Source organism: Bacillus cereus group sp. BfR-BA-01381 (genome assembly GCF_022663555.1).
GTDB classification, from domain to species: Bacteria; Bacillota; Bacilli; order Bacillales; family Bacillaceae_G; genus Bacillus_A; species Bacillus_A pacificus.
On record NZ_JAKUFR010000005.1, the window covers coordinates 1 to 57,671 of the forward strand.

Consider the following 57,671-nt stretch of genomic DNA (forward strand, 5'->3'; position numbering starts at 1 on the left):
ATGAGTTTCAATTTAATGAAAAATTATATGTGCACAATACATTTTTAGAAATTTTGTCTGAATCGGGTACAATTGGTTTTCTTTTATATAGCGCTTTTTTATGCATATTAATGTTTAAATTAACGCAGTATACTCTATTTCGTGAAAAACCGTATCTTTTATTGACTATGATTGGATTTTTATTTCAGATGATGTCATTGTCACTCATTATTAACGAAGCGTTCTTTTTATTTTTAGCAATGGTTGTGAAGTACATTTCAATATATGAAGGAAGGGGAAAGGTAGATGGTAAAATGTCTATCAGCACATAATAAGGCGCCTCATGTTTCTGTAATAACACCTTCTTATAATAGTATACGATTTATAGGTGAGACGATTTTATCAGTACAAAATCAATCATATGAAAATTGGGAAATGATTATCGTTGATGACGCTTCAACTGACCAATCTGCTGCAAAAATTAAAGAGATAATAGAAGGGGACTCGCGTATTAGGCTAATATCATTAAAAGAAAATGTTGGTGCTGCGAAATCTCGGAATTTAGCGATTGAAGAGGCGAGAGGAAGATATATTGCTTTTTTAGATAGCGATGATATATGGTTGCCAAATAAATTGAAGACACAATTGTTATTTATGGAAGAAATGAATGCGGCCTTTTCGTATGCATCGTATAGTTTAATCGATGAAAAAGGTAATGAACTAAATCGAGAAGTGAATGTACCAAAATCTGTTGACTATCATCATTTGGCAGGAAATACAATTATCGGTTGTTTAACAGTAATGATTGATCGGGAAAAAATTCCCAGTATTGAAATGCCTAATGTGCAGCCGGAAGATACAGCGCTATGGCTAAATTTATTACATGAAGGGCATGAAGCGAAAGGAATACAGCAAGTGTTAGCGAAGTATAGAATTGTAGAAAATTCTGTTTCGAGAAATAAAATGAGAGCGGCTTTTCGGTATTGGAAATTATTAAAGGAACAAAAACGATTAAATGCGGTGCAAATTTTTTACTATTTTAGTAAGTATGCTTTTCATGCCTATAGAAAAAATAAAATCAATGTAGTTGGGAAGACGCAATTATGAATATATTGTTGATGACAGACAAATTGATAACTGGAGGAGCTGAAAGTTATTTCTGTAAATTGGAAAGCAATTTGCGTGATGAGAACTTTACAGTTTATACAGCTGCAGGTGATGGAGAACTATATGAATCTCTTACTAGAAAAGAAAATTTCATGTTGCTTAGTCGATGGAATCATTTGAGAAATATTTATTACTTGCGAAGAGAAATATGTGATCGAAAGATAGAAATTATTCATGCAAATAGTTTACGAATGGTTTTATATTCATTTCTACTTCAAAAGTTTATGAAAAAAAAGATAAAGGTTTTGTATACGAAACATAATGTAACGATATTAGAAAAGAAAATGCCAATTCTTTTTCGTTATTTCATGAATAAATATGTGAACAATATTATTACAGTAAGTGAGTTTGAAAAAAATAATTTAATTTCAATGCATGTAGCTGCAGAAAAAATAAAGACGATTTATAACGGTGTGGATATTGAAAAGTTTTTATTTCGGCAGAAAAAGGCAGAATCTACTTATCATGTAGGGATATTAGCTAGATTATCCAAAGAAAAAAACCATCAACTATTTGTGAAAATTGCAAATGTGTTGAAAAAGAGAGATGATTTTAAATTTTATATTGCTGGTGATGGACCAGAGAAAGAGTCTATTATGAAAGAAATAGAAAAGTATGGATTGCAGCAAAATGTAAAGATGTTAGGGAATATTTCGGAACCACATAGATTTATAGGAAATATGGATGCCCTACTTTTATTATCTTTTCGTGAAGTGTTTCCGATGGTGGTAATTGAAGCGATGGCCACAGGAACACCAATTATTTCAATAGATGTCGGCGGAATAAATGAAGCGGTAATAGATGGAGAATCAGGTGTTTTGTTATCTGAATATTGCGAATTTAAGTTCGTAAGTGCGCTCGAGGAATTAAAAGAGAATGAAGAAAAGGTGAATGGTATTAGACTGAAAGCACGAGAGAAAGCAGAGAGATATTTCTCGTTAACGAAAATGATAGAAGAAACGAAAGATTTATATGAATTAAACAAATGACTGTAGAAGTCGTTTGTTTTTTTATTATAGAAACTTTTAAGATAAAACTCACATATTATATGAAAAAGGTAATATGAGGAGTGAATTTATTTTGTCAGAATATATTTCTTCCCAAGAAGACTGTGCACCAGAAAATAGCGTTCATATTGATTGTTTTGGAGCAGTTCCAAACTCGGGAAATGATAGTTCATTAGCAATTCAGCAAGCTATAGATTATTGTGTAGCGAATCGAATTTCGACGGTTAGAATTACAGGGGTAAATACGTACAAAATTGTAAAGCCGATTGTTATTAAATCAAACGTAAGATTAGAGCTGGATCCTACTGTTACGTTGCAAATTGATGGAGATTTTAATGCGTTTGAACTGCAACAAAATGCGTCTATAACAGGTGGTACATTTCAAGTTATAAATCCACTGTTTCAATCTGCAGTTATGTATGTTTCTGGTTCACAACAAATAGAAGTTCCTAATCACTCTCTTATATCAAATATAAATATATTAAATGCAACGTCGTCATATAAAGGAAAGGCTATACACTTTTATTGTCAAAAAGCATGGGACTATATTAGTTTTTTTCAAGTTAACTTTATTCAAATTAAAAACTTTCAAACTGCAATACATTTAAAGACAGAATTTATAGATGATATAAATACACCTTGCTGGATTAACGCAAATGTATTTCAATCTATATTTATTGATGGATGTCAGTATGGGATTGAAGTAGATGGAAATAGTGATTTGCCAAATGAAAGTTCAGGCAATACATTTCATGATATTCAAGTACAATGTAGACAGCAAACGAAAAAAGTAATTCGTTGTACGGGTGCCTATAATACATTTGATTGTATGATTTGGGATACGTACCGGATGAGTAGCGAACCGATTGTCATTGAATTTTCTTCTAATTCGCATCGTAACTATCTTTTTTCGAATTTACTTTCCACAACGATTGTCGATAAAGGACAATACAATGTTTGTAAGTCTACCTATGAAGAATCTCTTCGGGTTCAGTTGCCAATTACGTTAAATAAACCACATTTAATAGGGAACCAAGATGATATATTAGTAAATGCTCAGCAGAAGTATACTGTTAAGCAAGCAAGTGGGAAATTACCTTACGGTGGGAATCTTGCAAATTGTTTTAATTTAATAGATGAACAAAGTGTAAACTATATCGATGTTCCAGATAGTAATCCAGTTGTGATTGAACTAGATTTTACGAAAAATCCAATCCAAATGCTGAATTGTTTTGGCATGTATTTTGGGTGGGGAGAGAGCCCGAAGAAAATTAAAATTGAGTATGCATTAAGTGCAGCTGGAAATTGGGTTGTTGCATCGGATGTTCCATTAAATGTAGGCGATACAATTATATCGAATATGAAGGCGAGTCAACTATATAAAGTAAGAATTACACTCAGTGGTTACGTTCAAGACCATAAACGTTTTCGGATTAATCGTATGTTTGCGAGGTCTTCTATGGAGAATGGAAATGCTTGGTTAGCGACAACAGGCGGAAGAATGTTTGGAGATATTGAAATAGAAGCAAGTAAAGGTATCGTCATGAAGACTGCTAGTGGAGCGAAATGGAAAGTAACGATTAATGAGGCTGGCCAACTTATTACGACTAAATTAACTTGAGATGATGCTCGGTTATAAATGCTTGGATGAGTTATTAAGCAGTACGATAAAGAGAATGAAAAAGAGATTGTAATTTGGTTTCAACCAAACTACAATCTCTTTTTGTTTCATTTAATCCCGCCAAATCCAAGTCCAAAGGTAATTTCGTACATTTCGAGGAGTAATCCGTATGAAGCGTTCACCATCAAAGAAACAATTAAAATTTGGAAGTGTTTCATCTGGATTTTCTGGAACAAAGGTGACGATGTTTTCGTTACTTATAACAGATACTGTGATTGGTGGGTCGGTAGGCGAGACTTGAAGTTGTAACGAAATAGTAGCCGTATTTTTAAATTCATTAGTAACAGGTGGGCTTATCACTTGTACTGTGAATAACACGATAATTGTTTCGTTTGGTTCTAAATTAGTAGCGACTAGGAAACCGATATTCGGATTCGCTAGTGGAGAGTGTTCACCGTTAATGGAGACAGTGCCGTTTATAAATTGTAAACCTGCTGGAATAGTATCCTGTAAAGAAATATTTAAGAGTGAAATCTCCGAAGTATTCGTAATACGCACCGTGTAATCAAAATATTGATTTAAATAAGCAGAGCTGACGGAAGCGTTTTTCGTGACTGTCGCAGTTACAAATTGAACTGGTATACGAACAATATTCGAATTAACAACGAAAGTAATAATCGGATCCTGTGGTGTCAATTGGAAAGTGGCTGTAACTGTTGCAGAATTTATAATTGTATTTTTTGAAGGAATAGAAGTTACGAGCACTTGAAATGTTATCGTTGCTACTGAGCCAGCAGGTAAAGCGCCGATATTCATACCAGTGTCTGGACGGACAGTTGGTACCAGAGTACCGTTAATTGTTACGCTATTTTCTATAAATGTTGTACCAGCCGGAATTGTGTCTATAACAGAAGTATTGATTGTCGGAATTGGGGAGTGATTAAATACTGCTAATGTGAATGTAATTATATCTCCAATAACGACAATAGATTTGTCAGCTGTTTTTTCAATACGAACCATCGGATCAATGACTGTCGTTGTAACGATATTTGTTTGTTTTGTAATTGTAATAGGTGGTTTTGTTGGATCAATGATGACGGTATAGGAAACAGAAGCATCATTATTAATTGTAGGTTGAAGAGTAGAAGAAGATATTGTTATTTGGAACGTAATAATAACAGATTCACTAGGAGCAAGAGTTCCTAACGTAATACCATTTTCAGGATTTTCATTAGGTTGATTGATTCCGTTAATCGTAACACTACCAATAACGAATGTCGTATCTACTGGTGCTGTGTCTACTAGAAGAAGATCTTCAATAGTGATATTACCATTATTCGTAATGGTAATGGTGTACGTTAAAGTTTGACCAGGTAAGGCGCTCGTGAAATCAACAGCTTTTATCGCAATGACATCATCATTTTGGACAGTTGTTGTGACAGTATTTGTTGTAGTTGTATTTGTAACAGGTACGTTATTTGGATTGACTATATAGTTAAAAGTAGTGATTGCTTGGTTGGTGAGTTCATTTGGTGTCGGAATAGAAGTTACAGTTACTTGGAATGAAGTGATAGCATTTCCGCCAACAGTTATAGGACCAATTGGTATACCACTTACTGGATTAACTCCCGGAAGAGTTTCTCCGTTTACAATGACGCTATTTTCTATAAATGTAGTACCTTGAGGAATCATATCTTGAATGACTACATCATTTGCTGCAACATTACCAGTTTGATTGAGCGTAATCGTATACGTTAACGTATCACCGACTGTTGCAAATGCTAGGTCAACAGTTTTATTACTATTCAAAGTCGCATGTTTAATTGTTGTTACGGCAGCTGATGAAATAATAGTTTCGGTAATAGGTGGTCGATTCGGTAACGTGTATTGGTATTCAATTGTACTCGTGTTAGAGATTGGATTTGTTTGCGGAATTGAAGTAACCCGTACTTGGAATAGAATAGTTGCTGTTGTATTGGGCGGAATGCTGTCAATTTGTATCCCGCTAAGTGGATTGTCATTTGGACGAGCGTTACCATTTACAATAACACTATTCTCTATAAAGCTCGTATCTGCTGGGATGATATCTGTAACAATAATGTTTTCTATTTGTATATTCCCATTGTTTGTAATGGAAATTGTGTAAGGGATAATCGTTTGTAGGTCAGCATATTGGATAGGCGTTGTTTTTATAGCGAGTACATTAGCAGAAATAACTTCAGTGAAGGTAATATTACTAGTTGATATTTGTTCCTCGCCATTAATTGTATAACGAGAAGTTGATTGGTTTTGGATACGACTGCTAGCTGGAAGAGATACCACAGTAACGGAGAATGTGACTGGGATAGAAACGTTAGGAGCAATCGTTCCTACAAGTATACCGGAACTTGGATTCGCGTTAAGCTGAGGGATATTATTTACTAACACACTACCGTCTATAAAGGTTGTTCCATCAGGGATATTGTCTGTAAACATAACAGCAGTAGCATCCGTATTTCCTGTATTCGTTAAAGTTGTTGTATAAGTTAAAATTTCACCAATTGCTACAGAGGTCAAATCAACAGTTTTCAGTGAAACGATATCAGCGTCATTAATTTGAACGAAAGTAGTGTTGGAAGTAGTAGATTTTTGAATTGGTGCAAAGTCAGGGTTGAAAATAAAGTCGTAGACGATGTTTGCAGTATTAGGTGTTGGGTTTACAGCAGGTAAATTCGTAACGGAAACTTGGAACGTTATTGTAGTTACTTGACCTGGCGTAATATTAGGAATGGAAAAGCCGATATTTGGATCTGCTGCAGGAAGTACAGTGTTGTTAACTGTTACACTCCCTGGAATAAATACTGTTCCATCTTCTATAATATCAGTAAAAAAGATGGAGTTAGTTGTAGTGGATCCGTTATTTTGAATGAGTACTGTATATTTAATGGTTTCATCAATATTAGCTAATACTGTATTAGCGGATTTTGTAGCGATAAGAATCACATCAATAAATTGTATATTTGTAGTATTGGAAGATGTCGTTTCTGAAATTGGTGGTAAGCTTGGGTCTGGCTGATACTCATAGTGGATGACGGCGATATTATTAATGTTATTTTGAGAAGGTGTAGAGACTACATTTACTTGGAATGTAACGATAATTGTATTGTTTGGAAGGATAATATCAAGGGTGATTCCGGTAATTGGATTTTCATTAGGCCTTGGTATGCCATCTACAAGTATGCTATTTGGAACGAATGTGGTGCCAGCGGCAATTGCGTCAATGAGGAGAGTATTTGTAATAGGTACTGTACCAGCGTTTGTAACTGCGATTGTATATGTGATGATTTGACCGATGCGTGTAATAGATCTGTTAGTGGATTTAATTGCACTAACATTTGCCGTCCGCACTTCAGTATTTACTGCATTTGATAACGATCTACGCTGAATAATAGGGGAACTAGGCTCAATTTGGTATTCATACGAAGTGTCTGAAATGTTAGTGACTGTATTGCCCTCTGGTATGCTTGTGAGTTGTACTTGGAATGAAATAGTGATTGTTTCATTTGGTTGTATCGTGCCGAGAGTTACACCATTTTCAGGGCTCGCACCAGGCTGCCTCACATTATTTATTGATAAGCTATCTTCAATGAATATAGTACCTTCTGGAATGTTGTCAATGAACACCGTATTGTTAGCTGGAACAGTTCCTATATTTTGTAGTGTATTTGTGTACGTAATATTTTGCCCGATGGCTACGAAAGTAACGTCTGCTTGTTTAACAGAAATAATATTTGCATTTTGAAGTGATGTTGTTATGATATTAGAATTTGCAGTGCGATTCACTGGTGAAGCTGTAGGAATACTTACATATTGGTAATTTACAGATGATTGATTTACAATTTCGGTTTCAGTTGGTGGGTTATTCGTTTGTACTTGAAATAGTATTGTGTTGGAACTGTTTGGTGAAATCGTTCCAATTGGTATTCCGTTTTCTGGATTTACACCAGGCTGAAGAACACCGTTAATTGTGACACTGTCTGGAACGAATGTAGTCCCAGCTGGAATAGAATCTGTAAAAATAATATTTATTGCGTCAACATTGCCGATATTTTTCACTTCAGAAATATAAAGTATAGTTCCGCCAATATCTACAGTTATTGGATTGGACGTTTTTGTAACTGTCAATTGTGCTAGAACGAAATTTGTAATGACGATATTACTTGTAGATGTTTCAGTAATAGGCGGTTGTCCTGGGTCTGGTTGAATTGTATATGTTGTATTAGATTGATTTGTAATCGATTGTTGCGAGGATGAATCGTTAATTAGAATTTGGAATGAAATCAGGTGAGTAGCATTTGCTACTAGGTTAGGCAAAGTAACACCTGCATTTGGATTTGCACCAAGTATAGCTGTTCCGTTAAGTGTAAAACTATTGTCTACGAATGTAGTCCCTTCTGGAATCGTATCTGAAAATAATAGATTAGTAGCTGGAATATTTCCGGTATTTTCTAGTGTTATCGTATAGGTCAAAATATCCCCTGTTGTCGCTTGTTGTGCATTGACTGCTTTTAAAGAAAGAACATTCGCATCCGAAATTTGTGTGAAAGCTGGATTAGACGTAATGGTTCGAGAGATGATAGGAGCAGTTGGATCGGCGATAAAAGTATAGTCAATACGAGCTATATTAGAAATTGGATTGACGCTTGGAATGGATTGAACGATAACTTGGAATGTGACGGTGACGATTTCTGAAGGTGCAATGGCGTTTAAGGGGATTCCTACGTTTGGATCGGCACCTGGGGCTGAAACGCCATTAATGGTTACGCTATTAGGAATGAATGCAGTTCCTTCTGGTACTAAATCTGTTAAAGTAACTGTATTTGCCGTAGTATTTCCGTTATTTTGAACGACTACAGTGTAAGTGATTGTACCGTTAGTAGATTGCACGAGAGAATCTGTATTTTTAATTGCGGATAACGATGCATCAACGACAGCTGTATTTACCGTATTAGATGAAGATGTTGCTGTAACTGGAGGTTGACTTGGGTCGACAATATACGTGTAACTTGTAAGTGCTTGATTTATAATTGCTCCTTGCGGTGGAATAGAGTTTGCAAGAAATTGGAACGTAATCGTAGCAGAATCACCTGGTGCGATAATACCAACTGGAATACCGAGAGTTGGACTTGCATCTGGAAGTGAAATCCCGTTAAGCGTGACACTATTTGGAACAAATAATGCCCTTTCAGGAACACCGTTAATGAGTAATACAGAGTTTGCAGGGAAGTTCCCAGTATTCGTTAATGTTGCTGTATACGTAATGACATCGCCGATAGATACGATTGTTCGATTTGCCTCTAAAATAGTTGTAACAGTCGCGTTATTAATTTGTGTTGAAGCGCTATTAGAAGTTATTGTGCCGGTAACAGGAGGAGCCGCCGGATCAACGATGAATGCATATTGAATAGATGCAACGTTTGTAATTGGATTTGAAGGTGGAGTAGATGTAACTATGACTTGGAAAGTAACAGTTAAGGAACTACCCGCGCTAACGGTTCCGATAGTAACTCCACTATTTGGATTTGCACCTGGAATGGTATTTCCATTTACAGTAAAACTATTTTCAACAAAGGTCGTTCCTGCTGGAATGAGGTCTGAGAAATTTACATTCGTAGCATTTGTATTGCCGCTATTTTGAATTAAAACGGTATAAGTGATCGTGTCGCCAATATTTGCAAAGGCTGTACTAGCAGTTTTTACAGCTGAAAGTATTGCTGAATTAATAGAAGTAACGAAGACGTTCGTTTCCACGTTGCCAGGCTGAGCCTGTAATGCATTGCCTACGTTATATTGGAAGTTCACAAATCCTAAGTTCTGGAGTTCAGGAGTGAATGTTGTCGGATTGCTTACAATTTGAACTTGGAATATGATTGTTACAGTTTGATCTGGATTGACTGTATTTATGCCAACACCATCAATGATAGAAGCGGATGGTAATGAAGTACCGTCAACAACAACTGATCCTGCAACAAATTGTGTCCATGAAGGTAAAGGGTCTGAGAAAATAACGTTGTTAGCTGGAATATTTCCTGTATTCGTAATCGTAGTTGTATACGTAATCGTATCACCAATCGTTGCAAAAGCTTTATCTCCGATTTTAATTGTTTTTAAAATTGCACTTTCGATTTTGGTTGAAACAGTAGTAGAAGTAATATTTTTTGAAACTGATGGATTAGCAGGGTTAACGATATGCTGGAAGCTAAGGCTAGCTTGATTCGTAATTGGATTTATAGGCGGGATTTCATCTGCGATAATATTAAATACCACAATGACAGATTGGTTTGGCGCGATATCACCAATTGGGACGCCTGTAATGATATTTGCATTTGGGATGCTAGTTCCGTTAAGTGTAAAACTATTCGGTTCAAATGAAGTTCCGTCTGGAATAAGGTCGGTAAAAATAACATTTGTTGCACTAACATTTCCGCTATTTGTAATGGTAACGGAGTAGATAATATCTTGCCCAATATTTACTGTTGACACATTTGAATTTTTCTGTGCAGTAAGGATAGCGCTATTAATTTGTGTAGTCGTTGTATTAGATTGATTAGAAGTTGTAATAGGTGATTGGCTAGGATCAACGACATAATGATATGTGATAGAAGCAGAATTAGAAATAGGATTCAGTGTTGGAAGTGTAGTAACAGTTGCTTGGAATGTGACGATTGCCGCATCACCACCATTAATGGAACCGATATTTACACCAGTAGATAAATCAGCGTTTGGAATGGTTTGCCCATTAACTGTGAAACTATTTGGAACGAAACTTAAATTGCTATCAAGTATATCGATAACGGTAACATCGGTTGCAGTCACATTCCCGGTATTAGGGAGATTAAGTGTAAATGTTATTGTATTACCAACATCCGCAAAGGTAAGATCTGCTGTTTTTGTACTTATAATATTTGCGTTGTTTATTTGAAGAAGCGTCGTGTTGGAAGTAGCTGAACTCGATACTGGAGGGTTAACAGGATCAACAATAAACTCATATGTCGTTGATGCTGTATTCGGTGCTGGATTAATAGGGGGAATGCTGTTCACTGTAACTTGAAAGACGATACTATATATTTCATTTGGTGGAAGTGCTGCAAGTAATACACCATTATTTGGATTCGCGTCAGGTTGCAAAACACCATCGACAGTTAATGTGTTAGGAACAAAAGTGATTCCACTTGGTAATACATCTGTGAATACTATATTAGTTGCCCCCGTATTTCCTATATTGGAAATAGAAGTAGTATAAAAAGCAGTTTGCCCGATATCTGCAAAGGATATATTTTCGTTTTTAGTCATAGATAATATAGCTTCTTTAATTTGTGTGGAAACAGGATTGCTAATTGAAGTTTCTGGATCAGGTGGTGAGACTAATTGATATGATGTTGATGAGAAATTTACAATTGGGTTTTCGGTTGGTAATGATGTTACAGTAACTTGGAATGAAACTGTTATTGTATTCCCAGCTGTTATAGTCCCGACATTTACACCATTGGATGGATCCGCACCAATTTGGGGAATTCCATTAATAGAAAATGTGCTTGTAATAAATGTAGTTCCGCTCGGTATTGTATCTGAGAAAATAACATTTTGTGCGGATGAGTTTCCATTGTTTGTTAAAGTGACAGTGTAAGTGAGTGTGTCTCCGATATGGCTAAATGCTTTATCAATTTGTTTAGATGAAAGAATGGTAGCTGTATTAATTGTAGTAAATGTTGTGTTTGAAGTAACATTTCTTGAAACAATCGGTGCATTTGGATCAGCGATAAATGTGTAAGCAGCAGTAGCGGAATTGGCAATAGGATTTTGGGCTGGTGTAGAAGTGGCGGTAACTTGAAATGCTATAGATATTGAGCTGTTAGGAGCAATTGATCCGATTGTTATACCTGTATTAGGATTGAGCCCGATTTGTGTGATGCCATTTATTGTAACGCTATCAGTAATAAACGTTGTACCATTTGGTATAAGATCAGTGAAAGTAATATTCGTAGCGTTTGAATTACCATTATTTGTCAAAAGTGTCGTATAGATAATGGTATCACCTAGTGTTACAAGTGTTTGATCTACAGATTTCACCATCGTTATCATAGCATCTAGTACCGGGTTTGTAACGATATTCGTTGAAGTAGAAGTTGTAATAGGAGTTCCGTTTGGATCGACAGTATAAGAATATAAAATTGTGTCATTACCCATAATTGAACTTGAAGGGGGAACAGAAAGAACATTTGCTTGGAAAGTAACGGTTACTGTTTCACCAGGAGCGATATTTGGTATATTTACTCCAAGAGCTGGCTGTGCACCAAGTTGCTGAACACCATTGATTGTGATTGAATTTGGTATAAATGTAGTGTTAGCTGGAATAGCGCTTGTAAATGTTATGTTTTTCGCTGTCGAATTTCCTGTATTTGTAATCGTAGTTTTATACGTAATCGTATCACCGACAGAAATAATGGATTTATCAGCGCTTTTTGTAGTAGTTAATATGGCGCTATTTATTGTCGTAGTAACGGTATTAGATGAAGCGGTTTGAGTGATAACTGGTTGACTTGGATTAACAATATGCTGAAATTGTACAGAACTAAAATTAGAAATTGGATTTATACTTGGAATGTTTGTAACAAGTACGTTGAGAGTAATCACGACCGTTCCATTTGGGTTTATATTTCCAATCTGAATCCCGTTAGATGGATTTCCGATTTGCTGTGTACCAGAATCGTTTGTAAGAGCGCCAGATATGAATGTCGTCCCATCGGGTAAAGTATCCGTGAAAATTATATTTTGTGAAGTGACATTTCCAGGGTTACTTAATGTAATTGTATAAGAAATTGTATCGCCAATCGTTGCGAAAGTTTTATCTACAGATTTGATTGCCACAATTTCCCCAGAATTTATTTGTGTTGAAACAGAATTGGATGTCGTATTTCGTGAAACAAGTGGTAAATTAGGTCCTGTCATAAATTGATAATCAATAGAAGCACCGTTTACAACCGGTGAATTTGGCCCACTAGGTCCGATTGTGAAAATTGGATTTGGAATGCTAACTACTTGCACACGGAAGGTAACGTTTATAAAATCTCCTGCAATAATATCCCCAATCGGTATCCCGTTCGCTGGATTTACCCCAGGTAATAAAACTCCGCCTACTCGAACACTATCTTCTATAAATACTGTATTGTTTGGAATCAGATCTGTAAAAATGATATTCGTAGCAGTTGCATTCCCTATATTTTCTAATAAAACAGTATACGTTAAAAAGGAATTTCCAGGTGCGATGTCAGAGAATAGTCGATCCACACTTTTCGTTGCTTGAATGATTGCTTCGTTAATTTGCACTAAAGTTGGATTACTTGTAGCTGTTTCCGTCACCGGCGGCTGGGTAGGATCAACAATGATAGAGTATGTTGTGCTAGATTGGTTCAATGTTGGATTTGTAGCTGGTATTGAGCCAACGATAGCTTGAAAGCTAATTGTTATCGTTCCTCCAACTGGAATTGCGTCTAAAGAGATTCCGCTATCTGGCCTAAATCCAAGTTGTGGGATGGAGTTAATTTGTACACTATCAGGAACGAATGAAAGTTCGGGTGGTAATATATCGATAAAAACAGGTGTGTTTGCGGTAGTATTTCCGCTATTCGTGAGGATAGTCGTATACGTAATTGTATCTCCAACAGCAGCAAATGCACTGCTTGCAGTTTTTGTTGCGATAACGGAAGCAGTATTTACTTGTGTAAAAGTTTTATTGGATTGAACTGTTCGTGAAACAGGCGGTTCATTTATATCTACAATAAAGCTATATTGAAGTGATGATTTGTTAGGGATTGGATTAGGATTTGGAATCGTTGTAATGTTTACCTGAAAACTGAGTGTAATTGATGCATTTGCATTCAAGTTACCGATATTGATACCGTTTTGTGGAGTTACATTAGGAATGGTTGTTCCATTTACCGTAAAACTATTTGGAATAAACGTTGTACCATCTGGAATTAAATCTGTAAAAATAACATTGTTTGCGGTAGTATTACCTGTATTTGTAACGGTAGAAGTGAAAGTAAGTGTATCTCCAATAGTAGCGAATGTTGAATTGACAGTTTTATTTATAGATAGAGTAGCATCAATAATCGGAGTAACCGTCGTATTCGTAATTGTGCTACCAACAGCAGGTGATTGGTTTGGATTCACGGTATACTCATAATTTACAAGAGCGTTATTTGTTAATGTGCCACTAGGTGGTATCGCTAAAATTTGTGCTTGAAAAGTAATGAATACAGTATCTCCTGACGGAATATCTGCCAAGTGAATACCAAGTGATGGATCTAAGCCTGGCTGAGGAACATTATTGATAGTTACTGAATTTTGGATAAAGGACGCGCCAGCACCAAGTCCATCTGTTAAAACTGTAGCACTAGCAGGAATATTTCCTGTGTTCGTAACGGCAATCGTATAAGTAACGATATCCCCAATTGCAGCTGTCGGTGTATTTACTGACTTCGTAGCGACGATTGTAGCGTTATTAATTTGAGTTGTTATTACGTTACTTAACGCATTGGCGGATGCTGGAGGTAAGTTAGGATCTATGACATATTGGTACGCTGTATTGCTTTGGTTCGGGATTGGATTTGGACTAGGAATGGAATTTACTATTACTTGAAATGAGATTGTTGCACTTGTATTAGGGTTTATTGGATCGATTGCAATTCCGTTTGCTGGATTTGTATTAGGGAGTGTATTCCCGTTTACTGTTACACTATTAGGAATAAATGATGTCCCGTTTGGAATTACATCTGTAAATATTACATTTGATGCAAGTGTATTTCCGCTATTCGTTAAAGTAGTCGTGTACGTAATCATATCATTTACGTTCGCAAACTGTTTATCTGCAGATTTTACAGCTGTAATAGAGGCGTTATTAATAGTTGTCTGTACAGTGTTAGAAGCAACCATCTGTATTACAGCAGGTTTGGATGGATCGTACGTGTATTGGAATGTTGTGCCAGATTGATTCGTAATCGGATTTGGACTAGGAATAGTTGGTATAGAAACTTGGAATGAAACAGTACGTGATGAATTCGCTCCTATCGTACCAACTAAAATGCCATTAGCAGGGTTTGCATTAGCTAGGGGGACACCGTTAATCGTTACAGTGTTAGGAAGGAAGATGGTACCGGCTGGAATGATATCTGAAAACGTTACATTGGAGGCAGGGATATTGCCGTTATTCGTTAAAATCGTTGCATAAGTTATGACATTGCCAACATCAGCGAAATTTGTACTTGTTAGTTTCGTAGCAACAATATTAGCGGTGTTAATTTGAGTCGTTACTATATTGCTAGTAGCATTTCTCGCAACAGCAGGTAAATTTGGGTCAGCAATAAAGTTATATTGCAGTGCAGCACTGTTTTGAATTGGATTTTGTGTAGGCAAACTACTTGCGCTTATTTGAAAAACAATCGTTGTAAATCCGCCAGCAGGAATTGTCCCAACTTGAAGACCGGTACTTGGGTCTGCACCTAGCTGTAAAGCACCGCCTATAAAAGTACTATTTGGTACGAGAGTTGTGCCAGAAGGGAGTATATCGGTAACAACTACATTATTCGCTGGAGTATTTCCTGGGTTAGCTAGGGCAATGGTATATGTGATTGGTTGCCCAACATCAGCAATAGTTAAATCTACCTGTTTGACAATAACTACATTTGCTAAATTAATTTGTGTACTTACAGTATTACTTAAAGATGTTTCTATAGTTGGTGGATCGCCCGGATTTAAAATAAAACTATACTGTGTACTAGATGAATTTAATGTTGGGTTTTGTGTTGGTAAAGAGGTGACAGTTACTTGATAAGAGACGGTAAGTGAGCCGTTAGCAGGAATGGAAGGTAACGGAACACCGACATTTGGATCGGCGTTATTTTGGAGTATACCATCAATAAGGAAAGTGTTTTGTATAAAGGTAGTACCGTCTGGATTCGTATCTACGAAAATAGGACTATCAGCAGAAACACTTCCTGCATTCGTCAAAGTAACGGTATAAGTTAATACATCCCCTACAGTAGCGAACCCTTTATCCACTGTTTTGGCTGAAATGACATTTGCATCGTTTACTTGCGTAAATGTAGTAGTTGAAGTTGTGTTTTTACTTACAGGTGAAGCATTTGGATCAACAATAAAGTTATAAGAGATGGAGGCACTATTCGAAATAGGGTTTGGGTTTGGAATGCTAGTGATTACTACTTGGAATGAAGCTGTAATTGTAGTATTAGCATTGATGCTACCGATATTGATGCTAGCTGGTGTTGCGCCCGGCTGAGTAGCACCGTTAACTATAACACTGTTCGGTACAAAGGAAGTACCGTTCGCTATTGAATCGGATAGTAATACATTGTTTGCCGTAACATTTCCGTTGTTTGTAAGAGCGAAGGTATAGGTCAATATATCTCCAACTTCTGCAAACGTTTTATCTACAGATTTAGTAGCTTGAAGGTTTGCTAATCTAATTGTTGATGTAACAGAATTAGAATTTGCTGTTTTTGAATTTGGTGGCAGACTAGGATTTACAGTGTATAAATAAGAAGCGAAAGCATTATTAATGATAGGATTTTGGGCGGTAATATTGATGACAGTTACTTGGAAAGAAAGCGTAAAAGTAGCTCCGCCGGGAATTGTGCCAATAGGCAAAGCAACGAGAGAATTTACATTTTGCAAAACACCGTTTAGTGTTACAGTACCTGGAGTCAATATTGTCCCATTTGGAAGTGGATCTGTTAGTTGTACGTTCGTTGCAGCTGTATTTCCACTGTTTGAGATAAGGATTGTATAACTAATTGTATCGCCGATTGTAGCAAACTGTTTATTTGTTGATTTTGATACTGTTACATTCGCATTGTTAATTTGAGTAGAAACGAGATTAGAAGAAATGTTTTTTGTAACGGGTGATTGGCTAGGGTTGATAGTGTACTGATAAGAAGCACTTGAACCATTAGATACGACATTCGACGCTGGAATTGTATTTACTACTACTTGAAATGAAATGTTTTTTGTCGTACCAGTAGGAATGGATCCTATATTTACACCGTTTGCGGGAGTTGCTCCAACTTGTGTCGTTCCATCTATTGTTAGACTGTTGAGAACAAAAGTTGTTCCATTAGGAATGGCATCTGTAAAAATAACATTGTTTGCACTTGTATTACCTGTACCTGTAAAGGAAACGGTGTACGTTAGTGTATCACCAATATCTGCAAAATTTTTATCTACTGCTTTCGTCATTGTTACAGTAGCATTATTCACTTGAGTGGAGACAATATTCGTCGTATCAGTCCCGCTTACTGCCGGTTGATTTGGTATAGGAGTATATTGATATGTTGTTGTTCCACTATTTAATATGGGGTTTGTTTGGGGGATAGATGGAACGAGTACTTGGAATGAAATAGTAGTTGTAGAATTAGCAGCAATAGACCCAATTGATATACCATTTGCGGGATTCGCTCCAGCTTGCGTAATTCCGTTAACAGTTACACTTCCTGGAACGAAAGTAGTCCCGCTAGGAATCGGATCCGTATATATAACGTTCGTTGCAGTGATATTTCCTATATTAGCTAAGGCAATACTGTAAGTTAATGTATCACCAATGTCAGTAAAGATTTTGTTAACTGATTTTGTTCCATTAATATCTGCGAGGTTAATTTGTGTTCCTGCAGAGTTGCTTGTTGCAAGACCGTTAAAAGTTGTTCCTCCAGCAATTGGTGTATATTGAAATGTGATAGTAGCGGTGTTAGAGATAGGGTTTTGACTTGGAAGAGAAACGACGGTTGCTTGGAAAGTTACTGTACGAGAAGCACTATTATTAATTGTTCCAAGAGATATACCAGCGGCCGGATTTGCATTTGTTTGCGGGACATTATCCACTGTTACAGTGCCAGGTATAAAGGAAGTACCGTTAGGGAGAATGTCTGTAAAAATAACGTTATTAGCAGGAAGTAGTCCGGTGTTAGGGATAGTAACTGTATAAGTGAGAATGTCTCCAATTGCCGCAACACTTTTATTTACGCTTTTCGTTGCTTGTATGTTAGGCGAGTTTATATTAATTTGTAATCCGACTGTATTTAACATATATGCATCTCCGTTAGTTGTTAAACGGATTGCTGCGGACACTTGAGAGTTTGTTAAATAAGGAGAAATATCAATAGAAGTAATGTCCCACCCTTGCCGACCTGCGGAAATATTTGTGCTTGTAGAAGCACTTTGATTTCGTGTTCCAAATGTCCCGGTTGTATCTAAATTTCCGGCCGCATTATTGACCTGAGAACCGAAGAAATTATTTATAGCATTATTTGGCCCAGATAAAGCATTTAATGAACTGAAATTTGGTCCAAACAAAGCTTGATCCCCGGTTAAGTCAGCATCTCCTTCGGTAGAACTTAAAAACAATCTCCCGCTTACAGGTCCTCCGGAAGGTGTTAAAAATCCTGAAACAGATACATCGGCACTACCAGTTTCTGCAGAAACACGGTTGCCTGCTACATAAATCGTTAAGTTTCTTGCGGGTAATGTTCCGTTCTGATAAGCAACGATAAGCGTCCATCCAGCTGAATTAATCGCCCCATTAGAAGCATCTAAAGGATCCACAAGTCCAGGAACAGATCCAGTCGTATAAGAACCGCTTCCCGCAGCTTGAATGAGTGATGTTACATCTGCTGAACGCGTATAAAATCCAAATGTGACTGATCCAGAAACGAATGTTTGATTAGAAGCTGTAACGGATGAAGGGGTAATCGAGTATGTTGAAACAGGTGTTGTAAAAGAAACGGGGTTTCCTAATACACTCGTAATGTTTTGATCACGAGATAAATAGTTTCCACCCCAAACGAGTTCTGCGTAAAGAATTGTACTACCGGCAGGTATATTTAAAAGAGCGGTAGAACTATTTTGTGTATAGTTTAACGTTGTACCAGCAGGAAAAGTAGGTACTTGTAAAGCGGTATTCGTAGTTGCGAATGCACCAATTGCCCCGATTGTACCAGCACGGTTTTGATTACTAATTTTACTTAAGCCTAAAGTATTTCCTGTAATAGCGAGTGCGCCGTTAGTGGTGGTAGAAAATCGATTCGTAATGGGCATGTTGTCACCTCATTTACAATATAGTCTTGGTCAAAATAGGATATGTGTGTGATAAATAAAAGGAAACATGTACGAGTTGAATTGGGAAGATGGATTTAAATGTCTAGATAAGGGAATGGAGTATGATTGAATTGGAAATTAGGGTGGAGCGTCTTAGGGAAGAAAAAACAGGGAATATTGTATCATTATCTTCTTATATTGGATGGGATTATAACAGAGAAGAAATTGAGACTATTTTTAACGCAGGGATTGTATACGGCGTTTGGAATGGGAGAGGGGAATTAATTGCTAGCGCGGCAATAATATTATATGGGGAGAAATTAGCGTCTATCGGAATGGTGATTGTACATCCTGATTATAAGGGAAGAGGGATTGGAAAGGCGATAACGAATGCATGCATGAAGAGCGTATCGGCTCAAACTCCTATTATGCTTATTGCTACGGATGAAGGGAAACCTTTATATGAAAAATTGGGATTTAGAGCAGTAAGTTATGTTTCTAAATACATATGTAACTCGTACAATGTGAATAATTATTGTATGAGAAATGAAGAGTATATGATGAATTATGAGGAGTGTGATTTAGAAGAAATAATAAAATTAGATGAATATGCGTTTGGAACAAATAGAAAAGAGTTTTTAAAGAAAAGAATGATGCAAAGTGAACAATGTGTCGTTGTAAAGGATAAGGAACAAAATGTATTAGGTTACGGTTTAAGCATACAAACACCAGAAAATAAAATAATAGGGCCGGTTGTTGCTAAAAATGATGCGGTGGCAATGAGAATTGTACATGCTTTAGCAAGGGGACATAATGGGAGATTAAGAATAGATGTAACAGAAGGAAAGGACGATTTTCTGAAAGAGTTAGAGATTGCTGGTTTTAAAAAGGCGAATATACCACTCATAATGTTGAAAAATAGTGATCAATTATTGAAAAGAAATGGAGAACTATACAGTATTGCAGCGCAAATTTTCGGCTAAAAAAGAATCCTTTTCACGTAAGGATTCTTTTTTAGTTCATTTAATCACGATATTGGTCATGAGTTGGCTGAAAGAGATCTTCCTCGACATCTCTCACCATAGAAAAATGATCAACGTTATAATGCCCATGTAAAGTTTTATTGTGATGACCAATAATTTGCTCGGCAGACAATACGTCAGAATCAGTTGTGGAATGACCGTTTTTAATTAATGTAACATCAAAGCCTTGTACAGTTGCTGTCCTTACAGCGGTATCAATACAATGCTCTGTTTTACATCCACCGATAACAATATGGTTAATCTTTTCTTCTTTTAAGAGTTCAAGTAAAGAAGTGCCATAGAATGCATTTGTTGCTGCTTTATTAATAAGGATTGCAGACTGAGGTACTTGAATTTTATTATGTACTTCAAAGCCTACGCCACTACCAGAAGCAACATCGATATCTCTTACGAAAACAATAAGGGCATTGGAATCTATTGCTTTCTGCACGGCTGTATTTAATGTAGATAATAATTCGGTTTTACGAAAAACTTCACTTTCTTGTTCATTTCCATCCATTAATTCTTGCTGCGCATCGATAATTAATAGTGCTTGTTTCATCATGTCTCCCCTTTAATATGGAATAAGTTCGACTGTACATATTCCTTCATATTGTAAAGAAATCCTCCATTTATAAGCGAAGTAGACGATTGATTTACAAAGTTGTCAAAGAAATTTCATTCTCATGGCGTATAAAAACATGTATGATAGGAAGTGGAGAATTTTTGAGTAGGTGGGAATAACATGCAAACAGTAGAAGATTATCTTTCATTCTTACATACGAAAGGATTTAAATTATCAGAGGAAGCACAAGGATTTATTATGTTCGGACAAGGATATACGGGTGCATCTGATGGCATTGTAAACGCAGCAATAGAAGCGACAATTAAGCATCAATTGCAGTTTGATGGCAGTTATTTTGTTGCGTTATTAGAACGATTGAAAGAAGAAGAGATTACAGATAAAAAAAGCGCTAAGGCTTTTATGCGGAAGTTACAATCGTAACTTCACGCAGCCTGCGCTTCTTTTTTTGTTTTAGAAGGTAATTCAACAAAAACCATGCCTAGGAAAATACAGAGGCATCCGATAATAGCGGAAATAGAAAGTTGTTCGTTTGCAACGAGCACGCCTGTTAAGGCAGCGAAAACAGGCTCCATTGCGAAAATAATTGCTACTCTCGTTGGAGACGTATGTTTTTGTGCTGATGTTTGAATGAAAAAAGCAATGGATGTCGCGAACAGGGAAGTTAGAAATAGAGCAAATAAAAAGGAAGAATTCGTCCATAGTGCTACTGAAAATAATTTTTCCCAATCTTCAAACAAAAAGGCGCAAATAGAAGAAAACATACCGACAGCTAATACTTGCGATGTGCTTAACAATAAAGGTGATATTTTTTTAGAGAAGAAGCCGTTAACGAGAATATGAGCAGCGAAAGCAACTGCACAACCGAGAACGAGTATATCTCCAATGTTTAATTGAAAAGAATCACCTGCTGTTAATAAATATAAACCCGCTGTTGCTACAGCAATGCCAATTACGATAAAAATGGTAGCTTTTTGTTTTAAAAAGATAAAAGACAGAATTGGTACCATAACGATACTAAGCCCTGTTAAGAAACCTGCTTTTGAAGAAGTTGTATAAAGTAAGCCGAATGTTTGTAAGACATAGCCAACGCATAAAAAGAATCCAACGGTTAATCCAGCGAGGCTACTCTGTTTTATATCTTGTTTTGAAGTTTTTTTTGAGAAAATCATTTGAACGAATAATAAAATAATTCCAGCGAATAAAAAACGTATACCATTAAAAGTAAATGGTTCAACGAAAGACATAGCATTTTGAACGACAACAAACGTAGCTCCCCAAATAAAAGACACAAATAATAAAGCAAGAGGAGCAATCCAATCTTTTTTCACACTCATACCCCCGTTAATTTTGTAAGATAGCTTTTCTAGCTAACTCATCAGCAACTTTATTTTGACTACTTGGAATCCACTTAATAAAAAAGAGATCGAAATTTTTTATGTACCGCAATGCTTCCTCTAATAGTGGTGCAAACATTTTATTTTTTGCGTATTCTTTTTCGACAGCTCGCTCCACAAGTTGCGAATCTGTACGAAAAGAGACAATGTTATAATTATGCTCCATGCAATATTTTAATGCCGCAAGTAAAGCGTGGTATTCTGCTTCATGATTGGACATTGTCCCAAGGGGCAATGATAATTGTACAGCGGGTTGAACCCCTTTAATAAACACACCTGCACCAGAAGGACCAGGATTTCCTTTTGATGCACCATCAATATATACTTCAATCAAAATGAGAAACCTCCAAATGATAAGATGATCCCCTACTTATATGTTTCTTTGAAGTAGGGGATAGAGTAACTTAGCCGATTGTAATACTATAACGACATGTAAATGTTTCATTCGCTTGTAAAGATTGAATTCCTTTTTTTTCCTTGAAATCTTTTGCTGGATTTACTTCATCAGCAATTCCGTACCAAGGTTCAATACATAAGAAAGGTGCGTTCTCGCCTGGTGTCCATACGCCGACAAATGGGAATCCGTCAAATTCTACTTTTACAAATTTATTATGTTTATGAGAACGAATAGAGATTTCATCCGTATTCATATTTTCAAAAATAAGCGCATCATTTTTAAATAGGTCGTATGTAAGTGGCAATTCATTCGTGCTTTCAGCGATTAGTTGCTTCTTATTTGAAAGGTAAGGTCCTTCTAATACGCTTGTTTCTAAGCGCTCAGAACCATTAAAAGATAGATGATAATCTGTAAATGATTCGCCATCTAATAACGGGAAATTGAAACCAGGATGTGCTCCGATTGAGAAGAACATCTCTTTTGAAGCAGGGTTATTCACTTCGTATGTTACATGAACGATTTGTCCGTCTAGTTCATAAGAAACGAGTAATTCGAATTCGTATGGGTATTTTTTTAATGTTTCTTCATTACTAGTTACAATGTAGGTGATTTTCGTTTCACTTTGTTGTTCTACAGAGAATGTAAGATCACGAGCAAAGCCGTGTTGTGTTAAAGAATAAGGTTTACCATCTACGTAGTATGTATTATCTACTAATCGGCCGACGATTGGAAATAAAATTGGTGCACGGCGTCCCCAATAAGTAGCATCACCTTGCCATAAGTATTCTGTATTGTCTTCTTTTAAGCGAACGCTTTGTAATTCTGCACCTTTGTCAGAGATGGTAACGATCACTTTTTCATTTTGAATTGTTGCAGTCATGAAGTAAAACCTCCTAAATCTTTCATATATTTCATTATACGTTGTCTAAAAGAAAAAGGGTAGTTCATGGTAGGAATCTATTGACGAAAGGGGGGCTACCGCGTAAAATATAATCTTGTTGCTTAAAAAACGAATAACGTGGTTCGAAACCATCCCACGTAAAAAAACTAAGGAGATTTTGTCATGAATATTAGAACTTTAGTCGGTAATGGTATTTTAGCGGCATTATATATTGCTGTTTCTATGCTTATTCAGCCATTTGGCTTTACGAATGTACAGTTTCGTATTTCAGAGATGTTTAATCATCTCGTTGTATTTAATAAGAAAGCAATTTACGGAATTGTATTAGGTGTATTTTTAACGAATCTCTTTTTCTCACCTATGATCGCTTACGATTTAGTATTTGGAGTAGGGCAATCTATTCTTGCATTAGTTGCAACGATTATTTCTATGCGATTTATTAAAGGTGTTTGGGCTCGTATGATTTTTAATACAGTTATTTTTACAATTACAATGTTTATGATTGCAATTGAACTTCATCTTGCATTTGATTTACCATTTATGTTGACTTGGTTAACATGTGCAATCGGTGAATTTGTTGTCATGGCGATTGGTATGCCTGTAATGTACTGGATTAATAAACGAGTACAATTTGAAAGATTTATGTAATAGATGAAAGAGCTATTCCTATAGGGATAGCTCTTTTTGTATGTAATCACATTGAATATAATGCTGTGACTATTGATAAAATATAATAAAATAAAGTGAGGCTTTCATTAGCTGGCTACATATAAGAAGTCTTATATAAGGGGAATCTAGTATGAAATATAAAATTCATTGGTTGTATAAAACAAAGCGCGGTTTGCAGACGGAATTAACGACAGATTATATGAACATAGAAGAAGTACTTCAATTTGCAGAGGATTTCGAGAAAACAGGAAGAGTGAAAGAATTATTATTTTACGATGAAATGGATGCAGAATGGTCATTAAAAGAAATGAAAAAACTGAGTAAGCAAGTGGAGGATGAGCCTCAAGAAATACTCGTTTATTTTGATGGTGGTTATGATGTGCAGACGAAAGAAGCTGGAGTAGGTATATGTGTGTACTATAAAAAAGGAAATAAAAACTACCGAATTCGCCGCAATGCATATATAGAAGGTATATATGATAATAATGAAGCCGAATATGCATCACTATTATATAGTATGAATATACTCGAGGAATTAGGGATTAAGTATGAAGCGGTCACGCTTCGCGGAGATTCTCAAGTTGTACTGCAGCAATTGGCTGGAGAATGGCCTTGTTATGATGAACATTTAAATCATTATTTAGACCAAATTGAGCAAAAGGCGAAGCAAATGAAATTAAAACTTGTATGTGAGCCTATATCAAGAAAACAAAATAAAGAAGCACATCAATTAGCTACGCAAGCATTAGAAGGAACAGTGATTGATAGTCATAAAGAAATAACCGAATAGAGAGGTGCAAAGGTGGATAAAAAGCAACTCATTACAGAGGTAAATGACTTATTAGAAACGTATTGTGAAGGATGTTTTTTGCGAGAACATAATCGAAAGACAAATAGTAAGTATTACGCTCATTCCTTTTGTATAAGACAATGTACAGTTGGAGAAACATTGAAAAAGTATGGGGAACAGTTGTCATGAAAAAACATCCAGAGAGAACTCTCTGGATGTTTTTTAGTGTCTTGCTTCGTTTAGTTGATGCTCACATTTATTTAATTTCTTTTCTTCATTCATTAAAAATGGCTCATCTAAATCAGTTGCAACAGATTTCATAATTTCAAGCTGAGAGCGAGCTGCTTCTACAGCAGTAGTCGCATGTTCTAATGTATCTGGATCCATTGAAATTGTCGCTGATCCTACCATTTTTTGTGCTGTTTCTACACGGAATTTCACTTCTTCAAAATCATTTACTTCTGATCCCATTAATAATTCCTCCTTTGTATAGTGCGCATTTCACATAGTTTTTGCTCTGGAAAACGGAAATATACAAAGGAATAACAAAGGAATAACAAAGGAGGTTACCAAGTAAGGTAACCTCCTGTCATATGTTGGATTAAAGTTTTACTACGTTAGCAGCTTGAGGTCCACGGTTTCCTTCAGTGATATCGAAAGATACTTCTTGACCTTCTTCTAAAGCTTTGTAGCCTTCGCCTTGAATAGCAGAGAAATGTACGAATACATCGTCAGCGCCTTCAATTTCGATAAATCCAAAACCTTTTTCGTTGTTAAACCATTTTACTTTTCCTTGCATGTTACAATTCCTCCTAGAAAACATTTACGTTTTTTCATTTAGTGAAATTCATTTGAAAAGATAATATAAACTAAAAATGCTATAATCTTGAATATTCTGCTAAATGATTAATTTAAATATACACGAATTGGGAGAATTTAGTCAAGTAAGCGATTTTATTTTTTTGTATTTTTAAATAATTTTTTAGCCAAATTTTTTAATAGGTATAGGACAGGCCGAGTATGTAATAGTCTTAATTGAACGCTATACATAATGAGGTGAAAGAATGAATGAGTCTTATTTATTAGATAATGAAGGAATGAGAACGAGAAACGACATACCGAATTGGGTTGCAAAGGAATTTCAAAATTTTTCGAGTGTTGTGCTAGAACCAACTTTTCCGTGTTATTTCGGCTTAACAGCTTTAAAAAAGAACGAACTTCGTTATTCATTTCTCTCTCATAATGATTGGAGTCATTTGCCACATACAATGTTATCTTTTTTAGAGTTAATGAAAGAGCGTCCAATTGTAAGAAGAGGCTTTTTTCTTTTTGTAGAACCGGAATGTGAGGAGCAATCACTGGAATATTACCGTGATTACTTTTGGAAAGTACTACAATATTTACATGAAAACGATAAGGAAACATGGCCAAAGCAAATTCCTGAAGACCCAGACCATTACTTATGGGAATTTTCATTTGGCGGGGAACCGATATTCGCATTTGGAAACGCACCAGCCTATAAACAACGAAAAACTAGGCATTTAGGAAATTCTCTCGTTATTGGATTTCAGCCACGTACTATATTTGATGGATTAGAAGGGGATCGTCCTAAAGGAGCATATTCTAGGCAAACGGTCCGTGAGCGAGTTGAAAAGTGGGATCAGCTGCCGAAACATCCTAACATTAGTCATTATGGTGATCCGGATCATCGTGAATGGAAACAATACTTTATAGGAGACGATGTAGAACCGTTAAAAGGAAAATGTCCTTTTCTTCATAAGATAGAAAAGTAAGAGTCATCATCTAGATGGCTCTTTTGCATATTTTGGATAAAAAAGGGTATTTTAATAGTAAATATTTTGATGAAAGCTAGTCTATTTTTAATCATTACATCATTACTTAATAGTAAAGGAAGTAGAAAGGATAGAGTGATGTTTGGAGCAATTATACAACAAATTGTATTAGGTATTTCATTAGCTGCGCCAGTAGGTCCGATTAATATTGAAATGTTAAAACGAGGAATTGAACGAGGTTTTTGGCATGCGTGGGTTGTTGGAATTGGTGGAATGACAGCAGATATTTTGTTTATGCTTCTCATCTATTTCGGTTTATCTTCTCTGTTTATGTATACATATGTACAAGCTTTTATGTATTGCACAGGGTTTTTCTTATTATTTTATTTAGGATTTCAAAGTGTAAAACAAGGAATTTCTCAATCGAATATGGAATATAAAAAAGAAGAGGTAGGCGGCCTTAAACAATCGTTTATGGCAGGTTTTTTAATTGCGATATCCAATCCATTAAATCTTGTTTTTTGGTTTGGTATATACGGAAGTACACTTAGCTCATTGCTTACGAAGGTAACGAAACAAGAAGCCTTTTTGTACAGTCTTTGTATTATCGTTGGTATTATTTTATGGAATGTAAATATTGCCTTTTCTGTCCATTTTGGCAGAACTTTATTAAAGCAAAAAGCACTTGGCTATATAACAGCCGGAGCAGGTATTATTTTAGTAGGATATTCTATCCATTTTGCATACAAAGCTTTACAGTTGTTCACATAAGATTGAAGGGGAGATTTTTATGTATCGAACCACTATTGACGGAAAAGAAATCATTATTACGTTAGCACCAAAAATCAGAAAAGAAATTACTGATAGAAATCCACTATATGAAGCAGTATTTCATAATGCAGCAAGATTATTACAAACAAAGCAACCAACGTTTGCTGTAAATCATGAAATATTTGGACTTATCATTGGAGAGGTACAAAGAGGAGAAGTAACAGTGTTTGCGGTGGAACATATTATTCCAAAGCAAAATATATTTGGACCGAACAATTTTTTCTCGACAATAGAGCAACAGGCAAATTTGTAAAGTGTATAGAATAAGATATAGAAAAGAAATAGTCGTAACGATATGTTGCGACTGTTTTTTTTGAAAAGGGGGAAGGAAGATGAAGAGGGTGGGGAAAGAGTTCTTTTTACAACATGATATCGTTATTATGTATAGTATTTTATTTGTTTTTATCATTATTTTAAAAATGCAATTTTTCACATGGATCGGTTTGTTAGCATGTTTGTTTGGGATTATTTTTTATACGCTAAACGAATATATGACACACCGTTTTTTATTTCATTTAAAACCACCTAAAAACGTATTTTTATTAAAAATGCTAAGAAGATTACATTATGACCATCACGTATATCCAGATGATTTAAAACTTTTATTTTTGCCTGTATGGTTTAGTATACCGAGTTTTACTATATATTTACTTATATCATACGTGATAACAAAAAGTGTTACCATTACACTTTCATTTGGAATCGGAATGATTATTATGCTTCTCGTTTATGAATGGAAACATTATATTGCACATAAGCCAATTCGTCCCGTCACTAAGTTTGGTAGGTGGCTAAAAAAACAGCATATATTACACCATTATAAAAATGAAAAGTTTTGGTTTGGTGTTTCAAATCCAGTATTCGATTTCATATTTGGAACACTTAAAGATGGAAAAGACGTTGAATTAAGCGAAACAGCTCGTAATTTAGAAAAAGAGAAAAAAACAGAAGTGGTGCGATAAGCACTACTTTTTTATTTTGTTTTAATGAGTATGAAAGCTTCACTGGCACGTAAATTTTATGTTGAAAAAGTATATTAAAAACTTAGGGGAAAATGCCGAAAAATGTCTATCGAAAAATCTTTGCAGGAATGTATGGATTGTCTAAAATGAAAATAAGTTTCTGAATATTTATAAAATTTAGTTTTTGGGTATACAAGGGGGAATTGTACTTTCAGTAAGAGAGGGGATTAGAGAATGAAACGAGATGATACGTCAGCACGTAAGTTACAAAATGAGGTGAATTATACAGAGGTTGTTCAGTCAGAAGAATTTCAATTGTTATTAAATACGAAAAAGAAGTTCATCGTTCCAATGAGTATTTTCTTTTTAAGTTTTTTTATTGCGTTACCTATTTTAACATCGTATTCAAAGGTACTCAATACACCGGCATTTGGTGATGTTACGTGGGCGTGGATATTTGCTTTTGCACAATTTATTATGACGTGGTCATTATGTATGATTTACAGCAAAAAAGCTGAATCCTTTGATAAAATCTCACAAAACATTCTGCAAGAGATGCAAAAAGGGAGGGGCTGACTTTGAATACAACCGCTTTTGCACTATTTTTAATCATCGTACTTGGTACACTCGTCATAACTTATTTTGCATCGAAGAAAACGAAAAATGCGAGTGAATTTTATACAGCTGGAGGGGGATTAACTGGTTGGCAAAATGGTCTGGCCATTGCGGGAGATTATATGTCTGCTGCGTCTTTTCTTGGTATAGCGGGAGCGATCGCGTTAACTGGGTTTGATGGTTTCTTCTATAGTATCGGTTTCTTAGTTGCTTATTTAGTTGTACTATACTTAGTTGCAGAGCCGCTTAGAAACTTGGGAAAATACACATTAGCAGATATGATTGCGGCGCGTTTTGATGCGAAAAAAGTTCGCGGAGTTGCAGCGCTTAATACGATGACGATATCCATTTTTTATATGATTGCACAATTAGTTGGTGCGGGTGCACTTATTAAATTATTATTAGGAATCGAATATACAACATCTGTATTAATCGTTGGTACACTTATGACTGTGTATGTTATTTTTGGTGGCATGACTGCGACGAGCTGGGTACAAATCGTTAAGGCTGTATTACTTATGGCTGGTACATTTATTATCTCTGTAATCGTTTTCGCCAAATTTAATTTCAGTGTGACGGAAATGTTCGCGCAAATGAAAACAGCTACTCCGTTAAAAGATTCTTTTTTAAATCCCGGTGTAAAGTATAAAGATGGTCTTGATACGCTATCTTTAAATTTAGGACTAGTCCTTGGTACAGCAGGGTTACCACATATTCTTGTCCGCTTTTTTACAGTACGTGATGCAAAAACGGCACGTCAATCTGTCGTATATGCGACATGGTTAATTGGCGCATTTTATATTATGACGATTTTCTTAGGATTTGGGGCAGCGGCGTTTGTAGGAAATGAGGCAATTATTAAAGCAAATCCAGCTGGTAACATGGCAGCACCTTTATTAGCTAAAGCATTGGGCGGAGATTTCTTATTTGCTTTCGTATCAGCAATTGCCTTTGCAACGATTTTAGCTGTAGTGGCAGGCCTTGTATTAACAGCAGCATCCGCATTCGCACATGATTTTTATAATGAAATTATTCGCAAGGGGAAATCAACGGAAAAAGAGCAAGTATCCATGGCTCGTTATGCGTCTATTGGAGTAGCTGTATTATCTATTATACTAGCGTTATTTGCTCAAACGTTGAACGTAGCATTTTTAGTTTCGTTAGCGTTTGCAGTTGCAGCGAGTGCAAACTTGCCAGTTATATTATTCACAATATATTGGAAGCGCTTCAATACAACAGGTGCCATCTCTGGTATGATTGTTGGTCTTGTATCAGCTATTGTTCTTGTAGCGTTAAGCCCAAATGTATGGAACCCTGTAGCTGGAAAAGCTATATTTGTTGGGGAAGCGATATTCCCATATACGACACCTGGAATTATTTCGATTCCGCTCGGATTTCTTGCAGCGTATTTAGGAACTGTTTTATCTAGTAAGAAAGAAGATGCAGCGAAATTTGATGAAATTCTCGTGAAATCTAATACTGGGCATGGTATTAGTGACGCGTCTTCGCATTAAAAAAGAGGAGCTTTTCGATAGATAAGAAAAGCTCCTTTTTCTTTTGTCATTTTCTTGTAAATAATACTGCTTTGTAAGTAGGATTTGTCTTAATTTTGTGGAATGAAAATAAGCAGGGAGAAATTTAAATCATCATGGTACCAGCGCAGCTTTTGTGAAAAATAAGTTGTTATGGAAGGTGGAAGAAATGATGAAAACGAAACAGACTGATGAATTATTGGCAAAAGATGAGCAATATGTTTGGCACGGAATGCGTCCCTTTAGTCCAAATAGTACAATGGTAGGGGCAAAAGCAGAAGGGTGCTGGGTTGAAGATATACAAGGAAAAAGATATTTAGATGGTATGAGTGGTCTTTGGTGTGTGAATAGTGGATATGGCAGAAAAGAGCTTGCAGAGGCAGCCTATAAGCAATTACAAACATTATCATACTTTCCGATGTCACAATCACATGAACCGGCTATAAAGCTTGCAGAAAAATTAAATGAATGGCTTGGAGGAGAGTATGTTATTTTCTTCTCTAATAGTGGTTCGGAAGCGAACGAAACAGCTTTTAAAATAGCAAGACAATACTATGCGCAAAAAGGTGAACCACATCGTTATAAATTTATGTCACGTTACCGCGGCTATCATGGGAATACAATGGCAACGATGGCAGCGACGGGACAGGCACAGCGTAGATATCAATATGAGCCATTTGCTTCAGGATTTATACATGTAACGCCGCCAGATTGTTATCGTATGCCTGGAATAGAAAGAGAGAACATTTATGATGTAGAATGTGTAAAAGAAGTAGATCGGGTCATGACATGGGAACTAAGTGAAACGATTGCAGCTTTTATTATGGAACCAATTATTACAGGCGGAGGCATTTTAATGCCGCCACAAGACTATATGAAAGCTGTTCATGAAACGTGTCAAAAACACGGTGCCCTGCTTATTAGCGATGAAGTGATTTGCGGTTTTGGACGTACAGGAAAGGCATTTGGATTTATGAATTATGATGTGAAGCCTGATATTATTACAATGGCAAAAGGCATTACGAGTGCATATTTACCATTATCAGCAACAGCTGTGAAAAAAGAAATATATGAAGCATTTAAAGGAAAGGGAGAATATGAATTCTTCCGTCATATTAATACATTTGGTGGAAATCCTGCAGCTTGTGCACTAGCACTTAAAAACTTAGAAATTATGGAAAATGAAAATTTAATTGAGCGATCTGCACAAATGGGTTCTCTTTTATTAGAGCAATTAAAAGAAGAAATTGGGGAGCATCCACTTGTTGGAGATATTAGAGGAAAAGGTCTACTAGTGGGAATTGAACTAGTAAACGATAAAGAGACGAAAGAGCCAATTGATAACGACAAAATTGCAAGTGTTGTAAATGCTTGTAAAGAAAAAGGGTTAATAATAGGGCGAAACGGTATGACAACAGCAGGATATAATAACGTCTTAACATTAGCGCCACCACTTGTTATTTCAAGTGAAGAAATTGCCTTTGTTGTTGGAACGTTGAAGACAGCGATGGAACGCATTTAATGAATCGAGCGAGCTGTGATTACAGCTCGCTTTTGTATATCCCATTAAAGTCCGATTGGTGAAGGCTGATTAAAGTTTCACTTTATTAGGTGAAATATGATACGTTTTCAAAGGGAGGGGAATTATTATGAAGAAATATGATCCTAGTCAACATTATCACATCGGATATTATGAAGATGGATATGATTTAGAAGTGACAGCGTACAAAAGAATACATGAACCAGTTTGGGATGCGTATATTCCACACTATGAGGTAGACGATTTCTATAAGAAAGTGGAGGAAATGAAGCTAGGTGAATATGTAGATGATTATGGCATTATGGTGTATTCATTTCGTAATGATATTGATGATGATGAAGCACGAATTATTTTTGAAAAATGGTTAAAAACGAACGGGATTGTTTAAAGATAAAACGAAAAAGAAGCCTACTATCTTATAAGATAGTAAGCTTCTTTTTTATTAAACTTATTTACTTGCTTTCATTGCTTTATCTTTTGCACCAAAAGTGTATTTTAACATTGGTGGTGTAATCATTGTAGTTAAAATAACGACAATAACGATAGCTGTAAAGTAATCTTGTGCTAGTAGACCTGAAGAAAGTCCTGTTCCTGCGATGATAAGTGCAACTTCACCACGAGAAACCATTCCAGAACCGATAATTGCAGAAGACTTAGCGTCAAATCCAGTCATTCGTGCACCTAAGCCACAACCGATTAGTTTCGTTAATACAGCGATTACTGTTAATGCTAGGATGAACCAAATTTGATCGCCAATACCGTCAAATGTAATATTCATACCGATACTTACGAAGAATACTGGAACGAACATAGCGTAAGCAATTGGTTCTACTTTCTTTTCTACCTCATGTTTGTAGTTCGTTTGAGAAATTGCGATACCAGCTGCGAAAGCACCGATAATACCAGCAATTCCTAATAGTTCGCCGAAATATGCGAATGAGAAACAGATGATAAGAGCCGCACTCACGATAGACTCAGATACGCGTAGTGGTGATAACCAGCGCATAATCGCAGGAACACCTTTCCATCCGATTAAAATAATAGAAGCGAAGAATACAACTTTCTTCAAGATAATCATTGTTAAGTTAACATCGTCTGTACCTAGGAAACTCATTGCAAATGCTAATAAAATAACGACAAGAATGTCATCAAATACAGCTGCGCCCAGCATAGTTGTACTTTCACGTGTTTTCATCTTTCCTAAATCGCGAAGTGTTTGTACGGAAATACTAACACTTGTCGCACATAGAAGTAATCCTAAAAATACAGCATTTCCTTGTTCCATTCCCATAACAAGACCAGAAACGTAACCACCTACGAATGGAAGAATGATACCTCCAAGTGCAACAGCTAAAGAAGAATTACGATTTGCGTTTAATTCCTCTAAGTCTGTTTCAAGTCCTGCCATAAACATTAAAAGAATAACACCAACATTACTTAATTGTGTTAGAAGCTCGGAATTTTCAATCCAACCTAATACAGCTGGACCGATAACGATACCGACAATTAATTTACCTAGTACAGAAGGTTGACCTAATCTAACACTAAGATCACCAGCAAGCTTTGTACTTAATAAAATAAGTGCAATTTGAAAGAAAAATTCGAATTCCATCGGATCCTCTCCTTATCATTTTTATTTTTATCATACGATTTCTCGGAATTTGCCTAATGAAAATATGTAAAACCCATTAAACAAAGGGTCTGATTACGAGTTCTTTTGAACTTGTAATTTGAACCTGTAATTAATATATAATAGATTTTACAAAAAATCAATGAAAAAATGGGGGCATTTTTAGAGAGAGACTGTGTAATTGGGGATATACATATAAGAGTAGCGTGTGAATTTATATATGTATGAAATAGTATGAAGTCCTTTTTCATTACAAATAATAAAGCCTAAATACGATTTCACGAGTTATAAATGTGAAAGGGAGGGTTTATAGTTTGAAGTCATTAAAAAACAACGTGTCTATCGTTGCTTTAGGTGGAGTAAATGAAATAGGGAAAAATATGTATGTTATTCAATTTGAAAATGATATGGTCGTTATTGATTGTGGATCAAAATTTCCAGATGAAAGTTTATTAGGAATTGATTTAATCATTCCAGATGTCACCTACTTACAAGAAAATAAAGAAAAAATTCGTGGATTAGTCGTGACGCATGGACATGAAGACCATATTGGCGGAATACCATATTTTTTAAAACAACTAAACGTACCAATCTATGCTACGAAGTTAACGTTAGGTTTAATTGAAATTAAATTAAAGGAGCATAACCTTCAAGATAATACAGAATTAATCGTGATTCATTCAGAATCAGAAATTGATTTTGGTGCTATTAAGACAACTTTTTTTAAAACGAATCATAGTATTCCAGATTGCCTCGGTATTGTTTTTCATACACCAGAAGGTACTATAGTACATACAGGTGATTTTAAATTTGATTTAACACCAGTTAATAATCAACATCCTGATATTCATAAAATGGCTAAAATAGGTAGTGAAGGTGTATTAGCTTTACTATCTGAAAGTACAAATGCAGAACGACCTGGATTTACCCCATCAGAAAGGTCGGTAGGGGAACGGATAGAGGAAATATTTATGAAAGCAAATAGGAAAGTGATTATTTCTACTTTTGCTTCTAATGTGAATCGTGTTCAGCAAATAGTTGAAGCTTGTATAAAAACAAATCGAAAACTGGCTTTGCTCGGGAGAAGTATGGTAAATGTAGTAGAAGTTGCTCTAGAGAAAGGGTATCTAAATATTCCAGAAGGTATGCTAATTGAAGCAAATGAGATAAATAATTTAGATCCAAAGCAGGTCGCAATACTTTGTACAGGAAGTCAAGGAGAACCAATGGCAGCTTTAGCGCGTTTAGCTAGTGGAAACTATAGGCAAGTAGATGTTTTACCAGAAGATACAGTTATTATAGCTGCGACTCCTATTCCAGGAAATGAACGTAATGTTTCGCGAATTATCGATAACTTATTTGCATTAGGGGCAAGAGTGATTTACGGATCAGGCAGTTCTACTGGAGTCCATGTATCTGGCCATGCATATCAAGAAGAATTAAAGTTAATGCTCACATTAATGAAGCCAAAATATTTTCTCCCCATTCATGGAGAGTTTAGAATGCTACATCACCATAGCTTGCTAGCGGAATCAATTGGTGTCGAAAAAGAAAATATCTTTATCGTTCGTAATGGAGATGTTGTAGATATAAGTAATCAAGTGGCAATTCAATCGAGAAAAATACAAGCAGGAAATATATATGTAGATGGATTAGGAATTGGTGATGTTGGAAATGCATTATTACGTGATCGAAAACAACTTTCAGAAGATGGAATGCTCGTTATAGTTATTACTTTTAATAAAGTGGATGGAGAAATAATTTCAGGTCCTGATATTATTTCTCGTGGATTCGTCTATGTTCGTGATTCAGAAGAATTTTTGAAGGAATTAAATAAATTAGCTGTTATTACGATTAATAATGTAAAGAAAGAGAAAGTGAATAGCTGGGGTATTTTGAAAAGAGAAGTAAGAGAAGCTTTAGGGAAGTATATATATACGAGTACGAAAAGAAAACCGATGATTCTTCCTATAATTATAGAGGTGTAATAATGAATAAAAAGAATTCTCTTAAGGGAATTCTTTTTTGTTTTGAAGATAGAATGAACATATAATGAAATAAATAGAAATGGAAGGGAATAAAAGATGTTATTAAACAAACGCTTTACAATTGGAGAAATGGCAAAAATGCATAATATAGCGGAATCTACTTTACGTTATTATGATGAAAAAGGAATTTTCCATCCATCCATTGTGGACCCACAAACAAATTATCGCTATTACACAATCGATCAATTTTCACTATTAGATACGATTAAGTTTTTACGCCAATTAAATATTCCATTAAAGGAAATTAAGAAATATATTGATGAAAGAAATCCAGCATACGCACTCAATTTGTTGGAAAAACAACAAGAAATGATGTTGAAAAAACAAAGAGAAATTGAGTATGCTTTGGCGAAAATGGAGCATAGAATTCATTTGATTAAGGAAGCAACAGAAGCAAAAGCTAAACAAATGGTAATAAAAGAGATCCCGCGGCGAAAAATAACAGCCATTGCGGTTGCTCCGAATACGACGGATGATATGTTTGAGTACTACATCCATTCGTTGCAAAAAAATATGAGGCAAATGGATGATAGTTTATTTTCTGGAGATATTGGTGTAACAGTTGCGAAAAAAGGATTCATGCAAAATGAGTTTCAAGCGTATAGTAGCGTGTTTATTCTTTTGGATTATATGCCGTATGAAGTGCATAATTCAGATGAGATTAAGGAAGGTTTATATGCTTGTTCTTATCATCATGGACCGTATGAAGAAACAGATGCAACGTATAAGGAATTACTTGCGTACATTGATCAAGAAGGATATGAAGTAAGTGGAGATGCGATTGAGATTGGATTAATTGATTGGTCTGTAACAGAAAATCCGGAGGAGCAAGTAACAGAAATTCAAATTCCTATCATGAAAAAATAAAACAATAAGCTGTAGCACTCGTATCATTACAAATGGGTATTAAATACGATAATTAAGTTACCTATTTTTTAAATTCTCTATTGACCTTCAAGTTACTTGAAGGTTTAAACTAAGGAAAGAGAGTTGAAAAAAGGAGCATAATAGTATGGAAGCAACAGAAAAATTAAGAGAAAAACCGATAAAAAGTTTATTTATTTCTTATTTAATACCAGCTGTTCTAGGAATGGTATTAATGTCGGTTAATATTGTAATTGATGCGGTAATGATTAGTCGGGGAGTTGGAGCAAATGGATTGGCAGGAGTAAACGTGGCTATTCCAGCGTTTTCAATTTTCTTCTCTATTTCATTATGGATTGGAATGGGCGGGGCAACGTTATATTCCATTGCATTAGGTGAAAATAAAATTGAAAGAGCAAGGTCTATTTTTACTCAATCCATGACGGTAGCAGTCATTATTGTAGGCGTTTTAGCGGCGATTTGCTTATGGAGAATAGAAGATTTAGCATACGTATTCGGTGCGAATGAAGTAATTTTACCGTATGCGTTAGATTATTTACACGTATTATTAACATTTGGAATGATATACGTTTTAGAAAATATTTTAAGTACATTTATACGAAATGATGGAAATCCTAATTTAGCAATGGCAGGTTTAGTTGTAACAGCTGTATTAAATATAGTGTTTGACTATATCTTTATTTTCATCTTTAAATGGGGCGTAACAGGAGCTGCTTCAGCAACTATTCTTTCAGCAGCGGTTGGTTTCCTTGTATTATTAACACACTTCTTTAGAAAAAGTAGTATTTTAAAATGGACGAAATTCCATTTTGAATGGGATACAGTAAAACAAATTATGATAATCGGTTTCCCGAGCTTTACAGCAGAAAGTACAGTAGCGATTGTAACGATTGGTTTTAATATTGCATTCGTTCAATATGCAGGGGAAGTAGGAGTCGCTTCTTATGCGATGGTGAATAGTATTCATGCAATGACATTACTATTATTCTTTGGGGTAGGTGCTGCATTACAACCGATTGCTAGTTTCCATTATGGTGCAAATTTAGCAGAGAGACTTCGTGAAGGGTTGCAGTTTGCAGTGAAAATTGCAGTTGTACTTGGAGGCGTTGCAATAATTGTCGGATTATTCTTCGGGAAATATATTATTGGTCTATTTGACGTCCAATCTCCAGAGTTATTGGAGTTAACATTAACAGGTATGAGCTTGTTCTTTATCCAATATGTATTTTTAGGCTATAACATTGTGTATGGAGAGTACTTCCAATCAGTGCGACAAACGACAAAATCAGTACTTATTATAATGAGCCGAGGGTTGCTATTTATTATTCCATTATTATGGATTATGCCGAAATTATTTGGGATCAACGGAATTTGGCTCGTTATGCCAGTAGCGGAAGTATTGACAGCGATTATCGTATTTACGATGAATCGTATGAAACATCCTGTGCCATTAAACATGGCAGGCGAAAAAGAAGCGATATGATAAAGAAAATCCCCTTGAGTAAGTAAGGGGATTTTTTATTCTTTTAAACTAATAGCAAAAGATCCATCCGTTTCTTGAACAGACGCAAAGGCGACGTTTTTAATATTTGTGATGCCTTTTTCTTTTAATTCTTTATATAACCACTTTTCGTCCTTATGAATTAACTTTAAGTTATCGTATTGAATTTGTGAATCAACGATAAGGGCAATTGGTAATCCAGCATACTTAACATCTATGTTCAAATCTTTCGGAGTTAATGGGACAAGTTCACGCTTTGGTAAAATGCTAATGGCTCCATTCGCTTCTAAAATAGCGTATTCAATTTCATGAACACTTGGATATCCTGCGACGCGAAGATTAGAAAGTAATTCAGCAATGGGATACCTACTTTTTTGTAAGTTCTCAAAAATAATATCACCATGTTTAATTAAAATAATCGGGTGCCCGAGAATGAAACGATTTAGTTTGTTGAATAGGCTTAATTTTGTAAGGATTAAATGCAAACATGTAATAACGACCATACCGAGAAAAGCTTGCAAAGCACCAGAGACTGGTATGGCCTGAAAAGCTAAATAAGATAAAAAGATAATAGCACCAAAATCATGAGGCGTTAGTTGTGCTAAAGCTGATTTACCGAGCATCTTAAGTGATAGTAAAAATAAGATAAAAAAGAACGATACGTTACATAAAAAGAGAAGCAATAGAGACACTCCTTCGTGCAAAGTTGTACTTACTGTTCCCGAAAGAAATATAAATATTACTTTCTAGAGGATAAATTAGGTTGAATTGGAATTTGTCTGTATACAAACAAATAAATGGATATTATCATGAAAGAAGCAAAGAACATAGGAGTATATGGATATGAAAAAGAAAAAAATAATGAAGTATATGATAGGAATTATAATGGTTTGCGCCGTTTATGTGGGATTTTTACAATATAACATTTATAAGCATGGGCAAATGAATGCGACCTATGAAGCTGATTATATCATTGTATTAGGCTCGAAAGTAAACGGAACGAAACCATCGTACTCATTGCAATATCGTATTGATAAAGCAGCTGAGTATTTGAAAGCACATGAGAAAGTAATTGCTATTGTGTCTGGAGGGAAAGGAAAAGGGGAAGATATTTCAGAAGCATTAGCAATGAAAAATGAATTAATAAAACTAAAAATTGCAGAAGACCGCATTATAATGGAAGATAAGTCAACGAGTACAGATGAAAATATTAAATTCTCAAAACCTTTAATTCCGGACAATATGAAAAAAGGAATGATCGTAACAAATGACTTCCATATGTTTAGAGCGAAAAAAATAGCAGCTAAGCAAGGTTTACAATTAGAAGGTCTTCCGGCCGAAACACCAAAGCGAATTGTCATTCCATCGAATATACGTGAATATTTAGCCATTACGCAATATTGGTTTATGAATCGAATATAGAGAAAGTGATCCCGCCTAGCATTCTAGGCGGGATTTTTTGAGGGGAATCTTACAAATATGTCATCTTAATGAAAGGTAAAGCGATAGTTTCTAGAATGGATTCCTGACATAATGAAGATAACAAAAACTATTTAGAGGTGAATCGGATGAAAGGAAATAATATATTATCTTCACTATGTTACTTTAGTATCTTTTTTGCACCATTTTTACTACCAATTATCGTGTACTTCGTTGCAGAGGATGAAGTGAAATATCACGCGAAAAAAGCATTTTGGTCACATATTTTCCCGTATGCAATTTTATTCGGAGGGTTAGCGATATCAGGAATATACGGTTTAGGATTCAATCAATCTGACGGTGCTGGAATTGGGATCATGATCACATATGCAGTATTCATTCTTGTAGGGATTTATTACTTCATTTGGAATATCGTAAAAGGTGTTAAAGTGTTGAAAACAGCGTAATAAGATAAGGAATAATTTGGAGTAAGTTTGTCGTTATTTGTCAGTAAGTCGATATTCTTTGTCGAATCGACGATATAGTGTAAGGAATCGTTGATATATTGAAATAATCGTCGATATAATTTCATTTACCGTATTAATAGATCTTTTTGTGCTTATAAGTTGTGAATATTGGAAAAGATATGTTAATTTTTCATTAGGAAGAGAAAAAAGGAGTGATTTTCATGAATGAGATGATACATAAAATGGAGCAACACGTTTCAGTTCGTAAATATAAAGAAGAATCCATTCCGAAAGATGTAGTAGAAAGAATGGTGCAAGCTGGGCAGCATGCTGCTTCCTCGCATTTTGTACAGGCTTACTCTGTTATATATGTAACCGATCAAGATTTAAAGGCGAAACTAGCAGAGTTATCCGGAAATCGTCATGTGAAGGACTGCGCAGCATTCTTTGTTTGTTGTGCAGATTTAAAACGACTTGAAATGGCATGTGAAAAACATGGTACAGAGATAAAGCATGAAGGAGTAGAAGACTTTATCGTAGCAACTGTAGATGCTTCACTTTTCGCGCAAAACTTAGCGTTAGCAGCAGAATCGTTAGGATACGGTATTTGTTATATTGGTGGTATTCGTAATAATCCGAGAGAAGTGAGCGAATTGCTTCATTTACCGGATAAAGTATATCCTGTATTCGGAATGACAGTCGGTGTACCAGATGAAAATCACGGAGTGAAACCACGTTTACCGATAGCAGCAATCCTTCATGAAAATGGATATGATGAAAAGAAATATGATGAATTATTAAATGAATACGATGAAACGATGAACGCGTATTATAAAGAAAGATCATCAAATAAGAAAAACGCAACATGGACGGAATCGATGAGTTCGTTTATGTCTAAAGAAAAAAGAATGCATATGAAAGAGTTTTTAAGTGAAAAAGGATTTAATAAGAAATGAGTAAAAAGGCAGACCTGTGATGCAGGTTTGCCTTTTTTGGAGGAGAAAGGTGATTGTCTTCGAATAAGTATAGAGGGAGGAGATAATATGAAAAAAGCTTTAATCTTTTTATTTGATGGATTTGCAGAATTTGAAGTGAATATAGCGAGTTTATTTTTGATAAGTAAGGAATTCGAAATAATAACAGCAACTGTAGATGGAAAAACAGTTACAGGAGAAGGAGGTTTTTTGTGTCAACCACATGTTTCTATGGAGCATATTGAAGTAGAGGACTATGAAGTGTTTATCGTACCAGGCGGACATATTTTTGATCATTTAGAAAATGATCAATTGTTATCTATCGTGAATAAATTACATAAGCAAAATAAATGGATAGCGGGTATTTGTGCAGGAACATCTTTACTACATGCAGCAGGAGTGCTGAATAAGAAGAAATTCTCAACATCGTTAACAGCAGATGAAAAACAGTTAGCGCATTTACATGAATGGGAATATAAACAAAACAAAGATGTAACTGTTGATGGGAAAATAATAACAGCGGTAGGGTCTGCGTACGTTGAATTTGCTACTGAAATAATGAGGCAACTCAATTTATTTAATGAAGCTGAAGCGAAGGAGAACTTGCAATATTTTAAAAATGTAACAGAGATTTGTGATGAAACGTTAGTTTAAGTGAATAGTTTGATTGCTAATACCTAAGTTCAGAATGTAGATACCACTTTCTGAACTTAGGTATTTTATTTGTTATCATATACATAAAAATTAAAAATTTTTTACAAAAGTGATAGAAAATGAGAATGAAATGCCAATAGTAAGTAAAGGCAGCTGCTAAAGGGGAATTGAGGAAGGAAGATGTTTATGATTTTCGATTCTGAAGTGGATTTAATTACAGCTATGAAAAAACGTGATCCAGATGCTTTGAAAGAAGTAATTGATCAATATGGAAAATTAATTTTATACATTATTCATAAATCATTAAGTAGCCCTATGGAGAAACAATATGTGGATGATTGTTATAACGATGTATTTACTGTCATTTGGTTCCATATCGAACAATTTGATATGGAAAAGGGAAACTTCAAATCTTGGATGATTGGTATTACTAAATTAAAGACATTGGAATATAAAAAGAAAGTATATAAAGAGAATAAAGTCGATAAAGACGTAGAGATAGATACAGGTGTCCATGATAGGTATGAAATAGAACAAGAAGAAGAGATTATGGAAATAGTCCAAGATTTAAACAAGAAGGATCGATATATCTTTTTAAAGAGGTACATTGATGGATATTCCATTGACGATATTGCAAAAGAATTAAAAGTAACGGCGGATTATATATACAATCGAATTTCTCGAGGGAAGAAAAAAATTCAAAAACTATGGAAAGGGAGTGTGTAATATGGATAAAAGATTATTATCTATGTTAAATGAGCTCCAATATTCAGATGAAGAAATTGCACATTTAGAGAAAGAAGCGGATGAGACTATAAATGTAGATAAGTATTATGTGAAAAACGGAGAATTATTGAAGAAATTAACAGTGCAAATGTTGGAAGAATCAGTTCGGAAAGAGTTACAAGAAGGAGAAGAAATCGAATGCGAAATATTAGTAGAAGAGGGGAGTCTTGTAAATTCTAAAGTTATACCGAATATATTAACGGCAGGTGCTGCTTTTTATTATTACATTGTTTTAACAAATACAAGATTACGAATTAAATCGTTAGATTGTTATTTCAAAAAAATAAATGAGTACAATGTGCTAATTAGTTCAATTCAAGCAGTTTCGAGACATAAAAAAATGAAGAATGTATATGGAATTACTATAGATAATAACTATATACAATTAGGAAGTACCGAGCATGAGCAAGAATTGAAAACGGTAATTGAGAAGCTAAAACAACGAGGGGTGAAAGAAGAGAGATATAAAGAGTTTGAAAAAAGTTGGCTGATTTTTTTCAATGTGTTTGTAATAGCGATAGGTGGGCTTCTAGTTTTAAAATATTTAATTTGAAAATAAAAAGCGGCATAATAGCCGCTTTTTATTGTTATCACGTTTAAAAATATTGAAAACTTATCCGTTATGACACAAACTAAAGCACCTTCTATAACGAATGCAAACTTTCAATAAGAAGATATATGCCCGTGCAACTTAAAAGGATGTACGTAAATATTTTAAAAATCCGTTGATTAAGCCATTTGAAAATAATTTGACCTATATACAAACCTAGAAATACGATTGGAGTAGCGTAAAAACTTGATTCCCAAATTGTCTTGTTTGTGCCACTAAAGAGTATTTGCGTTAGTAGACTAATGAAATATATAAATAGATAAAAAGCTAAAGTAGTTGCTCTCAGCTTCTCTTTTTTTGTATCAGTTCCTGTAAAGTACAGTAACAGAGGTGGTCCCGGCATACCGATACTTGTCGTTAAAAGACCGGATAATCCTCCCACTAAGAAATCTCTAGATTTTGTTGATTGAATCTTAAAGTTACAGATTAGCATCAACGTTAATAGTAAGAGCAGGATGCTAATTGCTAATTTAAACGTGTTGATGTTAATGGAAACGAAAATGAAAATACCAAAAGGAACACCAACTATACTGCCGACAATTAATCTTTTCAGTAGAATACAATCAATGTCCATTCTTATTTTCCAAATGAGTGATATAGAAATAATGAATGATAAAATGATATTTATTTGTATAGCTTCTTGTGGTAGAAATAACATGAGTAAGAAAGGTGTTGCCATAATAGAAAAGCCAAAACCGGTACTCGTTTGTAATATAGAAGCTACTAATATAATACAAATGAACATGAATATAGTATTCAAAAAAGCCCTCCTACATAATCAAATTTCATTAATATTTTAACATAAAGTAAAACTTTAATCAGTGAGGGCTTACTACCTAGCAAATCGCCGCTTGTTATGTTGCGGTTAATATTCCAATGATGATCCTGTAGCCTTAAAATATTTTTCTCGTGAAGGCGTCATTACTCGGATTGCTAATAAACAGGAAAGGAAAAGGATGAGTAACGAGCTACTTATTACAGTCATTTGAACAGAAAGAAATTGTGCGGACGCCCCAATTGCTAAAATGAAAAAGATTTGGATGAAACTTTTTATTGAATCAAACACGCTATCAATACGTCCGATCATATGTACAGGGATGTTATTTTGATAAAATGTGATAAAGCCAGTACCAGCAAATGATGAAGAAATGCCAAGTAAAATGAAACCGCCTGCCGCGACTATAAATGAATTTGAAAAGGCGAAAATTACATAGCCTATTGCTGTGAAAATTGTCCCTAATCCGATACAATATTGAATTGGTAAACGTTTGGCAAAGAGAGAGACGAGAAATGAACCGGAAACGTAAGCAGCGCCAGTTATACTAACAAGCATGCTGTATTCTATATCGGTTAAAAACAGTACTTGTCTTGTAAAAACAACTTCTTGTGAATCAAGTGCCATAGCGACAAGCATAGTCGCTTGAAATAAAACGAATATGAGAATAATGTACGTTTCCGTTCGAGCGAACGAAAAAACTTGTTTCCAATCACTTCGTAATGTTTGTACGAAAGTATTTGTAACTTCTTCGTTTTGCTTTGTTTGTAACGTAATATTAGGTAAGAAATAAATGAGAATAGTAGAAAGTAGAAAGGAAAGTGAGTTGCAGTAAATTACAAAGGATGCTGAGTGCGTGGTGAGAAGTATTCCAGCAAGAGCTGGACCGATAATGAAAGCTCCGTTTGTAAATAAGCTATTCCAAGCGTTAAATTGAGCGCGTTCTTCAGCAGGTATGAGCATCATTTTATAGGTGAATGAAGCTGGATCGAAAAATGATGCAGCGATGCGAGTTAAAAAGATAAACATATAAATGGCCCAAATAGAATCAAATAGTGGAACACAGCCAATAAGAGCTGCCCGAATGATATCTGTGATGAGCATAATAGATCGTTTGTTTAATCGATCTACTATACTACCAGACCATATTTTTGTAACAACGGTCGCAATTGGACCGACAATCCATAATCCTGCTACAGCAGCAGGGGAATTTGTGCTATGTAACACCATTACGTTTAGGGCGATGAGATACATAAAATCACCTAAACGAGAAATTCCTGTTCCCGACAATAATAATAATTTATTTTTCATGAGCAGCTGGTCCTTTCTTTCATTGTTTTTTTATCCTGCAGGAAATAGCGTATTCCTCTTCAGAGTTTGATTGACGAGCGGTTTTGTTTTCCCATCGTAATAAAACTTGTGTAACTTCCCAAGTAAGCTGTTGTAATTCCTCTGGAGTTAAAAATAAATGAGATACAATATGACTGCCTGTATTCGTTCCTTCTGTGCCGCTTTCTTCAATATAGAAATGAGCGGATTTTGCCTTGTAATATTTTTCAATAATTCCTCGTTTTTCTTTCGTGTCTACTAATTCAAGTAACCCTCCATCATATAAAATTTGAACGTGATAATGTACGCTACCAGCAGATTTATTTAGTTTCGTAGCTACTTGTTTTGCAGTGAGTGCTTCGTCTTTTAAAAGGTGAAGAATTTGAATACGTGTTGCATTGGAAATAAGTTTCTGCTGCTCAGCTGAAATAGTAAGTCTATCTTCAAACATTATAATATCCCCTTTCTTATAATCTAAATTTATTGTACATTCTAAAAAAATAGAACGTAAGAAAAATAAATCGCCTTTTTCCTCTGTATTTCGACATAAATAAAAATAGCATGTACATAAACATGCTATTAAGTAATAGTAGATTCTTCATTAAGTTTCCCGCGATAAAACAGGTAAAGCCATATAAAACTTACAAATATACAGCATGTAGCTAGAAAACTACCAATTATTTGAGGAGAAAGGATTTCTAATAGCCATCCTGTAATGAGCATAGATAACTGTATAAGTGAACCATAAATAGAGTAATGAAAAGAAAAAACTTTACCAATCATATTTTCGTGTGTGTAAGTTTGAAGTAATGTCGTATCAAGTGGAACGATGATTCCTCCTGCTATGCGCATACAGAGCAATGTAATGATACCGAAAATAAGTTGATCGGATAGAATGAATCCAAGAAAGAAAACGCCTTGTAGGAAGTAGGCCCAACCAAATGCTTTTTTCATTTTTTCTTTATTGCTGGATATGTAAAGATTAACGAGAAGGCTTCCTATCATAAGCCCAGCCCCTTGAACCGTATATAAAATCCCAATGTTCGTGTGGAAAATTTTTTCGGCATAGATTGTTAGAAGTAGCTGATAAGCACCTCCAATAAGCCCCCATGAAATGCCTACAAGAATTAATATTAAAATGATTTTTGTTTGTAATATGTATGTGTAACCATCTTTTATATCAGTAAAAAATGCTTTTTTCTTCTTACAAGTATCATAAGAGGGAACACTCATATTATAAATAAAATAGGCCGAAATAAAGTATGATAGGCTATTTACTAAAAAAGCGAATTCAATATGTAAAGATTGTGCAATAATCCCGCCAAGAGAGGCCCCCATAATAGACATAAAACCATTTATTGTACTAGAAAGAGAGTTAGCAGTTACAAAATGATTTTGATGTACGATGTTTTTTAAGGTTGCTTGTTTAGCCGGCTCAAATAAACAAGAAAGTACGGATAAACATATATTAGAAATGAAAATAATCTCAATTTTATATAGTGCGAATAAGTAAGTGAGGACGATTATGCCTCGTAAAATATCGGTAAAAATCATAATATTCTTTTTAGAAAAACGATCTACAACTCCGCCTATGAAAGGACTAAGCAGAAGCTGAGGTAAACCTTTACTTATAAAGGTGAGTGCGATCATAAATGGAGATTCCGTTATGCTATAGACGAACGTTAATAAAGCTACAGTATGAAACCAATCTCCAAGCACATTTAATGTTTGCCCATAAAATAGTTTTTTGAAGTTATTATTTGTTTTAAGAAGCGCGGAATAAGAAACTGACATAAAAGATTAATCCTTATGTAATAATGATGCTTGAATTTGTTTTTTCCACTCACTTAAATACACTTTCTCCTCTGTAGGGAGTCCAACAGGTAATTGTGCAATCAATTCTAAACTATTTCCGTCAGGATCGTTAAAGTATACGGCGGCATGCGCTAATTCTGGAAAAACAATCGGTTCAATTGGTTCCATTCCAAAGTCTTTTCGTGCTGAAATTCCTTTTTGATTTAGCCAATGAATCGCATTTTCCAAATCATGTAAACTTACTTGAAAGGCGATGTGTCGTAAAGAGGGGTGATAATTCACTTTGTATTCTGTGCCTTCCCAAAGGCCGAGCCAACTTTCATTTTCCTTAATCCAAAAGAAAGCAATATCGTCTCCTCTTTTATATAATTTCAGTCCAAGTGATTCGTAAAAAGGGATAGACACTTCTAAGTTACGGACGGGTAAATGTGCTTCGTAAAGACCTTTAATCATTGTAATCCTCCTAAGTAAAAATATTTCTTATTTCATAGTAAACGTTTTCTTATTAGTTGAAATCAGAAAAAGGAGGGACATAACTTCATACGAAAGTATGAAAAAACAGCTCAAATATGAGCTGTTTTCTTATAGTTTTTCGTTCATTTGTTAAGGATAGGATATATTAGTATCCGTATCCGCCGCCACCCCAACAGCTACAGCCGATGATGATTAGAAGGATGAATAGTACGATAAGCAAAGCAAATCCACCGCCGAAACCAGCGCAACTTCCACCATAACTCATATGTTTTCCTCCTTTTGAGCAAGTTAATCTATATAATTCATGGACTACTGTATACAGTATGTTTTTCGTATGGAAAAGGAGCCAGTCTCTTTTGTAATTAGACAAACGCCTGTATGGTCATTTTGATTGTATATGGAGCTAGGGGTATGTGAAGAAATCGTTATATATTTCGCGATTTGTTCATAAAAAAATATAAAAATTGTAAAAAAAACCATTTTTATATTTTTTTATGAGAGGATTTGTACTATAATTTTACAAGTAATATTATGGGAAAAGGGAGTTTTAGTGAAGAGATGGAGATGGGACAACTACAAAATAAAATAGAAACTAAAAAGAAAGAGCTAATTCAACTTGTTGCTAGACATGGATTGGATCATGATAAAGTTTTGTTATTTAGCCGAGATTTAGATATACTTATTAATAAGTTTATGAATGTGAAAGATAAAGTACATAAATAAATAATTTGTAGTTTTTTATATTAAGATATTCAACGAAGAGGAGAGAGATATATTTGGAACATTTACAAGAAGAGCTATATAAACAAATAAAAGAAGAAAAAGGTATTGTTACAATTTTTTTAAAGAGTGGCGTTAGAATAGTAGGAGAAATTGTTGCAATAGACAAATTTACCGTTTTAATGTTAGTTGATGGAAAACAACAACTTATTTACAAGCAGGCTGTATCAACAATAATGAAATAAGACACTCGTACTGAGTGTCTTATTTCATTATTGCTTGCAAGCTTCAACGTCAATGCCGGCAGCTAATAATTTTTTTTCACCATCTTGCTCAATGTTTTTTTGTAATTTAGATAGGAAAGAATCAAAGTTTGTATGCTTTGCTACTTGGAATGTCATTTTATGCTCAATTGGCAGCCACGTATCAATATCAGCTTCGTTATGCTGAATTTTTACCTCAAGCTTATCAAGTGCGTTAGCAACTTTTGCTTCGTACGTTTCTTTCGCTTCAAACTCCATCCATAAATCATATAATTCCTCGCCGAGAGAACCTTTTAATGTTCGTTTAATATTTAAAATTGCTTCTTGTTCATTTATTTGTTTTTGTAATTGTAATTCATGACTATTCATTGTATCAAAAGCAGGAATATCACCAGCTTCAGCTTCGACTAGATCGTGAATAATCACCATTTTAAGTAATTTTTCAATATTTACTTTCTGATCTAAATAAGGTTCGACTAAAATGGCCATTAGAGACATGCGCCACGTATGTTCAGCAACGCTTTCTTGACGTCCGTTAGAAAGCCAGCTATGTCGCATTTCATATTTTAGTTTTTCTGCTAGTGCAATGACTTGTAAAATGTTATGTTCCATCGTGATCCTCCTCATATTTCCATACTATAATTCTAATATGGAAATGAAATGTGTCAATTTTATGAGTATATTGCGATAAATAGATGATAAGCGTATAATAAACATTATATGTGAAAACGCATTATTAAAATAAAAAAATGTTTTATAAAAATGAAAAGGAAAGGGCAGGAATATGGGAGACGAAAATCAAGTGTTTGCTAGACCAGAAAGAAAAAAAAGGAAGTTTGATATTTCTAGCCCAGTGGGCATAATAGTAGGTTTTGCTATTGTAATAGCAGCAATTATGCTTGGCGGCGGTGGAATAAAAGCTTTTAAAAACTTTTTAGATGTTTCATCTATTTTAATTGTCATAGGGGGAACAACTGCGACAATTGTTGTGGCATATCGATTTGGAGAAATAAAAAAATATACGAAAAGTATTTTTACTGTTTTACATAGAAAAGAAGAAGATTTAGAACAGTTAACGGATTTGTTTGTTGATTTTTCGAAAAAATCTAAAAAACACGGTTTGCTTTCTTTAGAGGTTGATGGAGAGCAGGTGGACAATCCTTTTATTCAAAAAGGAATTCGATTAATGTTAAGTGGTTACGATGAAGAGGAATTAAAAGAAGTGTTAATGAAAGATGTTGAAACGGAAGTGTATGAGTTAAGAAAGGGAGCGACATTATTAGATAAAATTGGTGATTTTGCTCCCGCTTGGGGTATGATAGGGACTTTAATTGGTCTTATCATTATGCTTCAAAACTTGCAAGACACGTCGCAAATTGGTACAGGGATGGCAGTTGCAATGTTAACGACCTTGTATGGATCAGTACTTGCAAATATGATTGCAATCCCTCTTGCTGAAAAAGTGTATCGTGGTATTGAGGATTTATATACAGAGAAGAAGTTTGTTATTGAAGCGATTTCAGAATTGTATCGTGGACAAATTCCGTCTAAATTAAAGTTAAAACTCGATACGTATGTATACGAAACAAAGATAAAAAAAGTAAAACGAGCAGCCTAATATTGCAAGGAGTGGTATGGTGATGATAAAACGACCGCAAAAGGGATCGCCTCGTTGGATGACGACTTTTACAGATTTAACGATGTTATTATTAACTTTCTTTGTATTACTAGTTGCTACTTCAAAGCAGGATGCAGTAAAATTGTCAAAGATGCTTGAAAAATTTAGTGATACGGAGCAAGTAGATGCAAAAGTAATGGAAAATACAATACCAGATATTTCTCATGAAAAAAATGATGAAAAAATGATCTCGAAAAAAAGAATGGATGAATTATATAAGAAGTTAAAAGCATATGTAGATAATAACGGTATTAGTCAAGTGAATGTATATCGAGAGGATACGGGAGTAAGCGTCGTTATAGTAGATAATTTAATATTTGATACGGGTGACGCGAACGTTAAACCAGAAGCGAAAGAGATAATAAGTCAATTAGTTGGGTTTTTCCAATCGGTACCAAATCCCATTGTTGTAGAAGGTCATACAGATAGTAGACCTATTCATAATGACAAATTCCCTTCTAACTGGGAGTTGTCTTCAGCAAGAGCAGCAAATATGATTCACCACTTAATTGAAGTGTATAATGTGGATGATAAAAGGCTAGCTGCGGTAGGATATGCAGACACAAAGCCAGTTGTACCAAATGATTCACCGCAAAATTGGGAGAAAAACCGTCGCGTTGTCATTTACATAAAAGAATAGTATATTGTCATTTTAATAATAAAATAATAAAAATACGAAAATTCTTTTAAAAAAATATTAAATTTTATCATTTTATTTTGTATAATGAGTGAGAATGATAAGGTGAAATATTAAGATATATTTATACATAGAAGGAGAGAATCAAAAAGAATGGCACATAAAATTTTAGTTGTAGACGATGCGATGTTCATGCGAACAATGATTAAAAACTTATTAAAAAGTAATTCTGAATTTGAAGTAATCGGAGAAGCGGAAAATGGAGTAGAGGCAATTCAAAAGTATAAAGAACTTCAACCTGATATTGTTACATTAGATATTACTATGCCAGAAATGGACGGACTTGAAGCATTAAAAGAAATTATTAAAATTGATTCAAGTGCAAAAGTTGTTATTTGTTCTGCAATGGGGCAACAAGGTATGGTATTAGATGCAATTAAGGGTGGAGCAAAAGACTTTATTGTAAAGCCATTCCAAGCAGATCGTGTAATCGAAGCGTTAACAAAAGTAGCAAACAGCTAATATAGAAGGGGTGCCACAAGGAATCTAAACATTGATAGCGGATATGCGTGTGGCCCCCTTTTTTCTTGCTTTAAAACACTAAATTGTTATACATAAATGAAATGTTTGTTAGACAGGTAGGGGATTAAAATGCAAACAGATCTATTAAATATATTTTTTGAGGAATCAGAAGAACATTTACAATCGTTAAATGAAAATGTGCTAACTTTAGAACAAAATCCCACTGATATGGATGTTGTGGGAGAAATATTCCGCTCAGCCCATACATTTAAAGGTATGTCAGCGAGTATGGAATTTACGGAAATGGCGGATTTAACGCATAAAATGGAAAACGTTTTAGATGAAATTCGTCATGGGAATATAGTTGTAAATGCGGAAATTATTGATGTGATTTTTGAGTGCATTGATAATTTAGAGAAGATGGTTGCAGATGTGCAGCAAGGTGGAATGGGCAATATTGATGTAGTTGCAACGAAACAGAAATTAGAAGCATTATTGAATGGCAATATAGAAATTCCTACTGAACATATAGAACAAGAAACTATAAATAACGATGATGAAGCTTCACATGAAGTGCATATAACTGTTGAGCAACAAGCTATTTTAAAAGCAGTACGTGCCATTATGTGTATTGAAGCGCTGCAAAATGTAGGTAATGTACAAAGAACAGTTCCAAGTATTGAAGAAATTGAAGCAGATGCTTTCGGATTTGAGTTCACAGTATTTATGGATACTGATCAAAGTGAAGAAGAATTAAAACAAGTAGTACTTCATGTTTCTGAAATTGAGAAAGTAGAAGTGAAGCAAGCACATATATCAAAAGAAGTAGTTTCGGAAAAATTGTCTACACAAGAAGCCATACAAGAAGTTTCACAAGCGGCTACGCATGTGGAATCAACTAAAGAAGTATCTAAACAAGTATCTAAACAATCTACTAATGCTACACCAGCTAAAAGCGCTGCAAAAACGAAAAATGGTAAAGTGGAAAATCGTTCCATACGTGTTCAATTAGAAAAAATTGAAAGATTAATGAACATGTTTGAAGAAAGTGTAATTGAGCGTGGTCGTATAGATGAATTGGCACAAGCAATTCAAAACAAAGAATTAATTGAGCATTTAAATCGATTAGGCGATATTTCAAAAGATATTCAAAATGTACTTTTAAACATGCGTATGGTGCCGATTGAAACAGTCTTTAATCGTTTCCCGCGTATGGTACGTATGTTAGCGAAAGATTTAGGGAAAAAAATCGATTTACAAATTACAGGTGAAGATACTGAAGTCGATAAAATTGTTATTGATGAAATCGGTGATCCGCTTGTTCATTTAATTCGTAATGCAATTGATCATGGGGTTGAAACTGTTGAACAACGTCGTGATGCAGGTAAAAATGAGACAGGTACGATTAAATTAGAAGCGTTCCATAGTGGGAATCATGTCGTAATTCAAATTACGGATGATGGAAATGGAATTCATAAAGGGAAAGTATTAGAAAAAGCGATTAAAAATGGTGTTGTAACAGAATCTGAGGCAAATAAATTAACAGACCGTGAAATATTTGATTTGATCTTCCAACCAGGATTTAGTACAGCTGAAGTTGTATCAGACCTTTCTGGACGCGGCGTTGGATTGGATGTAGTGAAACATACAATCCATAGTTTAGGCGGACATTTAATTATTGATTCTGAAGAAGGAAAGGGAAGTACATTTAGAATTGAACTTCCATTAACGTTGTCTATTATACAATCTATGCTTGTTCAAACGAATGATAAACGTTATGCTTTACCTCTTGGTAATATTGTTGAAGCAATTCGAATCAAGAGAGAAGACATCCAATCCATACAAGGAAAAGATGTGTTAAATTACCGTAATCAAATTATTGAAGTGAAGCATTTAAGTACGGTATTTGGTGAGAAAACAGCAGATGAGGCGTTTGCGTCATATGATGGTCAAATGGTTCCTGTGTTAATTGTTCGTAATACACATCGCAGCTATGGGCTTATTGTAAACACAATTATCGGTCAAAGAGAAATAGTCTTAAAGTCATTAGGTGACTTCTTTGCAGAGAGTTCTAATTATTTCTCTGGTGCGACAATTCTCGGTGATGGACGAGTGGTCCTCATTTTAAACCCAGAAGGTTTATAATAGGAATGAAGGAAAGCTCCCCACTTGTATACAATTGGGGAGCTTTTTGGTTAATCGTTACTAATCTAAAAATGGGAATAAATACATATTAACGTTTTATATAATAAGTTTGTTAAAATAAAATGAGAGTTTATATCATTTGATAGAAAAACAGAAATGAGGAGGCAGAGAAAATGCCTGAGCAACACACAAAAGGGGATACGAGCACAATTGTGCTAGAAAAAGAGAATGAGCATTTAACGCCTCAAGAATGTGATATTCTTGGCGAAATTGCAAATATATCATTTGGTTCAGCTTCGACTGTATTATCAACAATCTTAAATAGGCAAGTAAGCATTACTGCTCCTCGCATCGAATTGGTAGATTTATATGATTCAAGCGACGTCGAAGTTCCACACGTTGTACTAAACATTCATTTTACAAAAGGATTAGATATGGAAAACCTTCTTGTCCTTAAGCAAGATGTTGCATTATCCATTGCTGATTTAATGATGATGGGAACAGGTGAAGTGGAGGACGGAAAGGAACTTGGTGAATTAGAGCTAAGTGCTGTACAAGAAGCGATGAATCAAATGATGGGGTTCGCAGCTACATCTATGTCGGAATTCTTCCAAGATACAGTAGATATGTCTCCGCCGACAATTAAGGTTGTAAAGCTATCAGAAGAAATGGAGAAAATCTCGGAAATCGATGGGAATCAAACGATTGTTAAAGTATCGTTTGATTTAAAGATAGATAATCTTGTAAACTCTAAACTTGTGCAAATTGTTTCAATTGAACATGCGAAACAAATGATAAATAAGTTAATGCAATTATCTGGTGAAGTAGAAGAGCAAGACGTGCCAGCAGAAGTAGTTGAAACTGAGATTGTAGAAGAACAAGTTGAAAAAGAACATTTAACGCAAGAAGAGAAAGATGTCCTTGGTGAAATTGCAAATATTTCAATTGGTTCAGCTTCAACAGTATTGTCAACGCTGTTAAATCAGCCAGTTTCAATTAGTACACCGAATGTAGAAGCAATCAATGTTCGCCATTATGATGGAGTACCAGTCCCATTTGTTATTTTAAATGTTGATTTTGTTGAAGGACTAAAGAATGAGAATGTATTCGTATTTACGAAAGATGTCGCTTTAACAATGGTAGATTTAATGATGATGGGGACAGGGGAAGTTGATCCAGAGAAAGAACTTAGTGAATTAGAACTGAGCGGTATTAAAGAAATCATGAACCAAATGATGGGGCATGCTGCAACGGCGATGTCAGAAATGTTTCAAGAAAAAATGGACATGACGCCACCAAATGTTAAATTTGTAACTTTAAAAGAAGAAATGGAATATTTGGGAGAGTCAATGGAAGTGGACGAACTCGTTCAAATTACGTTCAACCTTGAAATTGGCGACCTGCTTCAATCAAAAATGTATCAAATTTTACCGATTTCAGAAGCGAAGGAAATGGTAAGAAGACTTCTATATCCAATGGTGGAAGAAGAAGAGATTGTTACGGAAGAAATAGAAGAAGAAAAAGTTGTAGAACCTGTTGTGCAACCTATTGAATTTAAAGAAGTAAAACAAATGGAACCAGTATACATGGACACATCCATTCTACAAAATGTAGAAATGAACGTGAAATTTGTATTTGGAAGCACAGTGAAAACCATTCAAGATATTTTAAGTTTACAAGAGAATGAAGCGGTTGTGCTAGATGAAGATATTGACGAGCCAATTCGTATTTATGTAAATGATGTATTGGTGGCGTATGGTGAACTTGTAAATGTAAATGGATTTTTCGGAGTAAAAGTGACGAAATCACTATAAGGCGTTGAAATAGTAGATGAAAAGCATAAAGTTTTTTCTAATTTGCTGGCTATTCATACATGTGTGCCTGCTCTTCCCTTTGCAAAGTCAGGCGGAAGAGCAAATTGAGCCAGATCAAAATATAAATGAAGTGAATGTGCAAGAAGAAATGAAAGAAGCTCAAGAGCGGCCAGTAGAAGTAGAAATGAAGCAAGATAAAGAGGAACAACAAGAAGCAAAAAATGAACAAGAAACCGAAAAAAAGATAGAGACGGATCAAGGGGTTATTACAGTAAATAAGCAGGAATTAAAAGTTGGCGAAGAAGTGCGGGTTATTGTAGAACCAAAAGAGCAAAATGTTCAAAGTATAAAAGGTATTTTGCGCTTGCCAAAAAACGGCGATCAGTATGAACAAGAAAGAATGCTATCGTTTAAGTATGAAGAGGAAACGAAGCGATGGATTGCTAAATACAAGGTCGAAACTTTTGATTTGCAAGGTGATTGGAATCTTCAGCTCGTTCAAAGTTACAAAGAAAATGAGAAAGAAGAGCTTGTAGAAAATGAAGTGAAAGTCCCGCTCGTTCATATAAATAATGAAATGCCAACGCTAGATAAAGAGTTACCGAAGTTACATAAAGTTACGATTGATGAGACGAAGGGAAACGTAATTGAACGGAAACAAGGCGATTCTATACGTGTACGAGTGAAGGCAACAGACGTAGAATCAGCCGTGAAAGAAGTTCGTGTTACATTAAAAGGAAAAGAAAATAAAGAGATTACATTTTTATTAGATTACAATAAGCGCGATATGGATTGGCAAAAAGTATTTGAAATAACGGATGCGTTGCCAAATGGGACATACGAACTATTTGTAGAGGTAGTAGACGCGGCTGGAAATAAATTGATTGAAGCAAGTGAATATGTCGTTTCTGTTTTGGAGCAAAAAACAGAAGAGGATAAAAAGATAGAAGAACGAGAGAATGAAGATAAATTAGAAAATAAATTAGAAGATAAGAAAGAAACTGAGAAGCAGGAAGATTCGAAAGTAGAAATCCCGCTTCAGGAAGAAAAACCACCAGTTGTTCAAATTCCAAAAAAAGAAGAGAAAGTAAACAATCTTATAAAAGAACCATTGAAAGAGAAAGAAAGAATTACTTATGTTATAAAAGAGCCTTTCACAGACAACAAGGAAGTAAATAAAGCGACGGCTCAAAAAGATAAAGATAATAACAATCAAGTCATTTCGAAAAAGAAAGAGAAAAAAGAAGAGCCAGAAGTTAAGAAAGAAGCTAAAAGTGACGAGGGAATACAAGCTTCTAGTGTATTTGCTATTATGTCTGGTTTATTCGTACTCTTTCTAGTTTTAAAGAGTAATAAAGAATGGGGCTAATTATTTCATAGTAGTGGAGGGCGCTTAGATGGAGATTAAACGTACAACAATTGAAAATAAGACGCTACAACCATTAAAACAGCCTGCAGCTATTTCAGAACATGAAATCCAGAAAGAACGAAAGCATAGTAATCTAGTGTTTACTGGACAGTCTAAAATTATATCGAAGAATAATGAAATAGGGATTTTACTTGCGAGTTTAGGCGATGGAAAGGTTATGAAGGAAATGCTTTCTAAAGAGATGGATACAGTATTACAACTCTTTAAGAAGTTACATACATTATCTGGAGAAGGAAAGCAAACAGATAAAATATTTGAACAAGTAATGAGAAGCTTACAAGGACTTGTTAAGCAAGCTCATATAAAAGAACTTCCTTTGTTAGATGGAACGTATGATTTTGCTGAAGTACAACTATCATTTGGTAGAAAGGTACATATTCCGTTACTAGATGTAAGTGCACTCCTTTCTAGAGTGGAAAGTGATTCTTCAGAAGGAAATATAAATTTAATGGTAACGGTTATTACTGCTTATATAACGAAGTTGTCTAACGAAACCATTTTAATTAGCGTTACAGATCGTACTGCTAAAGAGCGGGATGTAAGCGTATGGAGAGCACTTGCGGAAATGAATATGACACAATTATCACAGGCTTTGAAACATACGATGCAAGAACATAAATGGTCTATGACGTTTCTTTTTCTCTTTGTATGGATTGTTGCTATTATTTTAATTCGAGTTATATAAAAAGGTCGTCACAATGTAAAGTGACGACCTTTTTATATTTTTTCGTAGAAGAATGTATCGAAACGCTGAAGATTATAACGTTCAGGTGTTAAAATTTGTTCAGTACTACCAACAAATAATACGCCGCCTTTTCGTAAAGCACGACTAAACTTTTCATAAAGTTTTACCCTTGCTTCTTCAGTAAAGTATATCATTACGTTGCGACAAATGATTAAATCGTAATTTGTATCGAACGACTGCATTAACAGGTCATGCTGCTTGAACGTCACGTTTTGCTTAATGTTTTGATGTAATGAATATATATCATTTTCTTTTGTGAAATGAAGCTCTTTTAAATCGGCAGGTAATTCTTTTAAAGAACGTTCTGTATATTGACCGCGTTTTGCAGTTTCTAAAATGTGAAAATCAAGATCTGTTGCTTGTATTTCAAAACGATATGGAGCTAGGTGCTTCGATAAAAT

The 57,671-nt window shown here is 35.0% G+C and carries 51 protein-coding genes, 1 pseudogene and 1 riboswitch (1 of these 53 running past the window's edge); of the genes and pseudogenes, 35 read left to right on the forward strand and 17 right to left on the reverse strand.

Translation table 11 applies throughout. From position 1 onward, the window contains the following. The 4 genes and pseudogenes from MR079_RS02750 to MR079_RS02765 form a co-directional block, all read left to right on the forward strand. Positions 1-311, forward strand: a pseudogene (locus MR079_RS02750) (O-antigen ligase family protein); the annotation flags it as partial. Beyond that, positions 286-1,086: a glycosyltransferase family 2 protein gene (locus tag MR079_RS02755; protein ID WP_242293460.1), complete on the forward strand. Its 801-nt coding sequence runs from the start codon at positions 286-288 to the stop codon at positions 1,084-1,086. The pseudogene MR079_RS02750 and the gene MR079_RS02755, both read left to right, overlap by 26 nt. Next, on the forward strand, positions 1,083-2,135 hold the full coding sequence (locus MR079_RS02760; RefSeq protein WP_242293461.1) for a glycosyltransferase family 4 protein: 1,053 nt from the start codon (positions 1,083-1,085) through the stop codon (positions 2,133-2,135). The genes MR079_RS02755 and MR079_RS02760 overlap by 4 nt, the downstream gene beginning before the upstream one ends. 91 nt (positions 2,136-2,226) lie before the next feature. Continuing rightward, positions 2,227-3,774 (forward strand): glycoside hydrolase family protein, encoded by a 1,548-nt coding sequence (locus MR079_RS02765; RefSeq protein ID WP_242293462.1) that lies wholly within the window; start codon positions 2,227-2,229, stop codon positions 3,772-3,774. 111 nt (positions 3,775-3,885) lie between these two features. On the opposite strand, the gene MR079_RS02770 is transcribed toward MR079_RS02765, so the two are convergent. Continuing rightward, the gene (locus MR079_RS02770) at positions 3,886-18,918 is read right to left on the reverse strand and encodes a DUF11 domain-containing protein (RefSeq protein ID WP_242293463.1); all 15,033 of its coding nucleotides are present in this window, start codon (positions 18,916-18,918) and stop codon (positions 3,886-3,888) included. Positions 18,919-19,040: 122 nt separating this feature from the next. Between MR079_RS02770 and MR079_RS02775 the strand changes: the two genes are divergently transcribed. Next, positions 19,041-19,901 carry a GNAT family N-acetyltransferase gene (locus MR079_RS02775; RefSeq protein ID WP_242293464.1) on the forward strand — a complete coding sequence of 287 codons (861 nt, stop codon included), beginning with the start codon at positions 19,041-19,043 and terminating at the stop codon, positions 19,899-19,901. Positions 19,902-19,941: 40 nt separating this feature from the next. On the opposite strand, the gene MR079_RS02780 is transcribed toward MR079_RS02775, so the two are convergent. Then, positions 19,942-20,502 (reverse strand): cysteine hydrolase family protein, encoded by a 561-nt coding sequence (locus MR079_RS02780; RefSeq protein ID WP_242293465.1) that lies wholly within the window; start codon positions 20,500-20,502, stop codon positions 19,942-19,944. A gap of 183 nt (positions 20,503-20,685) precedes the next feature. Between MR079_RS02780 and MR079_RS02785 the strand changes: the two genes are divergently transcribed. Further along, complete coding sequence (locus MR079_RS02785) at positions 20,686-20,946, forward strand: DUF6123 family protein (RefSeq protein ID WP_098667215.1); 261 nt, start codon at positions 20,686-20,688, stop codon at positions 20,944-20,946. A gap of 2 nt (positions 20,947-20,948) precedes the next feature. On the opposite strand, the gene MR079_RS02790 is transcribed toward MR079_RS02785, so the two are convergent. From MR079_RS02790 to MR079_RS02800, 3 genes are all read right to left on the reverse strand, one after another. Beyond that, positions 20,949-21,854, reverse strand: coding sequence for a DMT family transporter (locus MR079_RS02790; protein ID WP_139867981.1), 906 nt, complete (start codon positions 21,852-21,854; stop codon positions 20,949-20,951). Positions 21,855-21,867: 13 nt separating this feature from the next. Further along, positions 21,868-22,254: a reverse transcriptase-like protein gene (locus MR079_RS02795; protein WP_242293466.1), complete on the reverse strand. Its 387-nt coding sequence runs from the start codon at positions 22,252-22,254 to the stop codon at positions 21,868-21,870. Between the two features lie 70 nt (positions 22,255-22,324). Then, a complete protein-coding gene (locus MR079_RS02800; RefSeq protein WP_242293467.1) occupies positions 22,325-23,197 on the reverse strand; it encodes an aldose 1-epimerase family protein in 873 nt (290 codons plus the stop codon). Between the two features lie 132 nt (positions 23,198-23,329). After that, a riboswitch (PreQ1 riboswitch) is annotated at positions 23,330-23,374 on the forward strand. A gap of 6 nt (positions 23,375-23,380) precedes the next feature. Between MR079_RS02800 and MR079_RS02805 the strand changes: the two genes are divergently transcribed. The 3 genes from MR079_RS02805 (at position 23,381) to MR079_RS02815 (ending at position 24,866) form a co-directional block, all read left to right on the forward strand. Beyond that, positions 23,381-23,866: a QueT transporter family protein gene (locus MR079_RS02805; RefSeq protein ID WP_001026467.1), complete on the forward strand. Its 486-nt coding sequence runs from the start codon at positions 23,381-23,383 to the stop codon at positions 23,864-23,866. Positions 23,867-24,017: 151 nt separating this feature from the next. Then, complete coding sequence (locus tag MR079_RS02810; protein WP_242293468.1) at positions 24,018-24,677, forward strand: ribonuclease H family protein; 660 nt, start codon at positions 24,018-24,020, stop codon at positions 24,675-24,677. A 12-nt stretch (positions 24,678-24,689) separates the two neighbouring features. Then, positions 24,690-24,866, forward strand: a complete 177-nt coding sequence (locus MR079_RS02815; protein WP_000358801.1) for a zinc-finger domain-containing protein — start codon at positions 24,690-24,692, stop codon at positions 24,864-24,866. 33 nt (positions 24,867-24,899) lie between these two features. On the opposite strand, the gene MR079_RS02820 is transcribed toward MR079_RS02815, so the two are convergent. Together MR079_RS02820 and cspB are read right to left on the reverse strand one after the other, a co-directional pair. Further along, the gene (locus tag MR079_RS02820; protein ID WP_000534392.1) at positions 24,900-25,148 is read right to left on the reverse strand and encodes a DUF2564 family protein; all 249 of its coding nucleotides are present in this window, start codon (positions 25,146-25,148) and stop codon (positions 24,900-24,902) included. 130 nt (positions 25,149-25,278) lie between these two features. Then, a complete protein-coding gene (gene cspB / locus MR079_RS02825) occupies positions 25,279-25,476 on the reverse strand; it encodes a cold shock-like protein CspB (protein ID WP_001161727.1) in 198 nt (65 codons plus the stop codon). A gap of 265 nt (positions 25,477-25,741) precedes the next feature. Between cspB and MR079_RS02830 the strand changes: the two genes are divergently transcribed. From MR079_RS02830 to MR079_RS02865, 8 genes are all read left to right on the forward strand, one after another. Further along, positions 25,742-26,470 carry a YqcI/YcgG family protein gene (locus MR079_RS02830; RefSeq protein WP_016717045.1) on the forward strand — a complete coding sequence of 243 codons (729 nt, stop codon included), beginning with the start codon at positions 25,742-25,744 and terminating at the stop codon, positions 26,468-26,470. Positions 26,471-26,608: 138 nt separating this feature from the next. Further along, a complete protein-coding gene (locus MR079_RS02835) occupies positions 26,609-27,241 on the forward strand; it encodes a LysE family transporter (RefSeq protein ID WP_000466557.1) in 633 nt (210 codons plus the stop codon). A 19-nt stretch (positions 27,242-27,260) separates the two neighbouring features. After that, entirely contained in the window at positions 27,261-27,554 is a 294-nt protein-coding gene (locus MR079_RS02840; RefSeq protein WP_000286361.1) for a hypothetical protein, read from the forward strand. Between the two features lie 79 nt (positions 27,555-27,633). After that, on the forward strand, positions 27,634-28,263 hold the full coding sequence (locus MR079_RS02845; protein WP_000832152.1) for a sterol desaturase family protein: 630 nt from the start codon (positions 27,634-27,636) through the stop codon (positions 28,261-28,263). A gap of 234 nt (positions 28,264-28,497) precedes the next feature. Continuing rightward, positions 28,498-28,839 (forward strand): DUF485 domain-containing protein, encoded by a 342-nt coding sequence (locus tag MR079_RS02850; RefSeq protein WP_000817374.1) that lies wholly within the window; start codon positions 28,498-28,500, stop codon positions 28,837-28,839. 2 nt (positions 28,840-28,841) lie between these two features. Further along, positions 28,842-30,392, forward strand: coding sequence for a solute symporter family protein (locus MR079_RS02855; RefSeq protein ID WP_038812929.1), 1,551 nt, complete (start codon positions 28,842-28,844; stop codon positions 30,390-30,392). A 190-nt stretch (positions 30,393-30,582) separates the two neighbouring features. Further along, positions 30,583-31,932, forward strand: a complete 1,350-nt coding sequence (locus MR079_RS02860) for an aspartate aminotransferase family protein (RefSeq protein ID WP_139867971.1) — start codon at positions 30,583-30,585, stop codon at positions 31,930-31,932. Positions 31,933-32,059: 127 nt separating this feature from the next. Further along, entirely contained in the window at positions 32,060-32,338 is a 279-nt protein-coding gene (locus MR079_RS02865) for a DUF3986 family protein (RefSeq protein ID WP_016717048.1), read from the forward strand. Between the two features lie 60 nt (positions 32,339-32,398). Here MR079_RS02865 and MR079_RS02870 read toward each other — a convergent pair whose 3' ends face one another. Then, entirely contained in the window at positions 32,399-33,562 is a 1,164-nt protein-coding gene (locus tag MR079_RS02870; protein WP_000393891.1) for a cation:proton antiporter, read from the reverse strand. 332 nt (positions 33,563-33,894) lie between these two features. Between MR079_RS02870 and MR079_RS02875 the strand changes: the two genes are divergently transcribed. The 3 genes from MR079_RS02875 to MR079_RS02885 all read left to right on the forward strand — a co-directional run bounded on the left by MR079_RS02875 (position 33,895) and on the right by MR079_RS02885 (position 37,996). Then, on the forward strand, positions 33,895-35,568 hold the full coding sequence (locus MR079_RS02875; protein ID WP_242293469.1) for a ribonuclease J: 1,674 nt from the start codon (positions 33,895-33,897) through the stop codon (positions 35,566-35,568). A gap of 96 nt (positions 35,569-35,664) precedes the next feature. After that, a complete protein-coding gene (locus MR079_RS02880; RefSeq protein WP_242293470.1) occupies positions 35,665-36,495 on the forward strand; it encodes a MerR family transcriptional regulator in 831 nt (276 codons plus the stop codon). Positions 36,496-36,640: 145 nt separating this feature from the next. Further along, a complete protein-coding gene (locus tag MR079_RS02885; protein ID WP_139867967.1) occupies positions 36,641-37,996 on the forward strand; it encodes an MATE family efflux transporter in 1,356 nt (451 codons plus the stop codon). 35 nt (positions 37,997-38,031) lie between these two features. On the opposite strand, the gene MR079_RS02890 is transcribed toward MR079_RS02885, so the two are convergent. After that, positions 38,032-38,697: a DUF421 domain-containing protein gene (locus MR079_RS02890; protein ID WP_000923931.1), complete on the reverse strand. Its 666-nt coding sequence runs from the start codon at positions 38,695-38,697 to the stop codon at positions 38,032-38,034. A 187-nt stretch (positions 38,698-38,884) separates the two neighbouring features. Here MR079_RS02890 and MR079_RS02895 point away from each other — a divergent pair, with 187 nt between their 5' ends. The 6 genes from MR079_RS02895 (at position 38,885) to MR079_RS02920 (ending at position 42,867) form a co-directional block, all read left to right on the forward strand. Beyond that, positions 38,885-39,436, forward strand: a complete 552-nt coding sequence (locus MR079_RS02895) for a YdcF family protein (protein ID WP_313897257.1) — start codon at positions 38,885-38,887, stop codon at positions 39,434-39,436. A 146-nt stretch (positions 39,437-39,582) separates the two neighbouring features. Further along, positions 39,583-39,900, forward strand: a complete 318-nt coding sequence (locus MR079_RS02900; protein ID WP_098270189.1) for a magnetosome magnetite crystal formation protein family — start codon at positions 39,583-39,585, stop codon at positions 39,898-39,900. Positions 39,901-40,121: 221 nt separating this feature from the next. Beyond that, positions 40,122-40,856 carry an oxygen-insensitive NADPH nitroreductase gene (gene nfsA, locus MR079_RS02905; RefSeq protein WP_242293471.1) on the forward strand — a complete coding sequence of 245 codons (735 nt, stop codon included), beginning with the start codon at positions 40,122-40,124 and terminating at the stop codon, positions 40,854-40,856. An 87-nt stretch (positions 40,857-40,943) separates the two neighbouring features. Further along, on the forward strand, positions 40,944-41,528 hold the full coding sequence (locus tag MR079_RS02910) for a type 1 glutamine amidotransferase family protein (RefSeq protein WP_242293472.1): 585 nt from the start codon (positions 40,944-40,946) through the stop codon (positions 41,526-41,528). A gap of 180 nt (positions 41,529-41,708) precedes the next feature. Beyond that, positions 41,709-42,254, forward strand: coding sequence for a sigma-70 family RNA polymerase sigma factor (locus MR079_RS02915; protein WP_242293473.1), 546 nt, complete (start codon positions 41,709-41,711; stop codon positions 42,252-42,254). A gap of 1 nt (position 42,255) precedes the next feature. Next, positions 42,256-42,867, forward strand: coding sequence for a flagellar motor switch protein FliG (locus MR079_RS02920; RefSeq protein WP_242293474.1), 612 nt, complete (start codon positions 42,256-42,258; stop codon positions 42,865-42,867). 91 nt (positions 42,868-42,958) lie between these two features. Here MR079_RS02920 and MR079_RS02925 read toward each other — a convergent pair whose 3' ends face one another. The 6 genes from MR079_RS02925 to MR079_RS02950 all read right to left on the reverse strand — a co-directional run bounded on the left by MR079_RS02925 (position 42,959) and on the right by MR079_RS02950 (position 47,582). After that, the gene (locus tag MR079_RS02925) at positions 42,959-43,684 is read right to left on the reverse strand and encodes a sulfite exporter TauE/SafE family protein (RefSeq protein WP_242293475.1); all 726 of its coding nucleotides are present in this window, start codon (positions 43,682-43,684) and stop codon (positions 42,959-42,961) included. 105 nt (positions 43,685-43,789) lie between these two features. Next, positions 43,790-45,010, reverse strand: a complete 1,221-nt coding sequence (locus MR079_RS02930; protein ID WP_242293476.1) for an MFS transporter — start codon at positions 45,008-45,010, stop codon at positions 43,790-43,792. 19 nt (positions 45,011-45,029) lie between these two features. After that, positions 45,030-45,479: an ArsR/SmtB family transcription factor gene (locus tag MR079_RS02935; RefSeq protein WP_242293477.1), complete on the reverse strand. Its 450-nt coding sequence runs from the start codon at positions 45,477-45,479 to the stop codon at positions 45,030-45,032. Positions 45,480-45,607: 128 nt separating this feature from the next. Further along, complete coding sequence (locus MR079_RS02940; protein ID WP_242293478.1) at positions 45,608-46,822, reverse strand: MFS transporter; 1,215 nt, start codon at positions 46,820-46,822, stop codon at positions 45,608-45,610. A gap of 6 nt (positions 46,823-46,828) precedes the next feature. Beyond that, positions 46,829-47,296, reverse strand: coding sequence for a VOC family protein (locus MR079_RS02945; protein ID WP_242293479.1), 468 nt, complete (start codon positions 47,294-47,296; stop codon positions 46,829-46,831). A gap of 166 nt (positions 47,297-47,462) precedes the next feature. Beyond that, complete coding sequence (locus MR079_RS02950; RefSeq protein WP_000120179.1) at positions 47,463-47,582, reverse strand: YjcZ family sporulation protein; 120 nt, start codon at positions 47,580-47,582, stop codon at positions 47,463-47,465. 239 nt (positions 47,583-47,821) lie between these two features. On the opposite strand from MR079_RS02950, the gene MR079_RS02955 reads away from it, so the two are divergent. Together MR079_RS02955 and hfq are read left to right on the forward strand one after the other, a co-directional pair. Beyond that, positions 47,822-48,040 (forward strand): aspartyl-phosphate phosphatase Spo0E family protein, encoded by a 219-nt coding sequence (locus MR079_RS02955; RefSeq protein WP_002091864.1) that lies wholly within the window; start codon positions 47,822-47,824, stop codon positions 48,038-48,040. Between the two features lie 53 nt (positions 48,041-48,093). After that, a complete protein-coding gene (gene hfq / locus MR079_RS02960) occupies positions 48,094-48,282 on the forward strand; it encodes an RNA chaperone Hfq (RefSeq protein WP_000400658.1) in 189 nt (62 codons plus the stop codon). A 27-nt stretch (positions 48,283-48,309) separates the two neighbouring features. Here hfq and MR079_RS02965 read toward each other — a convergent pair whose 3' ends face one another. Next, a complete protein-coding gene (locus MR079_RS02965; RefSeq protein WP_242293480.1) occupies positions 48,310-48,912 on the reverse strand; it encodes an HD domain-containing protein in 603 nt (200 codons plus the stop codon). 172 nt (positions 48,913-49,084) lie between these two features. On the opposite strand from MR079_RS02965, the gene MR079_RS02970 reads away from it, so the two are divergent. The 7 genes from MR079_RS02970 to MR079_RS03000 all read left to right on the forward strand — a co-directional run bounded on the left by MR079_RS02970 (position 49,085) and on the right by MR079_RS03000 (position 57,210). Continuing rightward, a complete protein-coding gene (locus MR079_RS02970) occupies positions 49,085-49,918 on the forward strand; it encodes a flagellar motor protein MotP (RefSeq protein WP_074540183.1) in 834 nt (277 codons plus the stop codon). A 22-nt stretch (positions 49,919-49,940) separates the two neighbouring features. Beyond that, positions 49,941-50,618 carry an OmpA family protein gene (locus MR079_RS02975; protein WP_000596045.1) on the forward strand — a complete coding sequence of 226 codons (678 nt, stop codon included), beginning with the start codon at positions 49,941-49,943 and terminating at the stop codon, positions 50,616-50,618. 150 nt (positions 50,619-50,768) lie between these two features. Then, positions 50,769-51,137 carry a response regulator gene (locus tag MR079_RS02980; RefSeq protein ID WP_000940576.1) on the forward strand — a complete coding sequence of 123 codons (369 nt, stop codon included), beginning with the start codon at positions 50,769-50,771 and terminating at the stop codon, positions 51,135-51,137. Positions 51,138-51,266: 129 nt separating this feature from the next. Next, positions 51,267-53,282, forward strand: coding sequence for a chemotaxis protein CheA (locus tag MR079_RS02985; RefSeq protein ID WP_242293481.1), 2,016 nt, complete (start codon positions 51,267-51,269; stop codon positions 53,280-53,282). A 173-nt stretch (positions 53,283-53,455) separates the two neighbouring features. Then, on the forward strand, positions 53,456-55,096 hold the full coding sequence (locus MR079_RS02990) for a flagellar motor switch protein (protein ID WP_242293482.1): 1,641 nt from the start codon (positions 53,456-53,458) through the stop codon (positions 55,094-55,096). A 16-nt stretch (positions 55,097-55,112) separates the two neighbouring features. Continuing rightward, complete coding sequence (locus MR079_RS02995) at positions 55,113-56,465, forward strand: Ig-like domain-containing protein (protein ID WP_139867949.1); 1,353 nt, start codon at positions 55,113-55,115, stop codon at positions 56,463-56,465. A gap of 28 nt (positions 56,466-56,493) precedes the next feature. After that, entirely contained in the window at positions 56,494-57,210 is a 717-nt protein-coding gene (locus MR079_RS03000; protein ID WP_071737496.1) for a hypothetical protein, read from the forward strand. Positions 57,211-57,242: 32 nt separating this feature from the next. Here the strand turns inward: MR079_RS03000 and cheR are convergent, their stop codons facing one another. Next, positions 57,243-57,671 carry the 3' portion of a CheR family methyltransferase gene (gene cheR / locus MR079_RS03005; protein WP_242293483.1) on the reverse strand. Its footprint extends 354 nt past the window's final position, so only the last 429 of its 783 coding nucleotides appear in the window; its start codon lies beyond the right edge, outside the window; its stop codon occupies positions 57,243-57,245.

Bases quoted from the DNA above. Each gene is read 5' to 3' on its own strand.
- MR079_RS02755 (WP_242293460.1), top strand. From the start codon at position 286: ATGGTAAAATGTCTATCAGCACATAATAAGGCGCCTCATGTTTCTGTA.
- MR079_RS02760 (WP_242293461.1), top strand. From the start codon at position 1,083: ATGAATATATTGTTGATGACAGACAAATTGATAACTGGAGGAGCTGAA.
- MR079_RS02770 (WP_242293463.1), bottom strand. From the start codon at position 18,918: ATGCCCATTACGAATCGATTTTCTACCACCACTAACGGCGCACTCGCT.
- MR079_RS02775 (WP_242293464.1), top strand. From the start codon at position 19,041: ATGATTGAATTGGAAATTAGGGTGGAGCGTCTTAGGGAAGAAAAAACA.
- MR079_RS02780 (WP_242293465.1), bottom strand. From the start codon at position 20,502: ATGAAACAAGCACTATTAATTATCGATGCGCAGCAAGAATTAATGGAT.
- MR079_RS02785 (WP_098667215.1), top strand. From the start codon at position 20,686: ATGCAAACAGTAGAAGATTATCTTTCATTCTTACATACGAAAGGATTT.
- MR079_RS02800 (WP_242293467.1), bottom strand. From the start codon at position 23,197: ATGACTGCAACAATTCAAAATGAAAAAGTGATCGTTACCATCTCTGAC.
- MR079_RS02805 (WP_001026467.1), top strand. From the start codon at position 23,381: ATGAATATTAGAACTTTAGTCGGTAATGGTATTTTAGCGGCATTATAT.
- MR079_RS02810 (WP_242293468.1), top strand. From the start codon at position 24,018: ATGAAATATAAAATTCATTGGTTGTATAAAACAAAGCGCGGTTTGCAG.
- MR079_RS02820 (WP_000534392.1), bottom strand. From the start codon at position 25,148: ATGGGATCAGAAGTAAATGATTTTGAAGAAGTGAAATTCCGTGTAGAA.
- cspB (WP_001161727.1), bottom strand. From the start codon at position 25,476: ATGCAAGGAAAAGTAAAATGGTTTAACAACGAAAAAGGTTTTGGATTT.
- MR079_RS02830 (WP_016717045.1), top strand. From the start codon at position 25,742: ATGAATGAGTCTTATTTATTAGATAATGAAGGAATGAGAACGAGAAAC.
- MR079_RS02835 (WP_000466557.1), top strand. From the start codon at position 26,609: ATGTTTGGAGCAATTATACAACAAATTGTATTAGGTATTTCATTAGCT.
- MR079_RS02840 (WP_000286361.1), top strand. From the start codon at position 27,261: ATGTATCGAACCACTATTGACGGAAAAGAAATCATTATTACGTTAGCA.
- MR079_RS02845 (WP_000832152.1), top strand. From the start codon at position 27,634: ATGAAGAGGGTGGGGAAAGAGTTCTTTTTACAACATGATATCGTTATT.
- MR079_RS02850 (WP_000817374.1), top strand. From the start codon at position 28,498: ATGAAACGAGATGATACGTCAGCACGTAAGTTACAAAATGAGGTGAAT.
- MR079_RS02860 (WP_139867971.1), top strand. From the start codon at position 30,583: ATGAAAACGAAACAGACTGATGAATTATTGGCAAAAGATGAGCAATAT.
- MR079_RS02865 (WP_016717048.1), top strand. From the start codon at position 32,060: ATGAAGAAATATGATCCTAGTCAACATTATCACATCGGATATTATGAA.
- MR079_RS02870 (WP_000393891.1), bottom strand. From the start codon at position 33,562: ATGGAATTCGAATTTTTCTTTCAAATTGCACTTATTTTATTAAGTACA.
- MR079_RS02880 (WP_242293470.1), top strand. From the start codon at position 35,665: ATGTTATTAAACAAACGCTTTACAATTGGAGAAATGGCAAAAATGCAT.
- MR079_RS02885 (WP_139867967.1), top strand. From the start codon at position 36,641: ATGGAAGCAACAGAAAAATTAAGAGAAAAACCGATAAAAAGTTTATTT.
- MR079_RS02895 (WP_313897257.1), top strand. From the start codon at position 38,885: ATGATAGGAATTATAATGGTTTGCGCCGTTTATGTGGGATTTTTACAA.
- MR079_RS02900 (WP_098270189.1), top strand. From the start codon at position 39,583: ATGAAAGGAAATAATATATTATCTTCACTATGTTACTTTAGTATCTTT.
- nfsA (WP_242293471.1), top strand. From the start codon at position 40,122: ATGAATGAGATGATACATAAAATGGAGCAACACGTTTCAGTTCGTAAA.
- MR079_RS02910 (WP_242293472.1), top strand. From the start codon at position 40,944: ATGAAAAAAGCTTTAATCTTTTTATTTGATGGATTTGCAGAATTTGAA.
- MR079_RS02915 (WP_242293473.1), top strand. From the start codon at position 41,709: ATGTTTATGATTTTCGATTCTGAAGTGGATTTAATTACAGCTATGAAA.
- MR079_RS02920 (WP_242293474.1), top strand. From the start codon at position 42,256: ATGGATAAAAGATTATTATCTATGTTAAATGAGCTCCAATATTCAGAT.
- MR079_RS02930 (WP_242293476.1), bottom strand. From the start codon at position 45,010: ATGAAAAATAAATTATTATTATTGTCGGGAACAGGAATTTCTCGTTTA.
- MR079_RS02935 (WP_242293477.1), bottom strand. From the start codon at position 45,479: ATGTTTGAAGATAGACTTACTATTTCAGCTGAGCAGCAGAAACTTATT.
- MR079_RS02940 (WP_242293478.1), bottom strand. From the start codon at position 46,822: ATGTCAGTTTCTTATTCCGCGCTTCTTAAAACAAATAATAACTTCAAA.
- MR079_RS02945 (WP_242293479.1), bottom strand. From the start codon at position 47,296: ATGATTAAAGGTCTTTACGAAGCACATTTACCCGTCCGTAACTTAGAA.
- MR079_RS02950 (WP_000120179.1), bottom strand. From the start codon at position 47,582: ATGAGTTATGGTGGAAGTTGCGCTGGTTTCGGCGGTGGATTTGCTTTG.
- MR079_RS02965 (WP_242293480.1), bottom strand. From the start codon at position 48,912: ATGGAACATAACATTTTACAAGTCATTGCACTAGCAGAAAAACTAAAA.
- MR079_RS02970 (WP_074540183.1), top strand. From the start codon at position 49,085: ATGGGAGACGAAAATCAAGTGTTTGCTAGACCAGAAAGAAAAAAAAGG.
- MR079_RS02975 (WP_000596045.1), top strand. From the start codon at position 49,941: ATGATAAAACGACCGCAAAAGGGATCGCCTCGTTGGATGACGACTTTT.
- MR079_RS02980 (WP_000940576.1), top strand. From the start codon at position 50,769: ATGGCACATAAAATTTTAGTTGTAGACGATGCGATGTTCATGCGAACA.
- MR079_RS02985 (WP_242293481.1), top strand. From the start codon at position 51,267: ATGCAAACAGATCTATTAAATATATTTTTTGAGGAATCAGAAGAACAT.
- MR079_RS02990 (WP_242293482.1), top strand. From the start codon at position 53,456: ATGCCTGAGCAACACACAAAAGGGGATACGAGCACAATTGTGCTAGAA.
- MR079_RS02995 (WP_139867949.1), top strand. From the start codon at position 55,113: ATGAAAAGCATAAAGTTTTTTCTAATTTGCTGGCTATTCATACATGTG.
- MR079_RS03000 (WP_071737496.1), top strand. From the start codon at position 56,494: ATGGAGATTAAACGTACAACAATTGAAAATAAGACGCTACAACCATTA.